This is a genomic window from Chromobacterium sp. LK11 (assembly GCF_001043705.1).
GTDB classification, from domain to species: Bacteria; Pseudomonadota; Gammaproteobacteria; order Burkholderiales; family Chromobacteriaceae; genus Chromobacterium; species Chromobacterium alkanivorans.
In genome coordinates, this window is sequence record NZ_LDUR01000011.1 from 1 (window position 1) to 55,698 (window position 55,698).

52 protein-coding genes, 3 tRNA genes and 1 riboswitch (1 of these 56 only partly in view) are annotated in these 55,698 nt (G+C 63.9%); of the genes, 42 read left to right on the forward strand and 13 right to left on the reverse strand.

All coding sequences use genetic code 11. The features are described 5' to 3' along the window. Nucleotides 1-377 precede the first annotated feature (377 nt). From rdgB to recG, 7 genes are all read left to right on the forward strand, one after another. Complete coding sequence (rdgB, locus tag VK98_RS07075; protein ID WP_048413389.1) at nucleotides 378-971, forward strand: RdgB/HAM1 family non-canonical purine NTP pyrophosphatase; 594 nt, start codon at nucleotides 378-380, stop codon at nucleotides 969-971. 49 nt (nucleotides 972-1,020) lie between these two features. After that, complete coding sequence (gene hemW, locus VK98_RS07080; RefSeq protein ID WP_048413390.1) at nucleotides 1,021-2,229, forward strand: radical SAM family heme chaperone HemW; 1,209 nt, start codon at nucleotides 1,021-1,023, stop codon at nucleotides 2,227-2,229. Further along, nucleotides 2,229-2,609 (forward strand): RidA family protein, encoded by a 381-nt coding sequence (locus tag VK98_RS07085; protein WP_048413391.1) that lies wholly within the window; start codon nucleotides 2,229-2,231, stop codon nucleotides 2,607-2,609. Before hemW ends, VK98_RS07085 begins: the two co-directional genes overlap by 1 nt. A gap of 241 nt (nucleotides 2,610-2,850) precedes the next feature. Beyond that, a complete protein-coding gene (locus VK98_RS07090; protein ID WP_197082992.1) occupies nucleotides 2,851-3,309 on the forward strand; it encodes a DUF4124 domain-containing protein in 459 nt (152 codons plus the stop codon). Further along, nucleotides 3,306-4,142, forward strand: coding sequence for a PhzF family phenazine biosynthesis protein (locus VK98_RS07095; RefSeq protein WP_048413393.1), 837 nt, complete (start codon nucleotides 3,306-3,308; stop codon nucleotides 4,140-4,142). Before VK98_RS07090 ends, VK98_RS07095 begins: the two co-directional genes overlap by 4 nt. A 187-nt stretch (nucleotides 4,143-4,329) precedes the next feature. Then, on the forward strand, nucleotides 4,330-4,758 hold the full coding sequence (locus tag VK98_RS07100) for a DUF2147 domain-containing protein (RefSeq protein ID WP_019104478.1): 429 nt from the start codon (nucleotides 4,330-4,332) through the stop codon (nucleotides 4,756-4,758). 87 nt (nucleotides 4,759-4,845) lie between these two features. Next, nucleotides 4,846-6,894: an ATP-dependent DNA helicase RecG gene (gene recG, locus VK98_RS07105; RefSeq protein WP_048413394.1), complete on the forward strand. Its 2,049-nt coding sequence runs from the start codon at nucleotides 4,846-4,848 to the stop codon at nucleotides 6,892-6,894. A gap of 260 nt (nucleotides 6,895-7,154) precedes the next feature. Here recG and VK98_RS07110 read toward each other — a convergent pair whose 3' ends face one another. From VK98_RS07110 to pstS, 5 genes are all read right to left on the reverse strand, one after another. Then, nucleotides 7,155-8,609, reverse strand: coding sequence for an inorganic phosphate transporter (locus tag VK98_RS07110; protein ID WP_048413395.1), 1,455 nt, complete (start codon nucleotides 8,607-8,609; stop codon nucleotides 7,155-7,157). Between the two features lie 255 nt (nucleotides 8,610-8,864). Continuing rightward, a complete protein-coding gene (gene pstB / locus VK98_RS07115; protein ID WP_043590752.1) occupies nucleotides 8,865-9,629 on the reverse strand; it encodes a phosphate ABC transporter ATP-binding protein PstB in 765 nt (254 codons plus the stop codon). A gap of 12 nt (nucleotides 9,630-9,641) precedes the next feature. Next, nucleotides 9,642-10,535, reverse strand: coding sequence for a phosphate ABC transporter permease PstA (pstA, locus tag VK98_RS07120; RefSeq protein ID WP_231589225.1), 894 nt, complete (start codon nucleotides 10,533-10,535; stop codon nucleotides 9,642-9,644). A 35-nt stretch (nucleotides 10,536-10,570) separates the two neighbouring features. Beyond that, complete coding sequence (gene pstC, locus VK98_RS07125; RefSeq protein ID WP_048413397.1) at nucleotides 10,571-11,533, reverse strand: phosphate ABC transporter permease subunit PstC; 963 nt, start codon at nucleotides 11,531-11,533, stop codon at nucleotides 10,571-10,573. A gap of 70 nt (nucleotides 11,534-11,603) precedes the next feature. Further along, the gene (gene pstS / locus VK98_RS07130; RefSeq protein ID WP_048413398.1) at nucleotides 11,604-12,647 is read right to left on the reverse strand and encodes a phosphate ABC transporter substrate-binding protein PstS; all 1,044 of its coding nucleotides are present in this window, start codon (nucleotides 12,645-12,647) and stop codon (nucleotides 11,604-11,606) included. 187 nt (nucleotides 12,648-12,834) lie between these two features. On the opposite strand from pstS, the gene tpiA reads away from it, so the two are divergent. The 19 genes from tpiA (at nucleotide 12,835) to VK98_RS07225 (ending at nucleotide 29,302) form a co-directional block, all read left to right on the forward strand. Further along, nucleotides 12,835-13,581, forward strand: a complete 747-nt coding sequence (tpiA, locus tag VK98_RS07135) for a triose-phosphate isomerase (RefSeq protein WP_082158811.1) — start codon at nucleotides 12,835-12,837, stop codon at nucleotides 13,579-13,581. 1 nt (nucleotide 13,582) lies between these two features. Continuing rightward, a complete protein-coding gene (gene secG, locus VK98_RS07140; protein WP_048413399.1) occupies nucleotides 13,583-13,933 on the forward strand; it encodes a preprotein translocase subunit SecG in 351 nt (116 codons plus the stop codon). A 17-nt stretch (nucleotides 13,934-13,950) separates the two neighbouring features. Further along, nucleotides 13,951-14,035, forward strand: a tRNA-Leu gene (locus VK98_RS07145). A gap of 90 nt (nucleotides 14,036-14,125) precedes the next feature. Continuing rightward, complete coding sequence (locus VK98_RS07150) at nucleotides 14,126-14,482, forward strand: NADH-quinone oxidoreductase subunit A (protein WP_048413400.1); 357 nt, start codon at nucleotides 14,126-14,128, stop codon at nucleotides 14,480-14,482. Continuing rightward, nucleotides 14,473-14,949 carry an NADH-quinone oxidoreductase subunit B family protein gene (locus tag VK98_RS07155; protein ID WP_019103471.1) on the forward strand — a complete coding sequence of 159 codons (477 nt, stop codon included), beginning with the start codon at nucleotides 14,473-14,475 and terminating at the stop codon, nucleotides 14,947-14,949. Before VK98_RS07150 ends, VK98_RS07155 begins: the two co-directional genes overlap by 10 nt. Before the next feature lie 11 nt (nucleotides 14,950-14,960). Continuing rightward, a complete protein-coding gene (locus tag VK98_RS07160; RefSeq protein WP_048413401.1) occupies nucleotides 14,961-15,557 on the forward strand; it encodes an NADH-quinone oxidoreductase subunit C in 597 nt (198 codons plus the stop codon). After that, entirely contained in the window at nucleotides 15,550-16,803 is a 1,254-nt protein-coding gene (locus VK98_RS07165; protein WP_048413402.1) for an NADH-quinone oxidoreductase subunit D, read from the forward strand. The genes VK98_RS07160 and VK98_RS07165 overlap by 8 nt, the downstream gene beginning before the upstream one ends. Continuing rightward, nucleotides 16,803-17,303 (forward strand): NADH-quinone oxidoreductase subunit NuoE, encoded by a 501-nt coding sequence (nuoE, locus tag VK98_RS07170; protein ID WP_048413403.1) that lies wholly within the window; start codon nucleotides 16,803-16,805, stop codon nucleotides 17,301-17,303. Before VK98_RS07165 ends, nuoE begins: the two co-directional genes overlap by 1 nt. Beyond that, on the forward strand, nucleotides 17,303-18,598 hold the full coding sequence (gene nuoF / locus VK98_RS07175) for an NADH-quinone oxidoreductase subunit NuoF (RefSeq protein WP_048413404.1): 1,296 nt from the start codon (nucleotides 17,303-17,305) through the stop codon (nucleotides 18,596-18,598). Before nuoE ends, nuoF begins: the two co-directional genes overlap by 1 nt. 3 nt (nucleotides 18,599-18,601) lie before the next feature. After that, nucleotides 18,602-20,932, forward strand: coding sequence for an NADH-quinone oxidoreductase subunit NuoG (gene nuoG, locus VK98_RS07180; RefSeq protein WP_048413405.1), 2,331 nt, complete (start codon nucleotides 18,602-18,604; stop codon nucleotides 20,930-20,932). 3 nt (nucleotides 20,933-20,935) lie between these two features. After that, nucleotides 20,936-21,982, forward strand: coding sequence for an NADH-quinone oxidoreductase subunit NuoH (nuoH, locus tag VK98_RS07185; RefSeq protein ID WP_048413406.1), 1,047 nt, complete (start codon nucleotides 20,936-20,938; stop codon nucleotides 21,980-21,982). A gap of 19 nt (nucleotides 21,983-22,001) precedes the next feature. Continuing rightward, complete coding sequence (gene nuoI, locus VK98_RS07190) at nucleotides 22,002-22,490, forward strand: NADH-quinone oxidoreductase subunit NuoI (protein WP_019102197.1); 489 nt, start codon at nucleotides 22,002-22,004, stop codon at nucleotides 22,488-22,490. A 9-nt stretch (nucleotides 22,491-22,499) separates the two neighbouring features. Beyond that, the gene (locus VK98_RS07195; RefSeq protein WP_039755352.1) at nucleotides 22,500-23,159 is read left to right on the forward strand and encodes an NADH-quinone oxidoreductase subunit J; all 660 of its coding nucleotides are present in this window, start codon (nucleotides 22,500-22,502) and stop codon (nucleotides 23,157-23,159) included. Nucleotides 23,160-23,185: 26 nt separating this feature from the next. After that, on the forward strand, nucleotides 23,186-23,491 hold the full coding sequence (gene nuoK / locus VK98_RS07200) for an NADH-quinone oxidoreductase subunit NuoK (RefSeq protein WP_019102195.1): 306 nt from the start codon (nucleotides 23,186-23,188) through the stop codon (nucleotides 23,489-23,491). Nucleotides 23,492-23,523: 32 nt separating this feature from the next. Next, a complete protein-coding gene (gene nuoL, locus VK98_RS07205; RefSeq protein WP_048413407.1) occupies nucleotides 23,524-25,575 on the forward strand; it encodes an NADH-quinone oxidoreductase subunit L in 2,052 nt (683 codons plus the stop codon). A gap of 40 nt (nucleotides 25,576-25,615) precedes the next feature. Further along, entirely contained in the window at nucleotides 25,616-27,112 is a 1,497-nt protein-coding gene (locus tag VK98_RS07210; RefSeq protein WP_048413408.1) for an NADH-quinone oxidoreductase subunit M, read from the forward strand. Between the two features lie 20 nt (nucleotides 27,113-27,132). Then, nucleotides 27,133-28,587 (forward strand): NADH-quinone oxidoreductase subunit NuoN, encoded by a 1,455-nt coding sequence (nuoN, locus tag VK98_RS07215; RefSeq protein WP_048413409.1) that lies wholly within the window; start codon nucleotides 27,133-27,135, stop codon nucleotides 28,585-28,587. A gap of 12 nt (nucleotides 28,588-28,599) precedes the next feature. Next, nucleotides 28,600-28,893 (forward strand): DUF2818 family protein, encoded by a 294-nt coding sequence (locus VK98_RS07220; protein ID WP_048413410.1) that lies wholly within the window; start codon nucleotides 28,600-28,602, stop codon nucleotides 28,891-28,893. A 115-nt stretch (nucleotides 28,894-29,008) separates the two neighbouring features. Further along, entirely contained in the window at nucleotides 29,009-29,302 is a 294-nt protein-coding gene (locus VK98_RS07225) for a putative quinol monooxygenase (RefSeq protein ID WP_048413411.1), read from the forward strand. A gap of 51 nt (nucleotides 29,303-29,353) precedes the next feature. Here VK98_RS07225 and VK98_RS07230 read toward each other — a convergent pair whose 3' ends face one another. Next, complete coding sequence (locus tag VK98_RS07230; protein ID WP_048413412.1) at nucleotides 29,354-30,220, reverse strand: lipid A biosynthesis lauroyl acyltransferase; 867 nt, start codon at nucleotides 30,218-30,220, stop codon at nucleotides 29,354-29,356. A gap of 64 nt (nucleotides 30,221-30,284) precedes the next feature. Then, complete coding sequence (locus VK98_RS07235) at nucleotides 30,285-31,166, reverse strand: lysophospholipid acyltransferase family protein (protein WP_048413413.1); 882 nt, start codon at nucleotides 31,164-31,166, stop codon at nucleotides 30,285-30,287. A gap of 76 nt (nucleotides 31,167-31,242) precedes the next feature. Between VK98_RS07235 and metK the strand changes: the two genes are divergently transcribed. Further along, entirely contained in the window at nucleotides 31,243-32,412 is a 1,170-nt protein-coding gene (gene metK / locus VK98_RS07240) for a methionine adenosyltransferase (RefSeq protein ID WP_048413414.1), read from the forward strand. A 61-nt stretch (nucleotides 32,413-32,473) separates the two neighbouring features. Here the strand turns inward: metK and VK98_RS07245 are convergent, their stop codons facing one another. Then, nucleotides 32,474-34,111 carry a histidine kinase N-terminal 7TM domain-containing protein gene (locus tag VK98_RS07245; protein ID WP_082158812.1) on the reverse strand — a complete coding sequence of 546 codons (1,638 nt, stop codon included), beginning with the start codon at nucleotides 34,109-34,111 and terminating at the stop codon, nucleotides 32,474-32,476. Between the two features lie 79 nt (nucleotides 34,112-34,190). Further along, nucleotides 34,191-34,264, forward strand: a riboswitch (S-adenosyl-L-homocysteine riboswitch). Nucleotides 34,265-34,326: 62 nt separating this feature from the next. On the opposite strand from VK98_RS07245, the gene ahcY reads away from it, so the two are divergent. Continuing rightward, nucleotides 34,327-35,736, forward strand: a complete 1,410-nt coding sequence (gene ahcY, locus VK98_RS07250) for an adenosylhomocysteinase (RefSeq protein WP_048413473.1) — start codon at nucleotides 34,327-34,329, stop codon at nucleotides 35,734-35,736. A 242-nt stretch (nucleotides 35,737-35,978) separates the two neighbouring features. Continuing rightward, nucleotides 35,979-36,815 carry a methylenetetrahydrofolate reductase [NAD(P)H] gene (metF, locus tag VK98_RS07255; protein WP_048413416.1) on the forward strand — a complete coding sequence of 279 codons (837 nt, stop codon included), beginning with the start codon at nucleotides 35,979-35,981 and terminating at the stop codon, nucleotides 36,813-36,815. Between the two features lie 84 nt (nucleotides 36,816-36,899). On the opposite strand, the gene VK98_RS07260 is transcribed toward metF, so the two are convergent. Then, nucleotides 36,900-37,385, reverse strand: coding sequence for an Lrp/AsnC family transcriptional regulator (locus VK98_RS07260; RefSeq protein WP_039756263.1), 486 nt, complete (start codon nucleotides 37,383-37,385; stop codon nucleotides 36,900-36,902). Between the two features lie 482 nt (nucleotides 37,386-37,867). On the opposite strand from VK98_RS07260, the gene hppD reads away from it, so the two are divergent. The 12 genes from hppD (at nucleotide 37,868) to VK98_RS07320 (ending at nucleotide 48,963) form a co-directional block, all read left to right on the forward strand. Continuing rightward, nucleotides 37,868-38,941 carry a 4-hydroxyphenylpyruvate dioxygenase gene (gene hppD / locus VK98_RS07265; protein ID WP_048413417.1) on the forward strand — a complete coding sequence of 358 codons (1,074 nt, stop codon included), beginning with the start codon at nucleotides 37,868-37,870 and terminating at the stop codon, nucleotides 38,939-38,941. Nucleotides 38,942-39,080: 139 nt separating this feature from the next. Beyond that, the gene (locus VK98_RS07270) at nucleotides 39,081-40,211 is read left to right on the forward strand and encodes a homogentisate 1,2-dioxygenase (RefSeq protein WP_048413418.1); all 1,131 of its coding nucleotides are present in this window, start codon (nucleotides 39,081-39,083) and stop codon (nucleotides 40,209-40,211) included. A 184-nt stretch (nucleotides 40,212-40,395) separates the two neighbouring features. Next, nucleotides 40,396-41,379 (forward strand): fumarylacetoacetate hydrolase family protein, encoded by a 984-nt coding sequence (locus tag VK98_RS07275; RefSeq protein ID WP_048413419.1) that lies wholly within the window; start codon nucleotides 40,396-40,398, stop codon nucleotides 41,377-41,379. Then, nucleotides 41,372-42,016 carry a maleylacetoacetate isomerase gene (gene maiA / locus VK98_RS07280; protein ID WP_048413420.1) on the forward strand — a complete coding sequence of 215 codons (645 nt, stop codon included), beginning with the start codon at nucleotides 41,372-41,374 and terminating at the stop codon, nucleotides 42,014-42,016. The genes VK98_RS07275 and maiA overlap by 8 nt, the downstream gene beginning before the upstream one ends. Before the next feature lie 157 nt (nucleotides 42,017-42,173). Continuing rightward, nucleotides 42,174-42,249, forward strand: a tRNA-Phe gene (locus tag VK98_RS07285). Between the two features lie 25 nt (nucleotides 42,250-42,274). Further along, a tRNA-Phe gene (locus VK98_RS07290) sits at nucleotides 42,275-42,350 on the forward strand. A gap of 99 nt (nucleotides 42,351-42,449) precedes the next feature. Beyond that, a complete protein-coding gene (locus VK98_RS07295; protein WP_048413421.1) occupies nucleotides 42,450-43,340 on the forward strand; it encodes a LysR substrate-binding domain-containing protein in 891 nt (296 codons plus the stop codon). A gap of 226 nt (nucleotides 43,341-43,566) precedes the next feature. After that, the gene (locus VK98_RS07300; protein ID WP_048413422.1) at nucleotides 43,567-45,135 is read left to right on the forward strand and encodes a BCCT family transporter; all 1,569 of its coding nucleotides are present in this window, start codon (nucleotides 43,567-43,569) and stop codon (nucleotides 45,133-45,135) included. Further along, nucleotides 45,132-47,144: a CocE/NonD family hydrolase gene (locus VK98_RS07305; RefSeq protein WP_048413423.1), complete on the forward strand. Its 2,013-nt coding sequence runs from the start codon at nucleotides 45,132-45,134 to the stop codon at nucleotides 47,142-47,144. The genes VK98_RS07300 and VK98_RS07305 overlap by 4 nt, the downstream gene beginning before the upstream one ends. Nucleotides 47,145-47,170: 26 nt before the next feature. Further along, nucleotides 47,171-47,440 carry a hypothetical protein gene (locus VK98_RS07310; protein WP_048413424.1) on the forward strand — a complete coding sequence of 90 codons (270 nt, stop codon included), beginning with the start codon at nucleotides 47,171-47,173 and terminating at the stop codon, nucleotides 47,438-47,440. A gap of 276 nt (nucleotides 47,441-47,716) precedes the next feature. Next, the gene (locus tag VK98_RS07315) at nucleotides 47,717-48,073 is read left to right on the forward strand and encodes a carboxymuconolactone decarboxylase family protein (RefSeq protein WP_048413425.1); all 357 of its coding nucleotides are present in this window, start codon (nucleotides 47,717-47,719) and stop codon (nucleotides 48,071-48,073) included. A gap of 92 nt (nucleotides 48,074-48,165) precedes the next feature. Beyond that, nucleotides 48,166-48,963, forward strand: coding sequence for a Cof-type HAD-IIB family hydrolase (locus VK98_RS07320; protein ID WP_197082993.1), 798 nt, complete (start codon nucleotides 48,166-48,168; stop codon nucleotides 48,961-48,963). Nucleotides 48,964-49,030: 67 nt separating this feature from the next. Here the strand turns inward: VK98_RS07320 and ptsG are convergent, their stop codons facing one another. The 3 genes from ptsG to VK98_RS07335 form a co-directional block, all read right to left on the reverse strand. Next, nucleotides 49,031-50,794, reverse strand: coding sequence for a PTS glucose transporter subunit IIBC (ptsG, locus tag VK98_RS07325; RefSeq protein ID WP_048413426.1), 1,764 nt, complete (start codon nucleotides 50,792-50,794; stop codon nucleotides 49,031-49,033). 92 nt (nucleotides 50,795-50,886) lie between these two features. Further along, the gene (ptsP, locus tag VK98_RS07330) at nucleotides 50,887-53,406 is read right to left on the reverse strand and encodes a phosphoenolpyruvate--protein phosphotransferase (protein ID WP_048413427.1); all 2,520 of its coding nucleotides are present in this window, start codon (nucleotides 53,404-53,406) and stop codon (nucleotides 50,887-50,889) included. 468 nt (nucleotides 53,407-53,874) lie between these two features. Beyond that, nucleotides 53,875-54,261, reverse strand: coding sequence for a DoxX family protein (locus VK98_RS07335; protein WP_019103721.1), 387 nt, complete (start codon nucleotides 54,259-54,261; stop codon nucleotides 53,875-53,877). 105 nt (nucleotides 54,262-54,366) lie between these two features. Between VK98_RS07335 and VK98_RS07340 the strand changes: the two genes are divergently transcribed. Then, nucleotides 54,367-55,251 (forward strand): LysR family transcriptional regulator, encoded by an 885-nt coding sequence (locus VK98_RS07340; protein WP_048413428.1) that lies wholly within the window; start codon nucleotides 54,367-54,369, stop codon nucleotides 55,249-55,251. Nucleotides 55,252-55,279: 28 nt separating this feature from the next. Here the strand turns inward: VK98_RS07340 and VK98_RS07345 are convergent, their stop codons facing one another. Continuing rightward, a protein-coding gene (locus VK98_RS07345; RefSeq protein ID WP_048413429.1) for a cytotoxic necrotizing factor Rho-activating domain-containing protein crosses the window boundary here: on the reverse strand, nucleotides 55,280-55,698 show its end. It continues 799 nt past the right edge of the window; only the last 419 of its 1,218 coding nucleotides appear in the window; the start codon falls outside the window, past its right edge — the gene reads right to left on this strand; its stop codon occupies nucleotides 55,280-55,282.

Below are 55,698 nucleotides of genomic sequence, written 5' to 3' on the forward strand. Positions count from 1 at the left end.
GGCGAGGCGCTGGCCGCCTTGCCGATCTGAGAACCTGTTTACGATCTGCTGCGCGTCGGCGATACGGCGTTGAAAACGGCTTCGAAATGCTCATGTACCACGTGTACATTCCGCTTTCTCAGCCGTTTTCGCCTTGTCTCGCTCTAGCTCGCTAGACTTTGAACAGGCTCTTAGCATTTGAGCAAAGTCTGCCGCGCGTCGTGAGAGGTGGCACGGTGAGTACAGCTTCGAAATGCTCATGTACCTACTTGTACATTCCGCTTTCTCAGCTGTTTTCGCCTTGTCTCGCTCTTGCTCGCGAGACTTTGAATAAGTTCTTATACTTATGTCCGCAGCCCCGGCGTCGTCGGGGCTGCGTCGCATTCGATGGAGTTCTCATGTTCGATAAATTAGTGATGGCCAGCAACAACGCCGGCAAGCTGAAGGAATTCTCCTCGCTGCTGGCGCCGCTGGGCATACAAGTGATTCCTCAGGTGGAGTTGCAGGTGCCGGAATGCCCGGAGCCGCACCACACCTTCCTGGAAAACGCGCTGGAAAAAGCGCGTCACGCCAGCCGCATGACCGGCCTGCCGGCGTTGGCCGACGATTCCGGCATCTGCGTCGAAGCGCTGTCCGGCGCGCCGGGCGTGTATTCGGCCCGCTACGCCGGCGAACCCAAGTCCGACGCCGCCAACAACGCCAAGCTGGTGGCCGCGCTGCAGGGCGAGGCCAATCGCCGCGCCTGGTATTACTGCGTGCTGGTCTTGGTGCGCCACGCCGACGATCCGCAGCCGCTGGTGGCGGACGGCATGTGGTTCGGCGAGGTGCGCGACGAGGCGGCCGGCGCCGGCGGCTTCGGCTACGACCCGCATTTCTGGCTGCCGCAGCACGGCTGTAGCGTGGCCGAGCTGGACGCGGCGGAGAAGAACCGCGTCAGCCACCGCGGCCAGGCGCTGCTGGCGCTGCTGGCCAAGCTGCGCGCGCTGGCATGAAGCCCTTGCGTCCGTTCGGCGCGCGGCAGGAGCCACAAGGAGCCGCGACGTGCAGGTGACCAAGATTTCGCTGTCCGCGCTTGGGCGGGGCGGGCAAGTCGGCTTGAAAGAGCTGCCGCCGCTGTCGCTGTACATCCACTTCCCGTGGTGCGTGCGCAAATGCCCGTATTGCGATTTCAACTCGCACGAGCCCAAGAGCGGCTTCGACGAGATGGCCTATGTCGACGCCTTGCTGCGCGATTTGGAGTTCAGCCTGCCCGAAATCTGGGGCCGTCCGCTGAGCAGCATCTTCATGGGCGGCGGCACGCCCAGCCTGTTCTCGCCGCAGGCGATGGACGCGTTGCTGGCCGGCGTGCGCGCGCGCATGCGGCTGCAGCCGGACGCGGAAATCACCATGGAGGCCAACCCCGGCACCTTCGAGGCCGAGCGCTTCCGCGGCTACCGCGAGGCCGGCATCAACCGCCTGTCCATCGGCATCCAGAGCTTCAAGCCGGCGCATCTGCAGGCGCTGGGCCGCATTCACGACGGCGAAGAGGCGCGCCGCGCCATCGACATCGCGCTCAGCCACTTCGACAACGTCAATCTGGACCTGATGTACGCGCTGCCGGGGCAGACCCTGGACGAGGCGCTGGCCGATCTGGACACCGCCTTGTCCTACGGGATCACCCATCTGTCCGCCTATCATCTGACGATAGAACCCAACACCCTGTTCGCCGTGGAGACGCCGCGCAATCTGCCGGACGACGAAGTGTCAGCCGACATGCAGGAGGCGATCGAAGCCCGGCTCGCCGCCGCCGGTTTCGAGCACTACGAGACCTCGGCCTTCGCGCGGCCGGGCCGCCGCGCGCGGCACAATCTCAATTACTGGCAGTTCGGCGACTATATCGGCATCGGCGCCGGCGCCCACGGCAAGATCAGCAGCCATGCCGGCATCGTCCGCCAGATGCGCCACAAGCAGCCGGCCGCCTATCTGAAGGCGGTGGCCGACGGCGCGCCCTTGCAAAGCAGCCGCAAGGTGACGCGCGAGGAACTGCCCTTCGAATTCATGATGAACCTGCTGCGGCTGACCGAAGGCTTCGAACTGCGCCTGTTCCAGGAACGCACCGGTCTGCCGCTGTCCGGCATACAATCCGCGTTGACGCAAGCCGAGGCGCAAGGTCTGATAGCGCGCGACGCCGCGATGTTGCGGCCCACGCTCAAGGGCCAGCGCTTCCTCAATGATTTATTAACCCTGTTCCTGAAAGAAGGAGATGAATAATGGCTAAGGAAATCATCCACACCGATCTGGCCCCGGCCGCCATCGGCGCCTACTCGCAAGCCGTGAAAGCCGGCAACACCGTTTACCTGTCCGGCCAGATCCCGCTGGACCCGGCCACCATGGCCGTGGTGGACGGCGGGTTCGCCGCTGAAACCCACCAGGTGTTCAAGAACATGAAGGCGGTGTGCGAAGCCGCCGGCGGCAGCCTGGACCAGATCGTCAAGCTCAACGCCTATCTGACCGACCTGTCCAACTTCGCCACCTTCAACGAAATCATGGGCCAGTACTTCAGCCAGCCCTTCCCGGCGCGCGCCGCCGTGGGCGTGGCCAGCCTGCCCAAGGGTGTGCTGGTGGAGGCGGAAGCGGTTCTGGTGCTCTAAGAACCTGTTTACGATCTGCTGCGCTGCGGCGATACGGCGTTGAAAACATCCTCAAAATGCTCATGTACCACCTGTACATTCCGCTTTTTCGCTTGTTTTCGCCTTGTCTCGCCTTTGCTCGCGAGATCGTAAACTAGGTTCTGAGCAGCCCTGCTGCTCCAAATGTCAGACCACAAGGCGGCTCAGGCCGCCTTTTTTCATGTTAACTATCCGGGTCGTTCATCTTCGCCGCGGAGGCCGCATGAGAACCCGGATCGCGTTATTGCTATTGCTGCCGGGCCTGGCCTGGGCCCAGGTTTACAAATGCCGGAGCGCGGAAGGCGGGCTGGTCTACAGCGACCGGGCCTGCGCCGACGGCGGCGCGGCGGAAGCGTTCCGGCCGCCGCCGCTGAATGTGGTGGAACAGGACGAGCGCCAGCGCCGCGGCGTGGCCGAATCTCAGGCCCGCAGCCGGCGCCGGGCCGCCGACGAGGCGGCTGAGGACAGGCGGCGCCAGGCGCAGCGTCGCCGCGCCGAGCAAGCGCAGGCGCGGGAACTGGACAAAGCGCGCCGCCGCTGTCATGGTCTGGAGCTTCAACAGAGGCGTTTGCGGCAGTCCTTGGCCGCCACGCCGGCCAGGAGGTCCCTGGCCGAGCGTCTGGCCGGCGTCGAAGAGAAACTGGCCGCGGCGGCGTGTCATCAATTCCAGGAGGGGGCATGAGCGGGTATTCGTTCGAATTGGTCAATGTGTTCGCCGAGGAGCGCTTCGGCGGCAATCCGCTGGCGGTGTTCACCGACGCCAGCGGGCTGGACGAGCGCGTGATGCAGCTGTTGGCCAGACAGATGAATCTGTCGGAAACCGTATTCCTGTTTCCGGACGGGGAGGCGGCGGCGCGGCTGCGCATCTTCACCCCCGGCCAGGAATTGCCCTTCGCCGGCCATCCCACCCTGGGCGCGGCGGCGGTGCTGCACTGGCGCGGCGAGCTGGAGGCCCGCTTCCAGCTGCGCACCAAGGCCGGCCTGATTCCCATCAGCCACAGCGACGGCGTTTACACCTTGCGGGCGAATCCGCCGAGCGCCCGCGCCGCCGGTCTCAGCCGCGGCCAGGCGGCGGCGATGCTGGGGCTGGACGAGGAAGACATCGCGCTGGAGCCGGTCTGGGTGGATACCGGCAGCGAGCAACTGCTGATCCGCGCCGCCAGCGCCGGCGCGGTGTTGCGCGCCCGGCCGGTGCACGCCTTGCTGCTGCGCGACGCCACCTTGCGGCCGGGGCGCAGCGTCGCCTATCTGTGGCACGAGGACGGCGGCGTCGCCACCGTGCGGCTGTTTTTCGAGCAACAGGGCGCGGTGCTGGAAGACCCCGGCACCGGATCGGCCTGCGCCAATCTGGGCGGCTGGTGCGCGTTCAACGGCCTGGGGCCCTTGCAGTGGCGGGTGGAGCAGGGCGCGGCGCTGGCGCGGCCCAATGTGTTGCATCTGCAAGTGGACGCCGCAGGCGAGATTCTGGTGGGCGGGCGGGTGTTGCGGATAGGACGCGGCGAGATCTCGCTGTGAGTTGCATCGTCCTTCGTTTCCATTCTTGACGACGGCATTGGCTGTTGGCATCCTAGAGCCGCTGCTCCAAACCAACGTTTCTTTTCGGCGCGCCGGCGGTTCCGGGGCGGCGTTCAGATAATTACAAGGCCGCTGCGGCCGCCCGTTCGCGGCGCGGCCTCGCGGTCCGACTCGCGAGGAAATCAAGATGAGCAAATTCGCCAAAGCCGCCTGCCTGGCGTCCGTGTTGGGCCTGTTCAGCCACATGGCGCTGGCCGACAGCGCCGCCGGCGTCTGGAAAACGATAGACGACGAAACCAAGCAGGCCAAGGCCCTGGTGCAGATCACCGAAAGCGCCAGCGGCGAGCTGAACGGCAAGATCATCAAGCTGTTCGCCAATCCGGAAGCCGTGTGCGACAAATGCGAAGGCGAGCGCAAAGGCAAGCCGGTCAACGGCATGCAGATCCTGTGGGGCCTGAAGAAGGACGGCGCAGAATGGGGCAACGGCAAGATCCTGGATCCCAAGTCCGGCAAGATCTACACCTCCGGCGCCAAGCTGGTCGAAGACGGCAAGAAGCTGCGCGTGCGCGGCTACATCGGCCCCTTCTTCCGCTCCCAGGTGTGGGAGCGCCAGTAAGCTGCGCGGCCGCGACGCGGCGAGAATGAGCAAGGCGGAAGCGCGAACAGCTTCCGCCTTTTTCTTTATTGGGTACAATCGCTGCTGATGAGCTCCCTAATCGACCCCGCCAATCAGCCGCCGGCCGTGGCGCCGGCGCTGGCCAAGAAGCTGGAAAAGCTGGGCATACGCCGCCGTTTCGACCTGGTCCTGCATCTGCCGCTGCGCTATGAGGACGAGACCCATCTGTACGCCATTGCCGACGCGCCGTACGGCCAGGCGGTGCTGGTGGAGGGCGAGGTGATCGCCCATGAAATCCAGTTCCGGCCGCGCCGCCAGCTGGTGGCGCGCATTGAGGACGCCAGCGGCAGCCTGGTGCTGCGCTTCATTCATTTCTACCCCAACCAGGTCAAGCAGTTCACCACCGGCAACCGCGTGCGCGCGCTGGGCGAAATCCGCCGCGGCTTCGCCGGCGACGAGATGGTGCACCCCAAAATCCGCGAAGTGGGCGACGGCGCGCCGCTGGCGGACAGCCTGACCCCGGTCTATCCCACGGTCAACGGCCTGACCCAGCCGGCGTTGCGCAAGCTGATCCACGCCGAACTGAACAGCCAGCCCTTGGGCGAGACGCTGCCGGAAGAACTGGCGGCGCCGCTGCGGCTGACGCCGTTCGCCGAGGCGATCCGCCTGCTGCACCTGCCCACGCCGGACTACAGCGCCGGCCAGCTGGCCGATCCGGGCCTGCCGGCCTGGCAGCGGCTCAAGTTCGACGAATTGCTGGCGCAGCAGCTGTCGATGCGGCTGGCTTATCGCGCGCGGCGGCTGGGCCACGCGCCGCCCTTGCGCGGCGACGGCGCCTTGAGCCGGGCGCTGGCCGAGCGCCTGCCGTTCGAGTTGACCGGCGCGCAGCAGCGCGCGCTGGCGGAAGTCCGCGCCGATCTGACCCAGCCGCACCCTATGCACCGGCTGCTGCAAGGCGACGTCGGCAGCGGCAAGACCATCGTCGCGGCGCAGGCGGCCTTGACCGCGATCGAGTCCGGCTACCAGGTGGCCTTGATGGCGCCGACCGAGATCCTGGCCGAACAACACTTTCTCAAGCTGTCCGCCTGGCTGGAGCCCTTGGGGGTTCCGGTACGCTGGCTGACCGGCAGCCTGCGCAAGAAGCAGAAGCAGGAGGCGATGGCCGCCATCGCCAGCGGCGAGACGCGGCTGGCGGTGGGCACCCACGCCCTGTTCCAGGACGAGGTGGCCTTCGAACGGCTGGGCCTGGTCATCGTCGACGAGCAGCACCGCTTCGGCGTCGGCCAGCGGCTGGCGCTGAAGGAGAAGGGCGGCGAGCCGCATCAGCTGATGATGTCGGCGACGCCGATTCCGCGCACGCTGGCGATGAGTTTCTACGCCGACCTCGACGTGTCGGTGATAGACGAACTGCCGCCGGGGCGCACGCCCATCGTCACCAAGCTGATCAACAGCGCGCGCCGCGAGGAGATCGTCGCCCACGTGGCCAAGACCTGCGCCGACGGACGGCAGGCCTACTGGGTGTGCCCGTTGATCGAAGAATCGGAAACCCTGCAATTGCAGACCGCGGTGGACACCCATCAGCAACTGACCGCCGATTTGCCGCATTTGGGCGTGGGCCTGGTGCACGGCCGGATGAAGGCGGACGAGAAGGCGGCGGTGATGGCGGCCTTCGCCCGCAATGAATTGCAGGTGTTGGTGGCCACCACGGTGATCGAGGTGGGCGTGGACGTGCCCAACGCCAGCCTGATGGTGATCGAGCACGCCGAACGCATGGGTCTGGCCCAGCTGCATCAGCTGCGCGGCCGGGTGGGGCGCGGCAGCGCCAAAAGCGTCTGCGTGCTGATGTTCGACAACCCGCTATCGGACTTGGCCAAGGCGCGCTTGAAAGTGATATACGAGAATGTTGATGGTTTCGAGATCGCGCGCCAGGATTTGCTGATCCGCGGCCCTGGAGAATTGCTGGGCGCGCGCCAAAGCGGCCTGCCGATGCTGCGCTTCGCCAATCTGGAGGAAGACCTGGAGTTGCTGGAGGCGGCGCGCGAGCTGGCGCCCTTGCTGCTGGAGCGCCACCCGCAGGCGGTGGACGCTCATCTGGATCGTTGGCTGGCGGGGCGGGAGCAGTTTCTCAAGGCTTGAGAACTTTTGGACAGGGCAAAAAAAAGCGCCTCGGCTGGGGGGCTGAGGCGCAAAGGGATTGCTGCAAACAACAAAGGAGAAACCATGATGAAGCGAGCAAATATTAGCAATTTATAAAATATTGGCACAAGCAATCCCGGCTTAAAGCTTGACCCAGGTCAATCGAAAATTTTCCGCCGGAAAATGCCAAAAGAAAAAGCCACCGCGATGCGGTGGCTTTGGCTTTTTCGGCAGCCTTGAAGAGGCTGGGCAGATTGTTGTTACAACCAGAGCGAGGCGATGTAGTACAAGCCGCCCGCCAGCAACATCGACACCGGCAGCGTGAACAGCCAGGCCAGCGCGATCGAGCGGATGGTGGACATCTGCAAGCCGGCCTTGTCGGCCACCATGGTGCCGGCCACGGCGCTGGACAGCACCTGGGTGGTGGACACCGGGAAGCCGAACTGGCTGGCGAGGCCGATGGAGATGGCGGCGGTCATCTGCGCCGACACGCCCTGGGCGTAAGTCATGTCTTTCTTGCCTATGCCTTCGCCCACGGTCTTCACCACGCGGCGCCAGCCGACCATGGTGCCAATGCCCAGCGACAGCGCCACGGCGACGATTACCCAGGTGGGCGCGTATTCGGTGGTGGTGGTCAGATCCTTGCGCAGGTTCTGCAGCATCTGCTTGTCGTCGGCGGACAGCTTGGGCAGCGCGGAGGCCTTCTTGGCGGCGTCGTCCAGGCACAGCAGTTCGGTGCGCACGTTCCAGCGTTGTTCCGAGCTCAGCGCGTGGTAGTCGCCGCCGTCGCCCATGGTGGCCAGCAGACGCTTGACGGTGTCGCCGGTTTCCAGCGGATGGCATTCGTACTGGCTGGTGCCCTTGGACGGCACGATGATCTTGCTCAGTTCGACTTGATGACGCTCGTAGAACTTCTGCAGGTGAATGGCGGCGTCGCGGGTGCGGTCCAGCTGGTAAGGCGTGCTGTCCAGGTCCAGCACGAATTTGGCCGGCACGATGCCGATCAGCACCAGCATGATCAGGCCGACGCCTTTCTGGCCGTCGTTGGAGCCGTGGGCGAAGCTGACGCCCATGGAAGACACGATCAGCATGAAGCGGGTCCAGAACGGCGGATGCTTGCGGCCTTCCACCTGCTGGCGCTGATAAGGGGTCTTGTGCACATTGCTGTGGGGCCGGTAGCGCCGCAGCAGGACGACGATCAGCGCGGCGAGCAGCGCGCCCACCAGCGGCGAGGCCAGCAGCGAGGCGCCGACGTCGATGGCCTTGCTCCAGTTGATGCCGTGGGACAGCGAGGTGCCGTGGATCAGGCTGTTGGCCACGCCCACGCCCAAGATGGCGCCGATCAGCGTGTGGCTGCTGGAGGCGGGCAGACCGAAGTACCAGGTGCCCAGGTTCCAGGCGATGGCGGCGGTCAGCAGCGCGAACACCATGGCCATGCCGCGGGTGGTGTTGATCGAGATCAGCAGGTCCACCGGCAGCAGGTGCACGATGGCGTAGGCGACGGCGAGGCCGCCGGTGATCACGCCGAGGAAGTTGAAAATGCCGGAATAGAACACCGCGAGGCGCGGTTTCATCGACTGGGTATAGATAACGGTAGCCACCGCGTTGGCGGTGTCATGAAAGCCGTTGATGAACTCAAAGGCGAGCACGAAGCCCAGGGAAAGCACCAGGGTGATGGCGACGTGGGTCTCTAGCCCGGAAAACAGGTCCAACATGGTGAAATGTGCACGCAGTATCGTAAAGGCGGGATTGTTGTGTCCAAGGCCAATGCCGTCAAGTACTTATAAAAAAAAAATAAATGGTGTCGCATTTGCCGGAAAACCGCGTGGAATCGCCTTGACAGACCGCTTGCGGAGACCGGCCGATTTAGGCGGTTTTTTGCCGCCGTCATGCGCTTTTCCGCGCCCGCGAACGCCAAAAGCCGTCATGCCGGAAACGGTCATGACGGCGGTCTGCAAAGCGGGGCGGAATCAGCCGAACTTGCCGGTGATGTAGTCCTCGGTGGCCTTCTTCTGCGGCGTGGTGAAGATGGAGTCGGTGTCGCCGAACTCGATCAGTTCGCCCAGATACATATAGGCGGTGTAGTCCGACACCCGCGCCGCCTGCTGCATATTGTGGGTGACGATGGCGATGGTGTAGTCCTCTTTGAGCTCATGGATCAGCTCTTCGATGTGGGCGGTGGAGATCGGGTCCAGCGCCGAGGTGGGTTCGTCCAGCAGCAGCACTTCCGGCTTGGAGGCCACCGCGCGCGCGATGCACAGCCGCTGCTGCTGGCCGCCGGACAGCGAGTTGCCGGACTGCTTGAGCTTGTCCTTGACCTCGTCCCACAGCGCGGCCTTGCGCAACGCCCATTCCACCCTGTCCTCCATCTCGCCCTTGGACAGCTTTTCGTACAGCTTCACGCCGAAGGTGATGTTGTCGTAGATCGACATCGGGAACGGCGTGGGCTTCTGGAACACCATGCCCACCTTGGCGCGCAGCAGATTGACGTCCACGTCGCGGCCCAGGACGTTGTGGCCGTCCAGCAGGATGTCGCCTTCGGCGCGCAGGCCGGGGTAGAGCTCGTACATGCGGTTGAAGGTGCGCAGCAGCGTGGATTTGCCGCAGCCGGACGGGCCGATGAAGGCGGTGACCTTGCGCGAGGCGATTTCCAGCTGGATGTTCTTCAGCGCGTGGAAATTGCCGTAAAAGAAGTTCAGATTCTTGACCTGAAGCTTGGAGTGGATTTCAGCCATGGTCTGCAAGCCTTAATGCGATTGGTTTTTCTGGCTGCCCATCCAGCGGGCAACGATGTTCAGCGTCAGCACGCTGAAGGTGATCAACAGGGAGCCGGCCCAGGCCAGTTTGTGCCAGTCCTCGTACGGGCTCATCGCGAACTGGAAGATCACGATGGGCAGGTTGGCCATCGGCTGGTTCATATTGCTGTTGAAGAACTGATTGTTCAGCGCGGTGAACAGCAGCGGCGCGGTTTCGCCGGAAATGCGCGCCACCGCCAGCAGGATGCCGGTCAGCACGCCGGCCTTGGCCGAGCGCAGGGTGACGTGCAGGGTGACCTTCCACTGCGGCGCGCCCAGCGCCGACGCGGCTTCGCGCAGGCTGCCCGGCACCAGGCGCAGCATGTTTTCAGTGGTGCGCACCACCACCGGGATCACCAGGATGGCCAGCGCGAAGGAACCGGCCCAGCCGGAGAAATGGCCGACCGACACCACGTAGACCTCGTAGATGAACAGGCCGATGACGATGGACGGCGCGGACAGCAGGATGTCGTTGATGAAGCGGGTGGCCGGCGCCAGCCAGCCGCGCTGGCCGAACTCGGCCAGATAGATGCCGGCCAGGATGCCGATCGGCGTGCCGAACAAGGTGCCGAAGCCGGTCATCATCAGGCTGCCGTAAATGGCGTTGGCCAGGCCGCCGCTGCTGCCCGGCGGCGGGGTGCTGGAGGTGAACACCTCCCAGTTGAGCCCGGACAGGCCGTGCTGCAACAGGGTGGTCAGAATCCAGAACAGCCAGAACAGGCCGAAGGCCATGGTGAACATCGAGGCGCCCATATTGACGCGGTTCACCAGCCGGCGGCGGCGGTAGACGCTGCTGTCGGCTTTGGCGGCGAGGGCGGACTGGGGCGGGCGCAGGGCGGAATTCATAACAGTTTGGCTCATGCGGTTAGCGTCTCTCATGCTCAGGAAGGACGACCTTCCTGTTTCTTCAGGCGCAGCAACAGCAGTTTAGAACACGCCAGCACCACGAAGGTGATGAAGAACAGAATCAGGCCCAGTTGAATCAGGGAGGAGAGATACAGCTCGCCGTTGGCCTCGGCGAACTCATTGGCCAGCGAGGAGGCGATGGAATTGCCCGGCTCGAACAGGCCGGCGGCGAAGCGGGTGGAGTTGCCGATGACGAAGGTCACCGCCATGGTCTCGCCCAGCGCGCGGCCCAGGCCGAGCATGATGCCGCCGACCACGCCGGTCTTGGTGTAGGGCAGCACCACGTGGCGCACCACCTCCCAGGTGGTGGAGCCCAGGCCGTAGGCGGACTCCTTCAGCATCACCGGCACCACCTCGAACACGTCGCGCATCACCGAGGCGATGAAGGGGATGATCATGATGGCCAGGATCAGGCCGGCGGTGAAAATGCCTATGCCCATCGGCGCGCCCTGGAACAGCACGCCCAGCAGCGGCACTTCGCCCAGAGTGTCGATCAGCAGCGGCTGCACGTGGTCGGCGAAGATGGGCGCGAACACGAACAGGCCCCACATGCCGTAGATGATGGACGGAATGCCGGCCAGCAGTTCCACCGCGATGCCCAGCGGCCGCTTCAGCCAGGTGGGGCACAGTTCGGTCAGGAACAGGGCGATGCCGAAGCTGACCGGCACGCCGATCAGCAGGGCGATGAAAGAGGTGGCCAGGGTGCCGAAGATGGGCACCAGCGCGCCGAACTTTTCATTGACCGGGTCCCAGTCGCTGGTGACCAGAAACTTGAAGCCGAAGGCGTGAATGCTCGGCAGCGCGCCGATCAACAGCGAAATCAGGATGCCCACCAGCAGCGACAGCACCAGGAAGGCGAAAAAACGGGTGACCCAGCGGAACAGATTGTCCAGCAGCAGCTGGGTTTTGATTTGCTGCGGATTGCTCAACTTTTGCATATGCATGCTCATTTATCAGACAAAAAGCCGGGGAGGGCATCCCCGGCCGCTTGCGTGCATTGTATGCGGCTCAGTTCCACACCGGCTTGCCGCCGTTGTCGGCAATCTGCTTCCAGTTGGCGCGGATCACGCCCTTGATCGCGTCCGGCATCGGGATGTAGTCCAGATCCAGCGCGGTCTTGTCGCCGTTCTTGTAAGCCCAGTCGAAGAACTTCAGCACCTCGGCGCCCTGCGCCGGCTTGTCCTGTTTCTTGTGCATCAGGATGAAGGTGGCGCCGGCGATAGGCCAGCTGTCCTTGCCCGGCTGGTTGGTCAGCAGCAGGTAGAAGCCCGGCGCTTTTTTCCAGTCGGCGTTGGCGGCGGCGGCCTTGAAGCTGGACTCGTCCGGCTTGACGAAGCTGCCGGCCTGGTTCTGCATCAGGCCGAAGGCCAGTTTGTTCTGCTTGGCGTAGGCGTATTCCACGTAGCCGATCGCGCCCTTGATGCGGGTCACGTAGTTGGCCACGCCTTCATTGCCCTTGCCGCCCACCGGGTTGCCTTTCCAGCTGACGGCGGTGTTGGAGCCCACTTCCTTGGCCCAGTCCGCGGACACCTTGGACAGATAGTTGGTGAAGATGAAGGTGGTGCCGGAGCCGTCGGAGCGACGCACCACGGAGATGCGCAGGTCCGGCAGCTTGACGCCGGGGTTCAGCTTGGCGATGGCCGGATCGTTCCACTTGGCCACCTTGCCCATGTAAATGTCGGCCAGCAGAGGACCGGTGAACTTCACCTGTCCCGGGGCGATGCCGGGCACGTTCAACACCGGCACCACGCCGCCGATCACGGTGGGGAATTGGGTCAGGCCGGATTTTTCCAGCTCTTCCGGCTTCAGCGGCATGTCGGAGGCGCCGAAGTCCACGGTCTTGGACTGGATCTGCTTGATGCCGCCGCCGGAGCCGATGGACTGGTAGTTCAGGTTGTTATTGGTGCCGGCCTTGTAGGCGGCGGCCCATTTGGCGTACAGCGGGTACGGGAAGGTGGCGCCCGCGCCGGTGATGTCGGCGGCCACGGCCGCGCCGGACAGGCAGACGGAACCCAGTACAAACGATGCGGCCAGACGAACAGACTGTTTCATGCCTACTCCTGAGAATGGATGAGGTGCGTGGTGATGGGCGCATGCTAAGGCTGAAATTTTTCAGGAATATTACAAGTCGTGGAAACGGCTTCGTTTGCGGACAATCAATGTCAGCCGGATGCCGGTTTGAGCCAAGCAGGCGGCTGCGGATATAATCGGCCGATATTCAAGATCGCAGGAGACGGACATGGCCGGCAAGCTGGTGATTGGCAACTGGAAGATGAATACCCGCGCCGACAGCGCGCAGGCGCTGCTGCGGGCGCTGCTGGCGGACGAGGCGAGCAACCGCGACTGGGTCGGCGTGGCCGCGCCGGCGGTCTATCTGGCCGCGCTGGGCGAACAACTGCGCGGCCAGCCGCTGCGGCTGTGCGCGCAGGACGTCAGCGCCTTCGATCAGGACGGAGCCTTCACCGGCGAGACCAGCGCCGCGATGCTGGCCGACATCGGCTGCGGCTACACCCTGGTGGGCCACTCCGAGCGCCGCCAGTACTTCGGCGAGAGCAACGCCGCCCTATTGAAGAAGATGCGCAACGCCATCGCCGCCGGCCTGGTGCCGGTGCTGTGCGTCGGCGAAACGCTGGAAGAGCGCGAAGCCGGCCGTCAGCTGGAGGTGATCCGCGATCAGCTTGCGCTTCTGTCCGAGATAGACCATGGTGAATACGTTGTGGCTTATGAACCGGTTTGGGCGATCGGCACCGGCAAGGTGGCGACCCTGGCGCAAATCGCCGAAATCCACGGCGCGATCAAAAATTGGTGCTTGCAAAACGTCAAGGCCTCCGATAATATTCGCGTCCTCTACGGCGGCAGTGTCAAGGCAGAGAATGCCGAAGCGATTCTGGCGACTGAAAATGTCGACGGAGCCCTTGTTGGAGGGGCATCTCTGGACGCCGGTTCATTCAGGGCAATTTGCCAAGCCGCAGGAAGATTGATATAGTATGGAACTAATTAAGACGCTTATTTGGATCGTAAATCTCCTGTCTGCAGGGACTATTATCGTGCTGGTTTTGATGCAGCACGGCAAAGGCGCGGACATGGGGGCGGCTTTCGGCAGCGGGTCTTCCGGTAGCTTGTTCGGCGCGTCTGGTTCTGCGAATTTCTTGAGTAGGACAACCGCTGTCGCAGCGGCCGTGTTCTTCTCGACTTCCCTTGCTCTGGTTTTTCTGTCTGGGGGCGGAAAAAGTGATCTGGGCGTAATGGGGACCAAGGTTGAACAGGTTGCACCGCAAATCCCGGCCGGTGTGCCTAGCGATAAAGCTTCGGGTACGACATCGAAAATACCGGAGTAACAATTAAAGCTTGCTGTGCCGACATGGTGAAATTGGTAGACACGCTATCTTGAGGGGGTAGTGGCGAAAGCTGTGTGAGTTCGAGTCTCACTGTCGGCACCACCATTCAAAAACAGGCCACCGGGACTCCGGTGGCCTGTTTTATTTGGAGCCAAGGGGGGTAACCCCCTTTTTTGTGGGGGTGTACGGGAAATGCTGCAAAATTACTTTCCCATTCTGCTGTTTGTCATGGTCGGACTGTTGGTCGGCGTAGGCCCAATTCTATTGGGCAAGCTGCTGGCTCCCAACCGTCCCGATCCTGAGAAACTGTCTCCGTATGAGTGCGGCTTCGAGGCCTTCGAAGATGCCCGCATGAAGTTTGACGTCCGCTATTATCTGATAGCCATCCTCTTCATCCTGTTCGACCTCGAGGTCGCCTTCCTGCTGCCGTGGGCGGTGGTGTTGAAGGAGCTGGGGACTTATGGTCTGGGCGTCATGGTGGAGTTCCTGGGCATTCTGACCCTGGGCTTCGTCTACATGTGGAAAAAAGGAGCTCTGGAATGGGAGTAGAGGGTATTCTGGAGAAGGGGTTTGTCACCACGACGGCTGACAAGCTCATCAATTACACCCGAACCGGTTCGCTGTGGCCGATGACCTTTGGTCTGGCCTGTTGCGCGGTCGAGATGATGCACGCCGGCGCGGCGCGCTACGACCTTGACCGTTTCGGCATCGTGTTCCGCCCCAGCCCGCGCCAGTCCGATCTGATGATCGTGGCCGGCACGCTGTGCAACAAGATGGCCCCGGCCCTGCGCAAGGTTTACGACCAGATGGCCGAACCGCGCTGGGTGATTTCGATGGGGTCCTGTGCCAACGGCGGCGGCTATTATCATTATTCCTATTCAGTCGTGCGCGGCTGCGACCGCATCGTGCCGGTCGACGTCTACGTGCCCGGCTGTCCGCCAACTGCAGAGGCCTTGCTGTACGGCATCATTCAGCTGCAGAACAAGATCAAACGCACCAACACCATCGCCCGCTAAGGTAGAAACTTATGGCCTCCAAGAAAATGGAAGCGTTAGGGTCGGCTGTGCAGCAGGCGCTGGGCGACAAGCTCGTGCAAAGCACGCTGGCTCTGGAAGAGCTGACCATTGTATGCAAGGCGGCGGATCTGATCGCCGTGGCGACCACGCTGCGCGACCACGCCGACCTGTCTTTTGAGCAATGCATCGATTTGTGCGGCGTGGACTACAGCGCATACCGCGACGAGGTATGGGACGGTCCGCGCTTCGCCGTTGTCTACCATCTGTTGTCGGTCAAGCACAATCAGCGCGTCCGCCTGCGCGTGTTCGCCGAAGACGACGCCTTCCCGGTGGTCGCTTCGGTCGTCGGCGTCTGGAGCGGCGCCAACTGGTTCGAGCGCGAGGCGTTCGACCTGTTCGGCATCGTTTTCGACGGCCACCCCGACCTGCGTCGCATCCTGACCGACTACGGCTTCGTCGGCCATCCGTTCCGCAAGGACTTCCCGCTGTCCGGTCACGTGGAAATGCGTTACGACCCGACCCAACAGCGCGTGATCTATCAGCCGGTGACCATCGAGCCGCGCGAAATCACGCCGCGCATCATCCGCGAGGAGAACTACGGTGGCTGAAATCCGTAACTACACCCTCAACTTCGGCCCGCAACACCCGGCCGCGCACGGCGTGCTGCGCCTGGTGCTGGAGCTGGACGGCGAAGTCGTCCAGCGCGCCGACCCGCACATCGGCCTGCTGCACCGCGGCACCGAGAAGCTGGCCGAGAGCAAGACCTTCATCCAGTCTCTGCCTTACATGGACCGTCTCGACTACGTGTCCATGATGTGCAACGAGCACGCTTACTGCCTGTCCATCGAGAAGCTGCTGGGCATCGAAGTGCCCGAGCGCGCGCAATACATCCGCGTGATGTTCGCCGAGATCACCCGTCTGCTGAACCACCTGCTGTGGATAGGCGCGCACGGTCTCGACATCGGCGCGATGACCGTGTTCCTGTACGCCTTCCGCGAACGCGAAGACCTGATGGACTGCTATGAGGCGGTGTCGGGCGCGCGTCTGCACGCGGCTTACTTCCGTCCCGGCGGCGTGTATCGCGACCTGCCGGACAGCATGCCGCAGTACACCGTCTCCAAGATCAAGAACGCCCGCGAACTGGCTCGCCGCAACGAAGGCCGCCAGGGCTCGCTGCTGGACTTCATCGACGACTTCACCCAGCGCTTCCCCGGCTATGTCGACGAGTACGAGACTCTGCTGACCGACAACCGCATCTGGAAACAGCGCACCGTCGGCATCGGCGTGGTGACGCCCGAGCGCGCGCTGAACCTGGGTCTGACCGGCCCGATGCTGCGCGGCTCCGGCATTGCCTGGGACTTGCGCAAGAAGCAGCCCTACGACGTGTATTCCAAGCTGGACTTCGACATCCCGGTGGGCGTCAACGGCGATTGCTACGACCGCTATCTGGTGCGCGTCGAAGAGATGCGCCAGTCCAACCGCATCATCCGCCAGTGCGTGGAATGGCTGCGCAAGAACCCGGGCCCGGTGATCACCGACAACCATAAAGTGGCGCCGCCTTCGCGCGAAGGCATGAAGGCCAATATGGAAGACCTGATCCACCACTTCAAACTGTTTACCGAGGGCATGCACGTGCCGGAGGGCGAGGCCTATGTGGGCACCGAACACCCGAAAGGCGAGTTCGGCGTCTACCTGGTGTCCGACGGCGCCAACAAGCCGTACCGTCTGAAGATCCGCGCGCCCGGCTATGCCCACCTGGCGGCGCTGGACGAGATGGCCAAGGGCCATATGATCGCCGACGTGGTGGCCATCATCGGTACGCAGGATATCGTGTTTGGGGAGATTGACCGCTGATGCTGTCCGCTGAATCGCTAGCCAAAATCGATCGCGAAGTCGCCAAATATCCCGCCGACCAGAAACGGTCCGCGGTGATGGGCGCCTTGCGCATCGCGCTGACTGAACGTCGCGAAGCGGGCTCCGCTCCGGAGGAGCGTTGCCTGAACACCGAGGTGATCGAATTCGTCGCCAACTACCTGCAGATCCCGCCGGTAGCCGCTTACGAAGTCGCCACCTTTTACAATATGTACGACATGAAGCCGGTTGGGCAGTACAAGATCACTGTCTGCACCAACTTGCCCTGTGCCTTGTCCGGCGGCGTCAACGCCGCCGAGTACATCTCCCGGAAGCTGGGCATCGCCATCGGCGAAACCAGCGCCGACGGCAAGTTCACCTTGCTGGAAGGGGAGTGCATGGGCGCCTGCGGCGACGCGCCGGTCTTGCTGGTCAACAACCACAAGATGTGCAGCTTCATGACGCCCGAAGCAATCGATAAGAAACTGGCGGAGCTGAAATAATGGCAATCTTCGTCAATGGCGTGATTTTCGATGGCGTCGACACTTCCGATCCCAATTGCTGGCAGCTGAGCGCCTATGAGGCGCGCGGCGGCTACCAGGCGCTGCGCCGCATCCTGGACAGCAAGATGGCCCAGGAAGACGTGATCGCCGAAGTGAAGAACTCCGGCCTGCGCGGCCGCGGCGGCGCGGGCTTCCCCACCGGTCTGAAGTGGAGCTTCATGCCCCGCTCCTTCCCGGGCGACAAATACGTCGTCTGCAACACCGACGAGGGCGAGCCGGGCACCTTCAAGGACCGCGACATCCTGCGCTTCAATCCGCATTCGCTGATCGAAGGCATGATCATCGCCGGTTACGCGATGGGCACCAAGGCCGGCTACAACTACATCCACGGCGAAATCTTCGCCGAATACGAGCGTTTCGAAGAAGCGCTGGACGAAGCGCGCAAGGCGGGTTTGCTGGGCGATAACATCCTGGGCTCCGGCTTCAACTTCGACCTGTTCGCCCATCACGGCTACGGCGCCTACATCTGCGGCGAGGAAACCGCGCTGCTGGAATCGCTGGAAGGCAAGAAGGGCCAGCCGCGCTTCAAGCCGCCGTTCCCGGCCAGCTTCGGCCTGTACGGCAAGCCGACCACCATCAACAACACCGAATCGTTCGCCTCGGTGCCCTTCATCATCCGCGACGGCGCTCAGCCTTTCCTGGAAAAGGGCAAGCCGAACAACGGCGGCACCAAGCTGTTCTCGGTATCCGGCCACGTCAACCGTCCGGGCAACTACGAGATTCCGCTGGGCACTCCGTTCTCCGAGCTGCTGGAAATGGCCGGCGGCATGCGCGACGGCAAGAAGCTCAAGGCGGTGATCCCGGGCGGCTCCTCCGCGCCCATCCTGCCCGCCGACGTCATGATGCAATGCACGATGGACTATGACAGCATCGCCAAAGCCGGCTCGATGCTGGGTTCCGGCGCCGTCATCGTGATGAATGAAGACGTGTGCATGATCAAGGCGCTGGAGCGTCTGGCCTACTTCTACCACGAAGAATCCTGCGGCCAGTGCACGCCGTGCCGCGAAGGCACCGGCTGGCTGTACCGCGTGATCCATCGCATCGCCAACGGCCAGGGCCGTCCGGGCGATCTGGAGCTTCTGGACTCCGTGGGCAACAATATGGCGGGCCGCACCATCTGTGCGCTGGCCGACGCCGCAGTGTTCCCGGTTCGCAGTTTCACCAAGCATTTCCGTCACGAGTTCGAGTACGCGATCGAACACGGAAAGACCTTGGTGGACCACAAATGGTGTTGAGCGATGCTTGAAATCGAAATCGACGGAAAAAAACTGACGGTCCCGCAAGGCAGCACCGTCATGGAAGCGGCCCACTCGGTGGGCACGTACATTCCGCACTTCTGCTACCACAAGAAGCTGTCCATCGCGGCCAACTGCCGCATGTGCCTGGTGGAAGTGGAAAAGGCGCCCAAGCCGCTGCCGGCTTGCGCCACCCCGGTGACCGACGGCATGAAGGTCCATACCCACTCCGACATGGCCAAGAAGGCCCAGGCCGGCGTGATGGAATTCCTGCTGATCAACCATCCGCTGGATTGCCCGATCTGCGATCAGGGCGGCGAATGCCAGCTGCAGGACTTGGCCGTGGGCTACGGCAACTCCTCCTCGCGTTATCAGGAAGAAAAGCGCGTGGTGGTGGGCAAGGACATGGGTCCGCTGGTTTCCGCGGAAGAAATGTCGCGCTGCATTCACTGTACCCGTTGCGTGCGCTTCACCGAGGAAGTCGGCGGCTTCCAGGAAATCGGCATGGCCCATCGCGGGGAGTTCTCCGAGATTCTGCCCTTCCTCGGCAAGACCGTGGACTCGGAAATCTCCGGCAACGTCATCGACCTGTGCCCGGTGGGCGCGCTGACCTCCAAGCCGTTCCGCTACAGCACCCGCGCCTGGGAGCTGTCGCGCCGCAAATCGGTCAGCCCGCACGACGGCCTGGGCTCCAACCTGATCGTTCAGGTCAAGAGCAATGAAGTGATGCGCGTGCTGCCGCTGGAAAACGAAGCCATCAACGAGTGCTGGATCGCCGACCGCGATCGCTTCTCCTACGAAGGCTTGAACTCGGCCGAGCGTCTGAAGCAGCCGATGATCAAGTTCGACGGCAAGTGGCACGAGACCGACTGGGAAACCGCGTTGAACTACGTGGTGAAGGGCCTGAACGGCGTGTCCGCCGATCACGGCAAGGACGCCATCGGCTTCCTGACCAGCCCGCACTCCACCACCGAAGAACTGCATCTGGCCCAGAAGCTGGCGCGCGCCTTCGGCGTGGAAAGCATTGATTACCGCCTGCGCCGCAGCGACTTCGCCGCCGACGCGGCCAAGCAGGGCGCGGAATGGCTGGGCTCCAGCATTTCCGATCTGGCCGCGGCCAAATCGGTGCTGGTGGTGGGCTCCACGCTGCGCAAGGAACAGCCGCTGCTGACCTCGCGCCTGCGCACCGCGGCCAAGAAGGGCAGCGAGCTTAACATTATCCACGTCGCCGACGACGACCTGCTGATCAAGGTCAACGCCAAGCTGATCGTGTCGCCGCTGGCGCTGGTCAACGGCTTCGCCCAGGTGCTGAAGGCCGTGGCCGAGATCAAGGGCGGCGAAACCGCCGTCGATCTGTCCGCGGTGCAAGTGTCCGCCGAGGCGCGCCGCATCGCCGAAAGCCTGAGCGGCGCGGAAACCGCCGCCGTGGTGCTGGGCAACGTGGCGCAACACCATCCGGCGTTCAGCCAGCTGCTGGCCGTGGCGCAGGAAATCGCGCGCCTGAGCGGCGCGAGCTTCGGCGTGTTGTCCGAAGCCGCCAACAGCGCGGGCGCGGAACTGGTGGGCGCGCTGCCGCAAGGCGCGGGCGCCAACGCCGCCGCGATGATCGCGCAGCCCAAGAAGGCTTACGTGCTGCTGAACACCGAAGTGGAGTTCGACAGCTACAACCCGCAAGCCGCCGTCGCCGCGATGAAGCAGGCGGCCACCGTGATCGCGCTGAGCGCGTTCAAGGGCCAGGGTCTGCTGGATTACGCCGACGTGCTGCTGCCGATCGCGCCGTTCTCCGAGACCGCCGGCTCCTTCGTCAATATGGAAGGCAAGCTGCAGCCGTTCAACGGCGTGGTGCGTCCGCTGGGCGAAGCCCGTCCGGCCTGGAAAGTGCTGCGCGTGTTGGGCAATATGCTGAATCTGTCCGGCTTCGACTTCAACAGCGCCGAGGAAGTGCGCGCCGAACTGCTGGCCAAGGGCGACATCGCCGCGCGTCTGAACAACGCGTTGAGCCAGCTGAACGTCGCCGCCGCCGCGACCGCAGGGCTGAGCCGCATCGGCGAAGTGCCGCTGTACCAGGCCGACGCCGTCTGCCGCCGCGCCGAGTCGCTGCAGCAGACCCGCGACGCGGCCGAGCCGGTGGCCTCCGCCCACGGCGCCCTGTTGCAGAAGCTGGGCATCGCCGCCGACAGCACCGCATTGCTGAGCCAGGGGTCCGGCCAGGCGCGCGTGCGCATCGTCGCCGACGACAGCCTGCCGCAGGATACGGTCCGCATCGCCACCGCTCACGCGGCCACGCTGGCGCTGGGCGGCATGTTCGACGCTATCGAGATCACCCAGGGGTAAAGCATGGAGTTCTTGCAAGGTATTCTTGGCACTGACGCGGGGCTTGTGGTTTGGACCCTGTTGAAGATCATCGCCATCGTATTGCCGATGCTGCTGTGCGTCGCCTACCTGACCTATGCCGAGCGCAAGGTCATCGGCTTCATGCAGATCCGCATCGGCCCCAACCGGGTAGGCCCGCTGGGCCTGCTGCAGCCGATCGCCGACGCGGTCAAGCTGCTGATGAAGGAAATCATCCTGCCCACCAACTCCAGCAAGGGCCTGTTCCTGCTGGCCCCAGTGCTGTCCATCGCTCCGGCGCTGGCGGCCTGGGCGGTGATTCCCTTCACCGACAAGCTGGTGCTGGCCAACGTCAACGCCTCGCTGCTCTACATCCTGGCCTTGACCTCGATGGGCGTTTACGGCGTGATCATCGCCGGCTGGGCGGGCAACTCCAAGTACTCCTTCCTCGGCGCCATGCGTTCCGCCGCCCAGATCGTGTCTTACGAACTGGCGATGGGCTTCGCGCTGATCGGCGTGCTGATGGTGTCCAGCAGCCTGAACCTGGTGGAGATCGTCCAGCAGCAAGGGCAGGGCATGGCCGGCGGTTCCGTGCTGTCGTGGAACTGGCTGCCGCTGTTCCCGCTGTTCGTGGTCTACCTGATTTCCGGCGTGGCCGAAACCAACCGCGCGCCGTTCGACGTGGCCGAGGGCGAATCCGAGATCGTCGCCGGCTTCCACGTCGAGTACTCGGGCATGGCCTTCGCCATCTTCTTCCTGGCCGAATACGCCAACATGATCCTGGTCGCCGCGCTGACCGCGCTGCTGTTCCTCGGCGGCTGGCTGTCGCCGTTCCCGGCGTCCTGGGGCATTCTGGGCGCGGGCGGCTTCTTCTGGCTGGCGCTCAAGGTGGCGATGGTGCTGTTCTGCTTCCTGTGGTTCCGCGCCACCTTCCCGCGTTATCGCTACGACCAGATCATGCGTCTGGGCTGGAAGGTGTTCATCCCGGTGACCCTGGTGTGGATCCTGGTGGTGGGCGTCTGGATGATGACCCCGCTGTCCTTGTGGCACTGAGACGGGGATAGGTGAAAAGATGAATTCGATCCGAAACTTTTTCAAGACCTTCCTGCTGGTGGAGCTGGTCAAGGGCCTGATGGTCACTGGCCGCTACTTCTTCGCCCGCAAGATCACGGTCCAGTTCCCCGAAGAGAAGACGCCGATCTCGCCGCGCTTCCGCGGCCTGCATGCTCAGCGCCGCTACGCCAACGGCGAAGAGCGCTGCATCGCCTGCAAACTGTGCGAGGCGGTGTGTCCGGCGATGGCGATCAGCATCGAGTCCGAACAGCGCGACGACGGCACCCGCCGCACCACGCGCTACGACATCGATCTGACCAAGTGCATCTTCTGCGGCTTCTGCGAGGAAGCCTGTCCGGTGGACGCCATCGTGGAAACCCACATCTTCGAATACCACGGCGAAAAACGTGGCGATCTGTACTACACCAAGCCGATGTTGTTGGCGATCGGCGACAAGTACGAAGCCGAGATCGCCGCCAACAAGGCGGCCGACGCCAAGTATCGCTAAGGGGGGGTCATGAACTTCACAATGTTTGTCTTCTATGTTCTGTCCGCCATCCTGGTGTTCGCGGGCATCCGCGTGGTGACGGCCAAGAACCCGATTCACGCGGCCTTGTTCCTGGTGCTGGCCTTCTTCAACAGCGCCGGCCTGTGGCTGCTGATGGAAGCCGAGTTCCTGGCCATCACCCTGGTGGTGGTGTATGTGGGCGCGGTGATGGTGTTGTTCCTGTTCGTGGTGATGATGCTGGACATCAACATCGAGAAACTGCGCGAGGGCTTCTGGAAGAATCTTCCGGTCGCCGCCGCCGTCGGCATCATCATGGTGTTTGAAATGGCGATGATTCTGGCCAGCCCGAGCGCCAGGCTGGACGCCTACCAGGCCGCCGCGCCGCTGGCAGCCGACTTCAGCAACGTCAAAGTGCTGGGCCGCCAGCTGTACACCACTTATCTGCTGCCCTTCGAAGTGGCGGCGGTGGTGCTGCTGCTGGCCATGGTGGCCGCCATCGGCCTGACCATGCGCAGCCGCAAGGACACCAAGGCGATCGATCCGGCGCTGCAAGTCAAGGTCAAGCGCAACGACCGCGTGCGTCTGGTGAAGATGCAGGCCGAACAGCCTGCGGAAGAATCCACGGTGGAGGAGGCCTCCGAGGCCGAATCCGGTAAGCAACAGGCCTGACGGCCAAACAACATAAGGGAGGAAATGTGCTGACACTGACTCACTTCCTGGTGCTGGCCGCAATCCTGTTTGCCATCGGCGTGCTGGGCGTTTTCCTGAACCGGAAAAATCTGATCGTGCTGCTGATGGCCATCGAGCTGATGCTGCTCGCGGTGAACTTCAATTTCATCGCGTTCTCGCATTACCTGTCGGATACGGCGGGCCAGATCTTCGTATTCTTCATCCTGACGGTGGCCGCGGCCGAAGCCGCGATCGGCCTCGCCATCCTGGTGGTGCTGTTCCGCAATCTGCGCACCATCAACGTTGAAGACTTGGGCAGCCTCAAAGGCTAAGGCAAACCGGAACCTACACAAAGCACACAAGCATGGATATGAAGAGCTTATACCTGCTGATTGCACTCGCCCCGCTGGCGGGTTCCATCATTGCAGGCCTATTTGGATGGGCCATCGGCCGGCGCGCTTCGCACGTCGTGACGATAGCCGGCGTGGCGCTGTCCGCCGCGCTGTCGCTCAAGGTGCTTCACGCCTTCCTGACCGGGCAGGCTGAAGTGTTCAACGGTCCGGTTTACACCTGGCTGACAGTGGGAGGCTACGAGTTCTCGGTGGGCTTCCTGGTGGATTCGCTGACCGCGATGATGCTGGTGGTGGTCACCAGCGTGTCGCTGATGGTGCACATTTACACCATAGGCTACATGCAGGAAGACCCGGGCTATCAGCGTTTCTTCAGCTATATCTCGCTGTTTACCTTCTCGATGCTGATGCTGGTGATGAGCAACAACTTCATCCAGCTGTTCTTCGGTTGGGAAGCGGTGGGCCTGGTGTCCTATCTGCTGATCGGCTTCTGGTTCAAGCGTCCGACCGCGATCTACGCCAACCTGAAGGCCTTCCTGGTCAACCGCGTCGGCGACTTCGGCTTCCTGCTGGGCATCGGCCTGGTGCTGGCCTACTTCGGCGGCTCGCTGAACTACAGCGACGTGTTCGCCGCCGCTCCGGCGCTGGCCAACAAGACCATCAGCCTGATTCCGGGTACCGAGTGGTCGCTGCTGAGCGTGACCTGCATCCTGCTGTTCATCGGCGCGATGGGCAAATCGGCGCAGTTCCCGCTGCACGTGTGGCTGCCGGATTCGATGGAAGGCCCTACCCCGATCTCGGCGCTGATCCACGCGGCCACCATGGTGACCGCCGGCATCTTCATGGTGTCGCGGATGAGCCCGCTGTTCGAGCTGTCCGACACCGCGCTGAACGTGATCATGGTCGCCGGTTCCATCACCGCGCTGTTCATGGGCTTCCTCGGCATCGTCCAGAACGACATCAAGCGCGTGGTGGCCTACTCCACGCTGTCGCAGCTGGGCTATATGACCGTGGCGCTGGGCGCCTCGGCCTACTCGGTGGCGATGTTCCACGTGATGACCCACGCCTTCTTCAAGGCGCTGCTGTTCCTGGCGGCGGGTTCGGTGATCATCGGCATGCACCATGATCAGGACATGCGCAATATGGGCGGCCTGCGCAAGTACATGCCCATCACCTGGCTGACTTCGCTCTTGGGTTCGCTGGCCTTGATCGGCACGCCGTTCTTCTCCGGCTTCTACTCCAAGGACTCCATCATCGAGGCGGTGCACGCGTCCAATCTGTCCGCGTCCGGTTTCGCCTACTTCGCGGTGATCGCCGGCGTGTTCGTCACCGCCTTCTACTCCTTCCGCATGTACTTCCTGGTCTTCCACGGCAAGGAGCGCTGGATGGAGAACCATGGCTCGCATCACGAACACCACGGCGACAGCGATGAAGAAGAGGTGTCCCACGACCATCACCACGGCCTGGGCCCGAACGACAAGCCGCACGAGTCCCCGTGGGTGGTGACCCTGCCGCTGGTGCTGCTGGCGATTCCGTCGGTGCTGGTCGGTTACTTCGCGATCGAGCCGCTGCTGTACGGCGACTTCTTCAAAGGCGTGATAACCGTCAACAATGAACTGCACCCGGCGATGGAAGAGATCGCCCGCGAGTTCCACGGCGCGGCCGCCATGGGCGTGCATTCGCTGAGCACCCTGCCGCTGTGGCTGGCGGTGGCCGGCGTGGCGACCGCCTGGTTCTTCTACATGAAGGCGCCGCAGATTCCGGCCGCCATCAAGCAGAAGTTCGGCCTGGTGAACAAGATCCTGGAGAACAAGTACTACCTGGACGAGATCTACTTCGCCGTGTTCGCCAAGGGCTCGCGCGCTCTGGGCACCTTGTTCTGGAAGGTGGGCGACATGCTGTTGATCGACGGCTTGCTGGTGAACGGCACCGCCAAACTGGTGGCGACCTTCTCCGGCTTCATCCGCCGCGCGCAGACCGGCTTCATCTACAGCTACGCCACCGCGATGATCATCGGGGTGCTGGCCTTGATGACGATGTGGTTCTTTCCGCTGATCTGGCGTTGAGCCCGGGCTCCGGGATTGGAATAACAACTTGGGTTTGACTATGTTCACAAATCTATTGTCTCTGGTGATCTGGACCCCTATCGCGGCCGGGTTGCTGGTGCTGGCTACGGGGGGCGACCAGCGGGCCACGCTGGCGCGCTGGCTGGCCGCGGCGGGCGCGTTGGCGGGCTTCCTGCTGTCGCTGCCGCTGTTCACCGAGTTCAACAACCTCAGCGGCGGCATGCAGTTCGTCGAGATGAAGCCGTGGATCGAATCCCTCGGCATCAACTACCACCTGGGCGTGGACGGCATCTCGATGCTGTTCGTGGTGCTCAACAGCTTCACCACCCTGCTGGTGGTGGTGGCGGGCTGGGAAGTGATCCAGAAGCGCGTGTCGCAGTACATGGCCGCCTTCCTGATCATGTCCGGCCTGATCAACGGCGCCTTCGCCGCGCTGGACGCCATCCTGTTCTACGTCTTCTTCGAAGGCATGCTGATTCCGATGTATCTGATCATCGGCGTCTGGGGCGGCCCGCGTCGCGTGTACGCGTCGATCAAGTTCTTCCTCTACACCCTGCTCGGCTCGCTGCTGATGCTGGTGGCCTTGATCTACCTGTACTTCCAGGCCGGCAAGTCCTTCGACATCCAGGCTTTCCACGACATCGCCAAGATCCCGCTGACGGTGCAGATCCTGCTGTTCGTCGCCTTCTTCCTGTCCTTCGCGGTGAAGGTGCCGATGTGGCCGGTGCACACCTGGCTGCCGGACGCCCACGTGGAAGCGCCGACCGGCGGCTCCATGGTGCTGGCCGCGATCACGCTGAAGATCGGCGCCTACGGCTTCCTGCGGTTCGTGCTGCCCATCCTGCCGGACGCCGCGCGCGAGCTGTCCGGCGTGATGGTGGCGCTGTCGCTGGTGGCGGTGGTCTACATCGGCCTGGTGGCGCTGGTGCAGTCCGACATGAAGAAGCTGGTGGCTTACTCCTCCATCTCGCACATGGGCTTCGTCACCCTGGGCCTGTTCCTGTTCACCGGTTCCGAACTGAACCAGTGGGCGGTTGAGGGCGCGCTGGTGCAGATGGTGTCCCACGGCTTCGTGTCCGCCGCGATGTTCTTCTGCATCGGCGTGATGTACGACCGCGTGCACAGCCGCAACATCGCCGACTACGGCGGCGTGGCCAACAAGATGCCTATCTTCGCCGCCTTCATGATGCTGTTCGCGATGGCCAACTCCGGTCTGCCGGCCACTTCCGGCTTCGTCGGCGAGTTCATGGTGATCATGGGCGCGGTGCAGGTGAACTTCTGGTACGCGGCGCTGGCCGCCACCACGCTGATCTTCGGCGCGGCCTATACCTTGTGGATGTACAAGCGCGTGATCTTCGGCGATGTGGGCAACAGCCATGTGGCCGAGTTGTCCGACGTCAACAAGCGCGAATTCCTGGTGCTGGCCATCCTGGCCATCGCGGTGCTGGGCATGGGCCTGTATCCGCAAGCCTTCGTCGAGAAAATGCACCTGTCGGTCAATGACCTGATCCTGCATGTCTCGCAGAGCAAGCTGTAAGCGCGGAAGGAATGGAAACAATGAATTGGGCTGATCTCAACCTGATACCGGCAATTCCGGAGATGTTCCTCGCCGGCGCGATCCTGTTCGTGCTGATGGCGGACCTGTTCGTTTCGGATGAAAAGCGCGGCATCACCCTGGGCCTGACCCTGCTGAGCCTGTTGGGCGCGGCGGTGGCGCAGGTGATGACTTTCACCGCGCAGCCGGTGGTCACCTTCTCCGGCATGTTCGTCGCCGATCCGATGGGCGGCGTGGTCAAGCTGGCCATGTACGCGGTCACCGCCATCGTGCTGATCTACAGCCGGCAGTACACCGCCGACCGTCAGCTGTTCAAGGGCGAGTATTTCTCGCTGGCGCTGTTCGCGCTCTTGGGCATGAACCTGATGGTGTCCGCCTCGCACTTCCTGACCCTGTACATGGGCCTGGAACTGCTGTCGCTGGCGCTGTACTCGCTGATCGCGCTGCAGCGCGACTCGGTGCAGGCCACCGAGGCGGCGATGAAGTACTTCGTGCTGGGCGCGCTGGCTTCCGGCCTGCTGCTCTACGGCATTTCCATGGTTTACGGCGCCACCGGCTCGCTGGAACTGGCCACGGTGGCCAAGTCCATCGCCGCGCACAAGGCCAACGACGTGCTGCTGGTCTTCGGCCTGGTCTTCATCGTGGCCGGCCTGTCCTTCAAGCTGGGCGCGGTGCCGTTCCACATGTGGGTGCCTGACGTTTACCACGGCGCGCCGACTTCGGTGACGCTGATGGTGGGCGCGGCGCCCAAGCTGGCCGCCTTCGTGTTCACGCTGCGCATCCTGGCCCAGGGCCTGGACGCGCTGGTGGCGGACTGGCAGCAGATGCTGGTGATCGTGGCCGCGCTGTCGATGGCCATCGGCAACATCACCGCCATCGTGCAGACCAATATCAAGCGGATGCTGGCCTACTCGACGATCTCGCACATGGGCTTCCTGCTCTTGGGCGTACTGGCCGGCACCAAGGTCGGCTACTCGGCCGCGCTGTTCTACGCGCTGAGCTATGTGCTGATGTCCCTGGTCAGCTTCGGCATGCTGCTGGCGCTGTCGCGCGCCGGTTTCGAGTGCGAGAAGGTCGACGATCTGAAGGGCCTGAACAGTCGCAACAGCTGGTACGCGCTGCTGATGCTGCTGACTATGTTCTCCATGGCCGGCATCCCGCCGCTGGTGGGCTTCTACGCCAAGTTCGCGGTGATCAAGGCCATCGTCGACATCGGCATGATCAAGCTGGCCATCTTCGCGGTGCTGATGTCGGTGATCGGCGCGTTCTACTACCTGCGCGTAGTGAAGGCGATGTATTTCGACGACGCCGAAGACCGCAGCGATATCGTGGTGCGCGGCGACATGAAGCTGGTGCTGTCGCTGAACGCGCTGGCCCTGCTCTTCATCGGCCTGCTGCCGGAGCGCGCGATGGAGCTGTGCCTGCAAGTCGTGCGTCAATCGCTCACCGTGATTTAAGGCCAGTCCGCCATGCAATCCAGCGTCATCGCTTTGCTGATCGTTGCCCTGGCGGCGGCGAACCTGCCGTTCCTGACCCAGAAAGTGGGCGGGGTGTGGAAAGTGGCCAACAAGCATTTTGGCTGGCGCTTTCTGGAACTGATGGCGCTGTACTTGCTGGTGGGCGGCTTCGCCTATCTGCTGGAAAGCCGGCTGATGCCGGTGCAGCCGCAGAACTGGCAGTTCTACGTGACGACTGTGTCGCTGTTCCTGGTGTTCGCGTTTCCGGGCTACGTCTATCGCTACTTCTGGCGGCGACGGGCCTAGCGCGAGCCGGGCGGACGCAATACGCGGCGCGGACGGGGTTTCCCCGTCCGCGCTGTTTTTTTGGGGAGAGCGGCGGCGCGCGCCAAGCCGCGAAATGCAGAGAAGGGGGAATGGAATGTTGAAAGTGATCGCTCAGGACTTCATTCAGCCGGACCGGGTGGCCGAGGTGATGCCGCTGTATCGCGAACTGCTGGCGAAGACGCGGCAAGAGCCGGACTGCATCAGCTACGAGCTGTTCATCGACCAGAAAGACCCCGGCCATTTCGTCTTCATCGAAACCTGGCCGGACCGGGCGGCCCTGGACCGTCATTGCGCCACCGAGCATTTCCAGCGGCTGGTGCCGCAGATAGACAGCCGTCAGCGGCAGGCGGGCACTTTCTTGCTGATGGACGCGTTCGCCGAGGTCTGACGGAGAAGGGCACCGCTATGCGGCGCCCCTGATAGCGTGAGGCTTGTGGACTTAGTAGAAGCGCGCCTCGCCTTGCGGCCGGCTCTTGAAGCGCTTGTGCAGCCAGAAGTACTGGTCCGGGATTTCGCGGACGCGCTGCTCCAGGAAGGCGTTCATGCGGCGGGTGTCGGCCTCCACGTCCTCGCTGGGGTAGTCGTCCCAAGGCGGATAGAACTCCAGCTCGAAGCGGTCGCCGACGCGGCGGGCGATGGCGGGCACCACCTTGGCGCGCGCCAGCTTGCTGATGCGGGACAGGCCGGTGATGGTGGCGGCCTTGACGCCGAAGAAGTCGACGAACACCGAGTCGCGGACGCCGAAGTCCTGATCCGGCAGGTAGAGGAAGGGCGCGTGGTCCTTGCGCATCGCCTTGATGATGGGGCGCAGGCCCTCCTGGCGCGACACGATGTAGGCGTTGTCGTAGCGCTGGCGTCCCTGATAAATCTGGCGGTCCAGCGCTTCGTTCTTCTGATGGGAGTAGACGCTGACCAGCGGGATATGCTGATTCAGCGAATACACGCACATTTCGAAGCCGACGAAGTGGGGGTAGAACAGGATCACGTCTTCGCCGCGTTCGCGCAGCGCGGTGACGTAGTGCAGGTTCTTGATCTCCACCAGCTTGTCGATGCGCGCGGCCGAGCTCCACCAGACCACGCCGTACTCCAGCACCATGCGTATCATGTGCTGGAAATTGCGGCGGATCAGCCGGCGGCGCTCCGCCACCGGCATCTCGGGAAAGCACAGCCGCAGATTGATCATGCCGACGCGGCGGCGGCCGTGGGCCAGACAGTAGGCGATATTGCCCAGGCCGCGGGCCAGCAGGCCGATCGCCCACATCGGCAGCAGGCGGATGAGCCAGAGCAGGGCAAAAGCGAATTTCATAAATTTCCTCGTGGGAATGCTCGAAAACCTCGCTGTGCTGGCGAGGGTTTTCCGAGGTCCCCTGTTATTGCGCGTCCGGCCGGCTGACGCCGGGCGGACATTTATAGCGGTTATAGCTCCACAGGTATTGGCTGGGGAAGCGGCGGATCAGCGCTTCCACCTGGGCGTTTAGCTGGGCGGCGTCTTGCTCCTTGTCGCCGCTGAAGGCTTGCGCCGGCGGTTCGATGTGCACGCGGAAGCCCTGGCCGCCCGGCAGACGCTCGCCGACGAAGAACAGCGTCTCCACGCCGCTGATCTGCGCCAGCCGCGGCACCAGGGTCATGGTGTAGGCCGGGCGTTCGAAGAACGGCGCCCACACGCCTTCGCCGTTGCCGGGCACCTGGTCCGGCAGGATGATGGTGGCCTCGCCGGATTTCAGCGCCTTCATCAGCACGCGCACGCCGGCGCCGGTGGCCGGCGCGGTCTTGCCCTTGCCGCGCGCGCGGCCGGCCTGCATCACCGGTTCCAGCCAGGCCAGCTTGGGCGGACGGTACATCGCGGTCAGCGGAAACGGCAGCCGCGAGCTGATGTAGCGGCCGGCGATGTCGTAGCTGCCCAGATGAGGGGTGACGAAGACGATGCCGTGGCCTTTGGCCAGCGCCGCCTCGACGTGTTCCCAGCCGGAGCAGGATTTGACCATGGCGGCGATGTCGTCCGGCTCCCGGCACCAGGCGATGGCCAGTTCCAGCGCGCCTTTGCCGGTTTCCGCGGCGCTTTGTTTGACTAAACGCGGTAAAAGCTGATAATTTCGGCAGATTTTACTAGAACTTAGGTTCTCCCGGAGCCGTGCTCTGTAGCGGGGGGACGCATGATAAGTCAGTCGTCCAAGAACGGCACCTAGGCCTTGTAGCCAGGATAAAGGCAGGTGCGCCAGGAAAGACAGCAATAAATGGACTAGCTTAGACATATGAAGCTCAGTCTTGGTCTTAAAGCGACCTATTTTATCATCACAAGGTTTTGCATTTTTCGGGAACGAATAATAAATGAGCGAATATCTGTTTACATCTGAGTCGGTGTCGGAAGGACACCCGGACAAAGTCGCCGATCAGATCTCCGACGCCATCCTCGACGCCATCCTGCGCGAGGACAAGCACGCGCGCGTCGCCGCCGAGACCCTGGTGAACACCGGCCTGGTGGTGTTGGCCGGCGAAATCACCACCAGCGCCAATATCGATTACATCAAGATCGCCCGCGAAACCATCAAGCGCATCGGTTACGACGACTCCGCGCTGGGCTTCGATTTCCGCGGTTGCGCGGTCATGGCTTGCTACGACAAGCAGTCGCAGGACATCGCCCAGGGCGTCAACGAAGGCGAAGGTCTGGACCTGAACCAGGGCGCCGGCGACCAGGGCCTGATGTTCGGCTATGCCTGCGATGAAACCCCGACGCTGATGCCGTTCCCGATCTACTACGCGCACCGTCTGGTGCAGCGTCAGGCCGAACTGCGCAAGGACGGCCGTCTGCCGTGGCTGCGTCCGGACGCCAAGAGCCAGATCACTTGCGTCTACGACGGCGCCACCGGCCTGCCCAAGCGCATCGACACCGTGGTGCTGTCCACCCAGCACACCCCGGACATCGATCACAAGACGCTGACCGAGGCGGTGATCGAGGACATCATCAAGCCGGTGCTGCCGCCGGAGATGATCACGCCGGAAACCAAGTTCCTGATCAACCCGACCGGCCGTTTCGTCATTGGCGGCCCGATGGGCGATTGCGGCCTGACCGGCCGCAAGATCATCGTCGACACCTACGGCGGCGCGGCGCCGCACGGCGGCGGCGCTTTCTCCGGCAAGGACCCGTCCAAGGTGGACCGCTCCGCCGCCTACGCCGGCCGCTACGTGGCGAAGAACATCGTCGCCGCCGGCCTGGCGCGCCAGTGCCAGATCCAGGTTTCCTACGCCATCGGCGTGGCCGAGCCGACCTCGATCGCGGTGGACACCTTCGGCACCAACTCGATTCCGAACGAGAAGATTGTCGAACTGGTGAAGAAGCATTTCGACCTGCGTCCGAAAGGCATCATCCAGATGCTGGACCTGCTGCGTCCGATCTACAGCAAGACCGCCGCTTACGGCCATTTCGGCCGGGAAGAGCCGGAATTCAGCTGGGAGCGCACCGACAAGGTGGAAGCGCTGCGCGCCGACGCCGGTCTGTAAATCGCGTTAGGCTTCGCGCCGAGAAACGCCTGTCCGCGGACAGGCGTTTTTTTTGTCCTGATTAAAGAGCCGCGCTCAGCCGGCAGGCGTTTTTGCCGCCGGCCTTGACCGCGTACAGGGCCCGGTCCGCGGCCTGGTACAGCGCGGCCGGGTTGTCCGCGTGCAGCGGGAAGGCGGCCAGGCCGCAGGAAAAGGTGGCGCAGAAACTGTCGTCGCCGGCGCCGTGCGGCAGCCGCTGGAAGGCTGAGCGCCAGCCCTCGGCGCGGCGCAGGGCCTGCTCGCCGTCCGCGCCGGGCATCAGCACCAGGAATTCCTCGCCGCCCAGCCGGCAGAGGATGTCGCCGCCGCGGCCGTCTTCGGCCAGCAACGCGGACAGGCGGCGCAAGACCTCGTCGCCGAAGTAATGGCCGAAGCTGTCATTGATGCGTTTGAAGTCGTCCAGATCGATCAGCGCGATGCTGAGCGGCGCGCCGTCGCGGCGGGCGCGGCTCAGTTCGCGGGCGAAGGCGTCGTCCAGATAACGGCGGTTGTACAGGCCGGTCAGCGGGTCGCGCAAGGCCTGCTCGCGCAGCGCCGCCTGCAGCGCTTCGATTTCGGCGATGCGCAAGGCCAGGGTCTGGTTGGCGCCGCGCAGCGCTTCTTCGGCCCGGCGCCGCTCGGTGATGTCGCGCGCCACCAGCATGCGGCTGGAGTGGGGTTGAGGATGTTGGGCGATAGGATACACGCGCAGGTCCAGGATGCGCGCGCCGTCTTGCAAGGACAGCTCCAAGGATTGCTCCCGGCCGCTCAGGATAGGTTCCCGCGGCCAGTCCGCCGGCAAGGGCTGACCCAGCAGCTGGCGGCCGGGCCGGCCCAGCAGCCGCGCGGCGGCCGGGTTGAGGTCCAGGATGCGCAGCTCGTCGTCTATCACCAGCACCCCGTCGCCCATGGCCTCGAAGGAGCGCGCGCGCGCCACCGGCACCAGATAGAGCAGGCGCAGATAGAGCAGGTCCAGCGCGAACACCAGGCCGGTGACGGCGAAGGCCAGCGGCGTCGGGTCCAGGCCCTGCAAGGGCATGGCGCCGCTCAGGTAGAGGACGTTGCCCAGCCAGGGCGCGCAGGCGCTGGCCATCAGCACGATGGACTGGCCGCGGAAGTGGGCCGGGTAGTAATGCAGTGCGCGGATCAGCATCAGCGAGCCGATCAGCATCATCAGATAGGAGTAGCCGGCGACGCCGATCCAGAACGCCGGGCCGTGACCGTAGATCAGCAGATTGTAGCCGGAGGGGCTGGGCCGGTAGCCGGTCCACACCAGGTGGTGGCTCTCGTTGCTGAGCGCCAGGACGAAGCAGAGCAGCGGCAGCGCGAACAGCGCGGCTAGCCAGCGCCGGCTCAGCTGGATGCGGTTGTAGTCCAGCGCCAGCAGCAGGAACAGCACCGGGGTGCTCAAGGTGCCCAGGTATTCCAGCTTGGACCAGGCGATCTTGGCCGACAGGCTGGCGGCGGCCAGCTCGCACATCGCGCCGGCGGACCAGAACGCCACCGAGCTCATCAGCAGCGCCAGCCAGCGCACGCCGGGAAACTGGCGGCGATACCAGGCGATGGCGGCGATGGCGGTGGAAATCAGCGCGGCGATCCCGGACAGGGCGGCCAGCGGGGTGAAGTCGAAAGTCATGGGGCGGCGATGAATCGGCAAGCCGGTAGTGTATCTTCTTGGCATGCGGACTCCTACCTTTTCCGAGCGGCATAGGTATAATCGAAACGTCGCCGTCCGCGTGTCCACGCCACCGGCGTCCGGTCGGCCCGAGGGGCGCTGCGAGGATGATCCATCCCCAGGCTCGGGCCGCTCCCGCTTCAACGGCGCTCACCTGATCAAAACCGTGCCGGGCACGGGAGCGGGTGAGCCGCATCCTGGCCGGCCGCGTGAACCAAGGAATGCTCGCGATGGCTGATTTCACTGATTTTCATGTTGCCGATATCAATCTGGCCGCCTGGGGCCGCAAGGAACTGGCGATTGCCGAAACCGAGATGCCGGGCCTGATGGCCCTGCGCGACGAGCACCGACACAGCCAGCCCCTGCGCGGCGCGCGCATCGCCGGCAGCCTGCACATGACGATACAGACCGGGGTCTTGATCGAGACCCTGGTGGCGCTGGGCGCGGAAGTGCGCTGGGCCTCTTGCAACATCTTCTCCACCCAGGATCACGCCGCCGCCGCCATCGCCGCGGCCGGCATTCCGGTGTTCGCCTTCAAGGGCGAGAGCCTGGACGAGTACTGGGAGTTCAGCCACAAGATCTTCGAATGGCCGGAGCAGGAGCCGGCCAATATGATTCTGGACGACGGCGGCGACGCCACCTTGCTGCTGATGCTGGGCAGCAAGGCGGAAAGCGACCGCGGCGCGATCAGCCATCCGTCCAACGAGGAGGAGACCGCGCTGTTCGCCGCCATTGCCCGTTATCTGGAAAAAGATCCGCAGTGGTATTCCAAGCGCCTCCAGCACATCAAGGGCGTGACCGAGGAAACCACCACCGGCGTGCACCGCCTGTACCAGCTGGAGAAGGAAGGGCGGCTGCCGTTCCCTGCCTTCAACGTCAACGACTCGGTGACCAAGTCCAAGTTCGACAACCTCTACGGCTGCCGCGAATCGCTGGTGGACGGCATCAAGCGCGCCACCGACGTGATGGTGGCCGGCAAGGTGGCGGTGGTGCTGGGCTACGGCGACGTGGGCAAGGGTTGCGCGCAAAGCCTGCGCGGCCTGGGCGCCACGGTGTGGGTGACCGAGGTGGATCCGATCTGCGCGCTGCAGGCGGCGATGGAGGGCTACCGCGTGGTGCGCATGGACGAAGTGGCCGACCAGGCCGACATCTTCGTCACCGCCACCGGCAACGTCGGCGTGATCACCCACGAGCACATGAAGAAGATGCGCAACAACGCCATCGTCTGCAATATCGGCCATTTCGACAGCGAGATCGAAGTCGCCAGCCTGCGCCAGTACCAGTGGGACAATATCAAGCCGCAGGTGGACCACATCATCTTCCCGGACGGCAAACGGGTGATCCTGCTGGCCGAAGGCCGGCTGGTCAATCTGGGTTGCGCCACCGGCCATCCCAGCTTCGTGATGTCCAACTCCTTCACCAACCAGGTGCTGGCGCAGGTGGAAATCTTCGCCAACGGCCTGCAATACGGCAAACAGGTGTATGTGTTGCCCAAGCATCTGGACGAGAAGGTGGCGCGTTTGCACCTGGGCCGCATCGGCGCCCGGCTGACCGAGCTGTCCGACGAACAGGCCGCCTACATCAGCGTGCCCAAGCAAGGCCCTTATAAGCCGGATCACTATCGTTATTGATTTTTATAACGATAAAAAAGCGGACAGGGCTATTAGAATGGTGCTGTCCGTTTTTTTTGTCCGCTGCTGCGGATCGCGATCATTCTAATAAGAGCGGCTAACAAACTCAGTTTCACGTCTGAGGCAAGGCGCGCCGACGCAGGCAGTACTTGAGTACGGCAAGTCGGCGCAACGCAGCGTCAGGGGTTGCTTAGCCGCTCTAAAAAACAAAGGAGTCTCCCGCAGGGAGATGCAGAGAGACCATGACAGCACAGAGCCGAACCTTCAGTTTCGAATTCTTTCCGCCCAAGACCCCGGAAGGCATCGCCAAGCTGCGCACCACGCGCCAGCAGCTGGCCCAGTTCAAGCCGCAGTTCTTTTCCGTCACCTTCGGCGCCGGCGGCACCACCCGCGACGGCACGCTGGCGACGGTGCTGGAAATCCGCAGCGAAGGCCACGCCGCCGCGCCGCACCTGTCCTGCATCGGCTCCACCCGCGAGAACATCGGCGCCATCCTCAAGGAATACCGCAACAACGGCATCCGCCACATCGTCGCGCTGCGCGGCGACATTCCGTCCGGTATGGTGGCGGCCGGCGAGTTCCGTTACGCCAACGAGCTGGTGGAGTTCATCCGCGCCGAGCACGGCGACCATTTCCACATCGAGGTGGCCGCCTATCCGGAATTCCACCCGCAGGCGCGCTCGGCCGAGGACGACATCAACAACTTCGTGCGCAAGGTCAACGCCGGCGCCAATTCGGCGATGACCCAGTATTTCTTCAACGCCGACGCCTATTTCCGCTTCATCGACGAAGCGCAGGCGCGCGGCGTGAATATTCCCATCGTTCCGGGCATCATGCCGATTTCCAATTTCGGGCAACTGTGTCGTTTTTCCGACATGTGCGGCGCGGAAGTGCCGCGCTGGCTGCGCCAGCGCATGCAGGCTTATTACGACGACAGCGCCTCCATCCGCGCGCTGGGCTTGGACGTGGTGACCGAGCTGTGCGATCGGCTGCTGCAGCACGGCGCGCCGGGCCTGCACTTCTACACGCTGAACCAGGCCGGGCTGGTGTCCACCATCTGGCAACGGCTGGGTTTGTGAGTCGGTACGCTTTCCCATGCAAAACGGCCCGGAGTTCCGGGCCGTTCTGTTTCAAATCCGCACGCGGCGCAAGGCCGCTCCGCCTTAAAGGCCACGCAGTTGGCCGAGCGGCAGTGAAGTCGTCCGCTTGATCTCCTTGAGCACGAAGCTGGACTTCACGTCGGCGACACCGGGGTGCTGCAACAGCTCGTCCATCACGAAGCGCGAAAAGTGCTCCATGTCCTCGAAATACACTTGCAGCAGATAGTCCATCTCGCCGGTCATCGCAAAGCAGTTGATGACTTCCTGCCAGCTTTGCACCGCTTCGATGAAGCTTTGCAAATGCGCGTTGCCGCGCTTTTCCAGCGTGACCCTGACCCAGGCCTGCAGGCCCAGGCCGATGCGGGCCGGGTCCAGCAGCGCCACGTATTGGCGGATCACGCCGGACTCCTCCAGCTGCTTCAGACGGCGCAGGCAAGGGGATGGAGACAGGGCCACCCGTTCTGCTAATTCCACATTGGTTAAGCGGCCGTCATGTTGCAGTTCGGCCAGAATACGCAAGTCTGTCTTATCTAATGTAAGACTTGGCATGTTTTCTCCTAAAAGAGGCAAAATATTAGTGTTTTATACTTAGTTATTACTGGTTTCTTGGTATTTAGCAAGAAAATTGCCCCGTAGTTTCCATAGAATAAAAAGCCTAAAAACGCATTCTACACACGGCGCTAAAAAAGCACCGGGGTTTGTCGAGTGAATAAGACGGCGGAGATAAGATTCACATTTTGAGGAGAAGCTTGCCGCTCGTCACGGCAGGCTAAACCAGCGCGCGGCAAGCGCCTTTCTCCCCAGCAGTCTTTTCCCTTCCGACTTTTCCACGCGAAGCCAAATGCGTTGCGCAGGGCTTTTTACAACATGTCATGACAAGACTATCACAAGACATGCCATCAAAAGCTACTGTTAATTGTTAATAAACAAGCTTGTTGCGCGGACCACAAGACCAAGTCGCCAGTTCAGAGCGGCGCTCGACTTCCGCTCGCCGCAAACCGGCGCACACTCATCTACAACAGGAGAAACAGATGAAAATGGAAACCATGCTGAAAAACCCCCTGGCCACCGACGGCTTTGAATTTGTCGAATACACCGCGCCCAACGCCGAAGGCATCGCCAAGCTCAAGGCCCTGTTCCTGTCCCTGGGCTTCAGCGAAGTGGCGCGCCACCGCAGCAAGAACGTCAGTCTGTTCCGCCAGGGCGACATCAATTTCATTCTGAACGGCGAGTCGTCGCAGCCGGCCAACGCCTTCGGCCGCGAGCACGGTCCGTCGGCTTGTGCGATGGCGTGGCGCGTCAAGGACGCGGCCAAGGCCTATGAATACGCGCTGGCCCACGGCGCCAAGAAATACGAGCGCCCGATCGGCTTCATGGAGCTGAATATTCCGGCGGTGGAGGGGATCGGCGGCTCGGCGCTGTATTTCGTCGACCGCTATGGCCCGGAGCACAGCATCTACGACGTGGACTTCCTGCCGCTGGACGGCGTCGACCAGCATCCGCAAGGCGTGGGCCTGTACGAGATCGATCACCTGACTCACAATGTGTTCCGCGGCAATATGGCCAAGTGGGCGGGCTTCTACACCGATATCGCCAACTTCCGCGAAATCCGTTATTTCGACATCGAGGGCAAGCTCACCGGCCTGGTGTCCCAGGCGATGACCAGCCCCTGCGGCAAGATCCGCATCCCGATCAACGAATCCTCCGACGACAAGAGCCAGATCGAGGAATTCCTGCGCGAATACCACGGCGAAGGCATCCAGCACATCGCGCTGACCACTCGCGACATTTACCAGACCGTGGAAACGCTGAAAGCCGCCGGCACCCGCTTCCTCGACACCCCGGACACCTATTATGAAAAGGTGGACGTGCGCGTGCCCGGGCACGGCGAGGACCTGGCGCGCCTGCACAAGAACCATATCCTGGTGGACGGCGCGCCGGTGGACGGCGCCGGCATCCTGCTGCAGATCTTCACCGAAACCGTGATCGGCCCGATCTTCTTCGAGATCATTCAGCGCAAGGGCAACGAGGGTTTCGGCGAGGGCAACTTCCGCGCCCTGTTCGAGTCGATCGAAGAGGACCAGATCCGCCGCGGCGTGATCTAAAGAAGCGGTTCGCGATCTCGCGGGCTGGGGCGAAACAAGGCGTTGCGGCTGCGGAAGCGAAACGCGCCGCGCCGTCGCTCAAGCCCGCGCTTCATCGATGCCATCCCGCCGCCCGGGCGGCGGGAGTGAAGGACACATCATGCGTAAATGGATTCAGTACCCCCATCGCGAAGGCACCGTCTCGCGCCAGGCCCACGCCGATTTCCCGGACGCGGCCATCTACGAGCGCGAAGTGGGGCGCAGCGGTTTTTTCGGTCCCGCCACTCATCTGCACCACAAGCATCCGCCCACCGGCTGGAGCGCCTGGGAGGGCCCGCTGCGTCCGCGCGCCTTTGACCTGAACGAGCTGCCCAAGAACGTCGCCGCGCCCTGGGCGGCGCCGCTGGTGCTGCACAATGCCCAGTGCAAGCTGCGCATCTGGAGCGTGGATCAGCCGATGACCCAGCTGTTCCGCAACGGCGACGGCGACGACATGCTGTTCATCCACGCCGGCAGCGGCGAGTTGTTCTGCGATTACGGCCATCTGAGCTATCGCGACGGCGACTACATCCTGATGCCGCGCTCCACCAGCTGGCGCATCGAGCCGGCCGCGCCCACCACCATGCTGCTGATAGAGGCCAGCAACGGCGCCTACCAGTTGCCGGACAAGGGCCTGGTCGGGCCGCACGCCATCTTCGACGAGGCGATGCTGGACGTGCCGGCCATCGACGACGCCTTCCGCGCGCAGCAGACCGAGGACGAGTGGCAGGTGGTGATCAAGCGCCGCGGCGCGCTGTCCACCGTGACCTACCCGTTCAATCCGCTGGACGCGATAGGCTGGCACGGCAACCATTCCGTCGCCCGCATCAACTGGCGCGACATCCGGCCGCTGATGAGCCATCGCTACCACTTGCCGCCGTCGGCGCACACCACCTTCGTCGCCGACGGCTTTGTGATCTGCACCTTCGTGCCGCGGCCGATAGAGTCCGATCCCGGCGCCTTGAAGGTCCCGTTCTATCACAACAACGACGATTACGACGAAGTGATCTTCTACCACGCCGGCGACTTCTTCAGCCGCGACAACATCAAGCCCGGCATGCTGACCTTCCACCCGGCGGGCTTCACTCACGGGCCGCATCCCAAGGCCTTCGCCAAGGCGATGACGAACCCCAAGACCTTTACCGACGAAGTGGCGGTGATGATAGACGCGCGCGACGCGCTGGAGCAGGGGCCGCAGATGCCGGAGGTGGAGTGGGCCCAGTATGTGGACAGCTGGAAACCCAAGCCCTGATTGTTTGAGTTCATTTCTACTGCGCAGGCTGATCTCGAAACTGTGATGCTCGCGGTACCAGTTGTACCGCTGCGCTTCTCGTTTCGACCTCAGCCCGCTCGCGACGAAATGCTCCTCAAACGAAGCTTTCATGTCATACCGTATCACTGGAATTTCAGCTGCCCAGCTGCAGAAAGAATAGAAGATGAAACTCGCCACTTATCAGAATCAAACCCGCGACGGCCAGTTGTTGGTCGTCAGCCGCGACCTGTCCCGCGCGGTGGCGGTGCCGCAGATCGCCGCCAGCCTGCAACAGGCGCTGGACGGCTGGGACGCGCTGGCGCCGCGGCTGCAGGAGGTCTACGCCGCGCTCAACGCCGGCGAGGTGCCGGGCGCCTTTGCCTTCGAGCCGCAACGCTGCCACAGCCCGTTGCCGCGCGCCTATCAATGGGCGGACGGCAGCGCTTACCTGAACCACGTGGAACTGGTGCGCAAGGCGCGCGGCGCGGAAGTGCCGGCCAGCTTTTATCATGATCCGCTGATGTATCAGGGCGGCTCCGACGCTTTCCTGCCGCCGCTGGCGCCGATACCGCTGCGCGACGAGGCCTGGGGGCTGGACTTCGAAGGCGAGGTGGCGGTGATCACCGGCGACGTGCCGTTGGGCGCCGACGCCGCCGCCTGCGCCGGCCGGATCCGCCTGCTGATGCTGGTCAACGACGTCAGCCTGCGCAATCTGATTCCCAACGAGCTGGCCAAGGGCTTCGGCTTCTTCCAGAGCAAGCCGGCCACCGCCTTCTCGCCGGTGGCGGTGACTCCGGACGAGCTGGGCGCGGCCTGGCGCGACGGCAAGGCGCATCTGCCGCTGCTGGTGGAGTACAACGGCGCGCCTTACGGCCATCCCAACGCCGGCGTGGAAATGCAGTTCAGCTTCCCGCAGCTGGTGGCGCACGTGGCCAAGACCCGCGAACTGGCCGCCGGCTCCATCATCGGCTCCGGCACCGTGTCCAATCACGACCGCAGCGTCGGCTCCTGCTGCCTGGCGGAGCAAAGGATGATAGAGACCATAGAGAGCGGCGCGCCGACGACTCCGTTCATGAAAGTGGGCGACCGCGTGCGCATCGAGATGAAGGACGCCGCCGGCGCCAGCGTCTTCGGCGCCATCGAACAGACCGTGGTGAAGCATGACTGAGCGCGTGCTGTACGGTTATTTCCGCTCCAGCGCCGCCTACCGGGTACGCATCGCGCTGAATCTCAAGGGGCTGGATTACCGTTACCAGCCGGTCAATCTGCTCAAGGGCGAGCAGCGCAGTCCCGACTACTTGGCGATCAACCCGCAAGGCCTGGTGCCGCTGCTGGACGACGGCGGGGTCAAGATCGCGCAGTCGCTGGCCATCTGCGAGTACCTGGACGAAGCCTATCCGGATACGCCGCGGCTGCTGCCGGCCGGCGCGGCGGCGCGGGCGCGGGTACGCGCGCTGGCGCTGGCCATCGCCGCCGACATCCACCCCTTGCAGAACACCCGGGTCGGCAAGTATCTGCAGACCGAGTACGGCAAGGACGAGGAGGGCAAGGCGGAGTGGATACGGCACTGGATCCGCACCGGCTTCGACGCGCTGGAGCAACTGCTGGCCGAATCGCCGAGCCGCTACGCGGCGGGCGAGCAGCCTACGCTGGCCGATGTCTGCCTGCTGCCGCAGGTGTTCAGCGCCCGCCGTTTCGGCGTGGACCTGACGGCCTATCCGAACATCGCCCGCGTTGCGGACGCGCTGGAGCAGCTGCCGGCTTTCGCGGACGCGCACCCGTCCCGCCAGCCGGACGCGATCTGATCTAAGTCTTTGATCCGGCGGGCCGGTCGTTTGGAGCGACCGGCCCGCTTGTTTTTCCAGCGCGGCGGCCTCTCGTTTTTTTGCAATTATTCCTTGACTCTGAATTCGTCCTCTGATTAAATGCGTGGCTCTGACGGCGCGACAGCGCAGCAGTGATGGCCAGTTAGCTCAGTTGGTAGAGCAGCGGATTGAAAATCCGCGTGTCCGTGGTTCGATTCCGCGACTGGCCACCATCACCGCCTTGCTTCAGCACCCGTCGGCCAGTTAGCTCAGTTGGTAGAGCAGCGGATTGAAAATCCGCGTGTCCGTGGTTCGATTCCGCGACTGGCCACCAGATACCTGAAAAGCCGAACTCATCGAGTTCGGCTTTTCGCATTGCGGTGGCAGTTCGCCCCGGACCTGGTTCTGGCCGGGCGCATGTCATAATGCGGCGATGAAACCGCTGCCTCCCCTGTATACCCTGATCGCCTTCGAAGCCGTGGCCCGGCTCTCCAGCTTTACCCTGGCCGCCGCGGAGCTGAATCTGTCGCAAGGCGCGGTCAGCCGCCAGTTGCTGCTGCTGGAGGACTACCTGGGCTGCAAGCTGCTGCAGCGCGGCACCCGCAAGGTGGAGCTGACCCCGGCCGGCGCGCAGTATCTGGACGAGGTCCGCGCCGCCTTGGAGCAATTGGTCGCGGCCACCGCCAGTCTGATGCATTGGCAGCAAGACAAGCAGGTCACGGTGGCCTGTTCCACCGCGATCGCCTCCTTATGGCTGATGCCCCATCTGTCCGCCTTTCGCCAAGCGCAGCCGGATCTCTCCATCCGCATCCTGGCCAACGATGATGTCCAGGAATTGCAGGCGGGCGAATTCGATCTCGGCGTTTACTATTTCCGCCAGCCCCCCAGGACGGCCAATGCGGTGGCCTTGTTCGATGAACAGATGTACGCGGTCTGCAGCCCGGCTTACTTGCCGGCCGGGCCGGCGTCGGCGACGGCCTTGTTGGACGAGACGCTGATCACCATGGATGGCGGCCTGCGGGACTGGTTCAACTGGCCGCAATGGTTTGCCGCCCAAGGCATCGCCTGGCGGCCGGCGGCCAGGCAGTTGAGCGTGACCAATCACCACTTGGCGGTGCAGGCCGCGCTGGCCGGGCAGGGGGTGGCGTTGGCCTGGGCGCATCTGATCGACAGCTATCTGGCCAGCGGCGCGCTGGTGATGGCGGCGGACGCCAAGGTGATGATGAGCGGCGCTTTTTATCTGCTTCGGCCGGAGCGGCGGCAACTCAAACCGGCGACCCGGCTGTTCGCCGACTGGCTGGCCTCGCTGGTGGTGGCGCCATGACGGCGGCAGGGAGGAGCGGGCGTCTCCGCGGTGTGCGGCTGGCGCGTGCGGATTGATGAGCGCGCAACATAGATCTATCTAAAACTATCGTTTGTCCCGGGCGGGATGTATCGCCGACACTGGCCAGGCCAGGGCAGAAGCCCCGGCCTGCCTGCAAGCCGCGCCGGCTTTAGATCGGCAGCCCCCGGGGCGACAGCGGCGGCAGGCTCCATAGAGGAGACCAACCATGCATCGCCATCATCGCATCAAGCCCCTGGTGTTCTGGCCCACTTTCTTACTGCTGCTGGCGGCCTTGCTGCTCAGCTATCTCGACCTGCCCGCTTTTCTCCACCTGGCCAGCGGCGCCAACAAATGGATACTCGGCCACTTTTCCTGGTTGTTCAGTCTGGCCAGCTTCAGCTTGCTGCTGACCTGTGGCTGGGTCTATTTCTCGCCGATAGGCAAGCTGCGCATTGGAGGCGAGGCCGCTCAACCGCTGCTGGGCCGCAAGCGTTGGTTCGCCGTCACCTTGATGACCACCATGGCGGTGGGGGTGCTGTTCTGGACTTCGGCCGAGCCGATTTACCACCTGTACTACCCGCCGGCGGCGTATGGCCTGAGCGCCGGCAGCGCCGAAGCCGCCAGTTTCGCCATGTCGGCGATGTTTCTGCACTGGACGTTTACCCCTTACGCGATTTACACCGTGCCGGCGCTGTTGTTCGGCCTGGTGTTTTACAACCTCAAGCTGCCGTTCTCTGTGGGCAGCATGTTGCAGCCCTTGCTGGGGCGCCGGGTGGGCGGCCGCAGCGGGCACTTGATAGACGCGCTGGCCTTGTACGCCTTGGTGGCCGGCATGGCTTCCAGCCTAGGCACCGGCGCGCTGGCGCTGGTGGGCGGCATCAATCAATATCTGCCGCTGCCCGCCAGTCCGTTCAGCCTCGGGCTGGTCATCGCCGCCATTGTGGTGACCTTTGTCTGCTCCGCGCTCAGCGGCCTGCAGCGCGGGCTGACCTGGTTGTCCAGCATCAATACCTGGATCTTGCTGGCGTTGGCCGGCTTTTTGCTGATCTTTGGGCCCACCACCTTCATCCTGGCGTTTGGCCTGGAATCGTTCGGCAACTATCTGAACCAGTTCTTCCGGCTAAGCCTGTCCACCGGCGCCGCCAGCCAGGACGGCTGGGCCGGCTCCTGGACCATTTTCTACTGGGCGGTATGGTTTGCCTGGGCGCCGATCAGCGCCATGTTTCTGGGCAAGATCTCCCGCGGCTACACCGTGCGCGAAGTGATTGTGATGAATTTGCTGCTGCCGGCCGGCTTTACCGCGCTGTGGATCATGATTTTCAGCGGCACCGCCCTCTCCATAGACCTGGGCCAGGCCGGCCTGCTCAAAAACGTGCTGGAGCAGCAGGGCGTGGAGAATGTGCTGTACACCATCATCCGTCAGCTGCCGATGAGCGAAATCATGGTGGCCGCGGTGGTGTTCATCGCCTTTCTCAACTACGTCACCGCGGCGGACAGCAATACCGACGCCATCAGCAATTTGTGCACCTCCGGCTTTTACGCCGACAGCGCCGAGAAAGCCGGCAAGAGCATGAAGATCGTGTGGGGGGGCGTGATCGGCCTGGTGTCCTGGGTGATGACCAGCTACGCCGGCGGCGTCGACGGCGTAAAAATGATGTCCAATCTCGGCGGCCTGCCGGCCTTGCTCATCGTCATGGGCTGCATGCTGTCGCTCATCGCTCTGGTGAATTCCGGCAAGCTGGAGCGTCTGTCAGCTAGCGAGGCGTCCGCGGTCGCCAAGGAGTCTCAGTCATGAAAACCATTACTCAGTTTCCGCACGCCATTCGGGAAGTGGAGCACTTCACCATCACGCTAGCCGACGGCTGCCGACTGGCGGCGCGGATGTGGCTGCCGCAGGACGCCGAAGCCAGGCCGGTGCCGGCGATCCTGGAATACCTGCCTTATAGAAAACGCGACGGCACCGCGGTGCGCGATCAGCTGACCCACCCGTATTTCGCCGGCCACGGCTACGCCTGCCTGCGGGTGGATATGCGCGGCTGCGGCGAATCCGACGGCGAGTTCGTCGATGAGTACCTGCGGCAGGAGCAGGACGACGCCTTGGAAGTGATCGCCTGGATCGCCGCGCAGCCCTGGTGCAGCGGCAAGGTCGGCATGATGGGCATTTCCTGGGGCGGCTTCAACAGCCTGCAAGTGGCCGCCCGCCAGCCGGAGGCCTTGAAGGCCGTGATCACCTTATGCTCCACCGATCATCGCTACGCCGACGACATCCATTACAAGGGCGGCGCTTTATTGCTGGAGAACCTGGGCTGGGCCGGCACCATGCTCAGTTACTGCGCCGCCGCGCCCGATCCGCTGCTGGTGGGCGAGGCCTGGCGCGAACGCTGGCTGCAAAGGCTGGAGCGGATGCCGCTGCTGCTCAAGACCTGGCTGAGCCACCAGACCGACGATGACTATTGGCGGCATGGCTCCATCTGCGCCGATTACGGCGCCATCAAGGCCGCCGTCTACGCGGTGGGCGGCTGGGGCGACGCCTACCACAACGCCGTCGGCCGGATGATGCAGCAACTGAGCTGCCCGAAAAAAGCGCTGATCGGCCCGTGGGCTCACAAGTACCCGCACTTCGCGGTGCCGGATCCGGCGATCGGTTTTTTGCAGGAAGCGCTGCGCTGGTGGGACTACTGGTTGAAGGATGTCGACACCGGCATCATGGCCGAAGACCCGGTGACGCTGTATCTGCAAGACGCGGCGCCGCCGCAAGCCAGCTATGCCGAGCGTCCGGGCGTCTGGCTGCGCGATCCGGCCTGGCCGAGCCCGCATGTCCGCCTGCAGCAATGGGGGCTGGGCGCCGACGGGGCGTTGCGGCCGGGGGCTTCCGATGCCGGCGAGCTTGGCATCCGTTCGCCGCTGAGCACCGGCGCCGCCTGCGGCGAATATTGCGTGATCTGGCTGGGGCCGGAGTTTCCGCTGGATCAGCGCCGCGACGACGCCGGTTCGCTGGTGTTCGACAGCCGGGCGCTGGAGCGGGAGCTGCCGCTGTTGGGCGCGCCGCTGCTGCGGCTGCGTTTGAAGTGCGATAGCCCCAGCGGTCAACTGGCGGTGCGGCTCAACGACGTGGCGCCGGACGGGGCGGCGACCCGCATCAGTTACGGGGTGTTGAATCTGGCCTTGCGCGACGGCTATCAACAGCCGCAGGCGGTGACGCCGGGCGAGTGGATGGAGATTCGGCTGCAACTGGACGATTGCGGCTACCGTCTGCCGGCGGGCCATCGGCTGCGGCTGAGCGTTTCCAGCGCCTACTTCCCGCTGATCTGGCCGGCGGCCGATCATGCCCGGCTGAGCTTGGACTTGGCCGGCGCCGAGCTCAGCCTGCCGGTGCATGACCTGAGCACCGAGGCGGCGCAACCGTTTGCCGCGCCGGAAGCCGCGCCGCCGTTGGCCCTGAGTTATTTGCGTCCTCCCGCCAACAGCCGAGAAATCATCGAGGACGCGATGAGCGGGGAGGTGCGCACCGTGATCCGCGACGATTTCGGCCACTATCGTTTTGACGACCACGGCTTGGAAGTGGCGCAAAGCTGCGAGGAAATCTACCGCATTCTGCCCGATCGGCCCTTGTCGGCCAGCGGCGCGGTGAAGTGGAGCTATAGCGCGGGTCGCGGCGATTGGCGGGTCAGAGTGGACAGCGAGTTGACGCTGACGGCGGACGCCGGCCGGTTTCGCATCCAGGCGCGGCAAAGCGCCTGGGAGGGGGAGCAGTTGCTGCTGCGGCGGGAGTGGGACGAGGATGTGCCGCGCCGCGTCCAATAGGGCGGGACTCCTCAAGGAGGGGCGTCATGATGTGGTATGACTGGATAGGGCTGATCGGCGTGTTTTTCTATCTATTGGCCTACAGCCTGCTGCAATGGAGGCTGGTGGACCTGAGCGACTACAGCTACAGCGGCTTCAATCTGATGGGCGCGGTGCTGCTGTTGATCTCGCTGTGCTATGCCTTCAATCTGGCGTCCTTGCTGGCGCAAGTGCTGTGGATAGTCGTCAGCCTGGTGGGCATGCGCAAGACGCGCAAGGAGCGTTTGCTGGCCTTGCCGGGAAGAGGGGAGGCTTAGAACCTGTTTACGATCTGCTGCGCTGCGGCGATACGACGTTGAAACCCGCTTCGAAATGCTCATGTACCACGTGTACATTCCGCTTTTTCGCTAGTTTTCGCCTTGTCTCGCCCTTGCTCGCGAGACTTTGAACAGGCTCTTGGCGCTGCGGGCAGGCCGGCCATGCGATCCGCCCACAGAGCTTGGGGTTTGGCCTGGGGTCCGCCGTGCGGCTTGCTTTTATCTTTCAATATATGATTAAATATAATATATATTGTTATGTCGAGGAGACCAGTCATGAGCCAGCATTACCCCGATCTAAGCGCGGAACTGGGCGCGGAGTTGAGCAAGCTGCGCAAGGAAATCCCGGAAACCATGAAGGGCTTCGGCCAGATGAGCCGCGCCGCGCACGCCGACGGCGCCTTGTCGAACCGGACCAAGGAGCTGATCGCGCTGGCGATAGGCATCGCCAACCGTTGCCATGGCTGTCTGGCCTTTCACGCCAAGGCCTTGGTGGAACTGGGTTGCAGCCGCGCCGAATTCATGGAGATGTTGCAGGTGGCTATCTATATGGGCGGCGGCCCGTCCTTGATGACGGCGGCGGAGGCCTTGCAGGCCTATGAGCAGTTTGGCGGCGAGGCCGCGCCCAACTGATCCCGGTTCGGAGCAGAAAGCGTCCGCTCGCATTGATGGGCAGCGCCGCCGGCCGCGCGTATAATGTGCGCTTCTGTTGTCGCGGGAGTTTGATGGTGTATCACTTCATCGCATCCGATCTGGATGGCACCTTGCTGGACCCCAATCACGCGGTGGACGATTTCACCGCTAGCACCTTGCAGGCCTTGCAGGCGCGCGGCGTGCGGTTCGCCATCGCCACCGGCCGCCATTATCTGGACGTGCAGGGCATTCGTCAGGCGCTGGGCATCCGCGCCCACCTGATCACCTCCAACGGCGCGCGGGTGCATGATCCCGACGACAAGCTGGTGCATCGCCAGGATATCGATCCCGTCCTGGTGCGCCGGCTGGCGCAGCCGGAGTTCGCCGCCGGCACCGTGCTGAACTTCTATCTGGACGACGCCTGGCTGATCGATCAGCCCTGCCAGTACCTGCTCAATTTCCACGCCGATTCCGGCCTGCGCTATCAACTGGCCGACCTGGCCGGACACAGCGGCGCGGGCGTCGGCAAGGTGCTCTACATCGGCGAGCACGCGTATCTGCTGGAAGTGGAGCGCAAGCTGCACCAGGCTTTCGGCGACGAGCTGTACATCACCTTCTCGGCCGACGACTGCCTGGAAGTGATGGCGCCCGGGGTGTCCAAGGGCCACGCGCTGGAGCTGGTGTTGGCGGATCTGGGCCTGGACAAGGCGCATTGCCTGGCTTTCGGCGATGGTCAGAACGATATCGAGCTGCTGCGCACTGCCGGCCACCCGCGGATGATGGGCAACGCCCAGGCGCGGCTGGCCGAGCAATTGCCGGATGTGCCGCGCATAGGCAGCAATCGCGAGGCCGGCGTGGCGCGTCATCTGCGCGAGTTGTTCGCCTTGTAGCCTAGACGGAATCCCAATAAAAAACGCCAGCGCTCGCGCTGGCGTTTTTGCATGGTTTTGAGTCGGCTCAGCTTTGCAGCGCCTGCGCCAGGCCGGCGGCCCGGTCGCCGACGATCAGGTGCCAGACGCCGGGAGCCACTTCCTGCATCGCCGCCACGCCGGCCGCGCGAGCGGCGTCCTGATTGAACAGCGCGGCCTGTTTCAGCTCCACGCGCAAGCGGGTATGGGCGATGGCTTCCACCTTGGCCAGATTGGCCGCGCCGCCCAGCGCCTGGCGCAACGCCGCGGCCTGGTTCTGATCGGCGGCGGGCGTCGGCGCCGCGGCGGGAGCCGCCGGAGCCGGCGCGCTGGCCGGGGCGTCGATTTCGGCGTCCGCGCCGGCGCCGCGCAGATAGATTTCCATATCGGTTTTCAGGTTTTCCGACTGCGGGCCGAAGATGGCCTGGATGCCGTTGCCTACCACCACCACGCCGGAGGCGCCCATGCTCTTGAGCTTGGCCTGGTTGACCTTGGCCGGCTCGCGCACCGCGATGCGCAGCCGGGTGATGCAGGCGTCCAGGCTGCTGATGTTGGAGCGGCCGCCAAAGGCCAGCACCAGTTCGCGCGCGCGCGCATCCTCGCTGACCGCCGCGCCGGCGTCGGCGCTCTCGTCTTCGCGGCCCGGAGTCTTCAGGTTGAACTTGGCGATGACGAAGCGGAACACCCCATAGTAGATGGCCGCGTAGATCGGGCCGAGGATGAACACGTACCAGGCGTGCTTGGCCTTGTCGCCGATCAGGTTGAACATCAGGAAGTCGATGCCGCCCTGGGAGAAGGTGAAGCCCATGTGCATGTCCAGGGTGTTGGCGATGAATTGCGCCGACGCCGCCAGGCAGGCATGGAGGAGGTAGAGCACCGGCGCCACGAACAGGAAGGAGAATTCAATCGGTTCGGTAATGCCGGTCAGGAAGGAGGTCAGCGCGGCGGAAATCATGATGCCGCCCACTTTGACGCGGTTCTCCGGCTTGGCCGAATGCCAGATGGCGATGGCCGCGGCCGGCAGGCCGAACATCTTGAACAGGAAGGCGCCGGACAGGATGCCCGCGGTGGGGTCGCCGGCGAAGAAGCGGTTGATGTCGCCATGGATCATCTTGCCGCTGACCGCGTCGGGGAAGGCGCCGATTTCAAAGAAGAAGGGCACGTTCCAGATGTGGTGCAGGCCGAAGGGCAGCAGCAGCCGTTCGACGAGGCCGTAGACGGTGGCGGCGGTGCGCGGGTCGCTGACCGCGGCCCACTGCGAGAAACTCTTGATGCCGTTGCCTATCGGCGGCCAGATGAAGGATAGCGCCACGCCCAGCGCGATGGCGCTGATGGCGGTGATGATGGGCACGAAGCGCTTGCCGGCGAAGAAGCCCAGGTATTCGGGCAGCTTGATCCGGTAGAAGCGGTTGAACATATAGGCCGCCAGGCCGCCGGCGAGAATGCCGCCGAACACGCCGGTCTGTATCGACGGCAGGCCCATGATGGTGTCGGGCTTGACTCCCATCAGGCCGGCCATCACCCCCAGGGTGACGGTGGTGACCAGATGGCCGATCACGGCGGCGATCGCCGCCACGCCGTCGTTTTCGGTGAAGCCCAGCGCCACGCCGACGGCGAAGATCAGCGGCAGATTGCCGAAGATCACGTCGCCGGAGTTTTTCATCAGCGACAGGATGGCCAGCGCGACGGTGTTCTGGGTGTGGAAATCGGTGGCGCCTATGCCCAGCAGCAGGCCGGCCACCGGCAGCACGGCTACCGGCAGCATCAGCGCCTTGCCGATCTTTTGCAGAAATGCGAATGATTGACTAAACATGGTGGTTCATTCCTTGCTCAACAGCGTAGGAAATAGCGGGCGGCGCGCTCGCCGCCCCACATCGCTCCGGATGGCCGGAGATTCTCTTGCGTTTATCTGGCTTGCGCGTTCAGGTGTTCGCGGACTTCGCTCGCCGTGGACAGGGCCAGCGCCTGTTGCGCCAGGGTCCGGCACTCCTCCGCGCTCCAGCGCGACAGCGTGGCCTTGACCGCGGCCAGCGCCGGGGTGCTGACCGACAGCTCGGTGACGCCCATGCCCACCAGCAGCGGCGCGGCGCGCTCGTCTGAGGCCAGGCCTCCGCAGATGCCCACCCATTTGCCGTGGGCGCGCGCGCCGTCGCAGGTCATCGCTATCATCGCCAGCACCGCCGGGTGCAGCGCGTCGGCCTGCTTGGCCAGCTGCGGGTGGCCGCGGTCCATCGCCAGCACGTACTGGGTCAGGTCGTTGGTGCCGATGGAGAAGAAGTCCACTTCCGGCGCGAAGCGCGCGGCCATGACGGCGGCGGACGGCACTTCCACCATGATGCCCACCTTGACGTCTTGCCGGCCGCTGGCGGCTTGCTCTTCGGCCAGGACGGCTTTGGCGGCGCGCAGCTCGTCCAGCGAGGCCACCATCGGGAACATGATGTGCAGGCGGGTCAGCGGCGCGGCCTGCAGGATGGCGCGCAACTGGGTGCGCAGCAGGTCCGGACGCTCCAGGCTGACGCGGATGCCGCGCAGGCCGAGGAAGGGGTTGTCCTCCTTGGGCAGCGGCAGATAGGACAGCGGCTTGTCGCCGCCCACGTCCAGCGTGCGCACCACCAGCGGTCGTTCCGCGCCGAGCGCGCGGGCCACCGCGCAGTATTCCTCCGCCTGTTCCTGCTCGCTGGGCGGGGTGTCGCGGTTGTCGAACAGGAACTCCGAACGCAGCAGGCCCACGCCTTCGGCGCCCTTGGCCACCGCTTCGCGCGCGTCGGCGGCGTTGCGGATATTGGCCACCACTTCGATGCGGACGCCGTCGCTGGTGCGCGCTTCGCGCTGCGACATCGCCGCCTCGGCGGCGCGGCGTTCCGCGATCTGGGCGATTTCCGCCTCGGCGCTGGCCAGTTGTTCGGCGTTAGGCGCGATGCGCAGCGTGCCGCGACCGCCGTCGATGATGACCTGTTCGCTGTCGGGCAGAGCCAGCGCGGCCTGGGAGATGCCGCAGATCGCCGGGATGCCCAGCGAACGCGCCAGGATGGCCACATGGCTGGTGGCGCCGCCGGTGCGGGTACAGAAGCCCAGCACTTTTTTGGGGTCCAGCGCGGCGGTGTCGGACGGGGTCAGGTCTTCCGCGATCAGGATGGAGCCGGCCGGCACGTCCAGGCTGGCCTGCTTGACGCCGGCCAGCAGCGCCAGCACGCGGCGGCCCACGTCGCGGATGTCGTTGGCGCGTTCGCGCAGCAGCGCGTTGTCTTGCGCTTCCAGGCGCGCGGAGTAGGAGCTGAAGGCGGCGCGCCAGGACCAGGCGGCGGACTTGCCGTCGGCCAGGCCGGCGTAGGTTTGCGCCAGCAGGTCCGGGTCTTGCAGCAGTTCCTGGTGCATGGACAGGATGGCCTGCTTGGCGGCGTCGGTCAGCTGGCTCTTGACCGCGTCGATCTGCTGGGCGGCTTCTTCGGTGGCGCGGGCGAAGTGCTGTTGCTCCAGGCTGGCGCCCTGGCCGAATTCCGGCACGTCGAACTCCTGCAGCCGGTGATGATAGACGCGGCCGATGGCCAGGCCGGGAGAGGCGCCGACGCCGACCAGCAGCTCGGCGCTTTCCTGTTGCTGGGCGACGGCGGCGATGGGCGCCGGCGCGGCCGGCGCTTCGTCCTCGGCCTCGCCGCAACGGTCCAGCAGCAGCTGGGTCAGCTCGGCCAGCGCCTGTTCGGCGTCCGCGCCGGCGGCTTCGATGCGCACCTTGTCGCCGTTGCGGGTGGACAGCCCCATCACGCCGACCACGGACTTGGCGTTGGCGGACTGTTCGCCCAACAGCAGGTGGATGTCGGCCTGGAAGCTTTTCGCCTTGCTGGCGAACACCGCGGCCGGGCGGGCGTGCAGGCCGGCCGGGTTGGTGATTTCAATGTCCGGCGACAGCAGCTTGGCGCCGCCGGCGGCCGGCGCCGCGGCGGCGGCCGCGCCGGCCAGTTCCAGCTCCAGCACCGCGGTCTTGCCGGCCTCGGCCAGGCCGCTGGCTTGGTGCATGGCGCTGACGGTCTGGTCGCCGTTGGTGATGATGATCTGGGTCAGCAGGCTCTGCGCGTTGCGCGCCACCAAATCCAGATTGAAGTCGATCAGCGCCTGGCCGGCGCTGACGCGTTGTCCTTGTTCCACCAGCGGCTGGAAGCCCTGGCCTTTGAGCATGACGGTGTCGATGCCGATGTGCACCATCACTTCCACGCCTTCGGGCGAGGTGATGGTGAGCGCGTGGTGCGCGGAATGGAGGTTGCTGACGACGCCGGAGACCGGCGCGAGCAGACTGCAGGAAGTGGGGTCCAGCGAGATGCCGTCTCCCACCATCTTGCCGGCGAACACCGGATCCGGGACGGAGTCCAGGGCGACCAGCCACCCGGAGAGGGGGGCGAGGATCTTCAGTCTTGGCAAGGGTGTGCTCATATGTAACTCCTCAGATCGGGAATTTATCAGTTGTTTTATTACGAGCGTCGGCCTGCTTCTTCATGAGCGGTTCCGCGTGGCGTGCCGGATAGGGTACACCGTACGGATAGGCCTGTCTTGATTCGATGGCGCTGTGACATTCATGGCGCCGCAACAGTACAGACGCTTACTGTCCAACTGGCGATATGATGCCAATATTGTAGTTTAACTACATCGAAATAACGGTGCAGCTTGATGGCAATCAAGAAATTGCGCAAGTAGGAATTCACGTATTTGCACTAGTACGCGCGTCGGCGGCGGGGAAGGGAGCGGGGCGGCCGCGGCGGGGATTGATTTTGCGCGCCAAAGAGGAGGCCTTGGCGGCGCGCGCGACAGCCGGCCGGCTGTTGCATTTTTGTTGTGCGATAAATGGAAAACGGCGGCCCATCGGAGGGCCGCCGTCTTGGGCGAGCGGGAGACGCCGCCGTGTCAGGCCTGGCGCTTGTTGTCGCCGAGGAAGAACAGGGCCAGCGAGCCGGCGATCAGGAAGGCCGGGTACTCCCAGCCGCCGCCTTCGTTGGCGAACATCCAGCCGTGGGCGCCGTGCACCAGCACGATGGTGCCGAGCAGCAGCGGGGTCAGCGCCAGCGCCACCCAGCGGGCGAAGAAGCCGGACAGCAGCAGCAGGCCGCCGCCGACTTCGGCCAGGATGGCCAGGTAGCCGACGAAGCCGGGCAGGCCCAGGCTGGCGAAGTAGCCGGCGGTGCCGGCCGGGGTGAACACCAGCAGCTTGAGCAGGCCGTGGGACAGATACATCAGGCCCAGCGACAGACGCAGGATCAGGGTGCCGAGGGCGGGGTTCTGGAAGCGGTTCATGGTGTGGGTTCCAATCAAGTTTGCGATGGAGTGCATTTGACCATGTAGAGAAAACTCAATAAATCCGCTATTAATAAAAATATTGTTTACCAATAGGAAATGATCATGGACCGCTTTTCGGAAATCCGCGCCTTCGTCTGCGTGGCGGAACTGGGCAGTTTCGCCGCCGCCGCCGAGCGGCTGGAGCTGTCGCGGGCGATGGTGACCAAGCTGGTGTCCAGCCTGGAAGGGCGGCTGGGGGTGCGGCTGATGCACCGCACCACGCGGCGTTTGTCCTTGACCGAGGCGGGGGAGACCTATCTGGGCCAGGCCGGCGGCCTGCTGGCCGAGCTTGACGATCTGGACGCCCGCTTATCGCACGGCGCCAGCAGTCCGGTGGGGCGTTTGCGGGTGTCGGCGCCGGTGTCCTTCGGCATGCGCTACCTGGGGCGCGTGGTGGCCGGTTTTCACCAGCAGTATCCGCAGATCGAAGTGGAACTGAACCTGAACGACAGGCGGGTGGACCTGGTGGAAGAGGGCTTCGACCTGGGGCTGCGGGTGTCGAATCTGTCGGACTCGTCCCTGGTGGCGCGCCGGCTGGCGCGGATACGCGACCTGGTCGTCGCCGCGCCCAGCTATCTGCAACGCTGCGGCACGCCGGCGACGCCGGCGGAGCTGGCCGAGCATCAATGCCTGTTGTACGCGCTGACCGCCCAGCCCAATCTGTGGGATTTCACCGCGCCGGACGGCAGCAGCGGCCGGGTCAAGGTCAAGGGCATGCTGCGCGCCAACAACGGCGACATCCTGACCGACGCCGCCGTCCACGGCATGGGGGTGATTCTGCAGCCGCGTTTCCTGGTGGAGCAGGGCTTGGCCGAGGGCACCCTGGTGCCGCTGCTCGGCGATTACGACTGGCACTGCCTGGACCTGTCCGCGGTCTACCCGGCGCGGCGGCACGTGCCGGGCAAGGTCAGGGCCTTCGTCGATTATCTGCAGCAGTTTTTCCAGTAGCGGCGGCGCGTATCGGTCGGGTGCGGGTTCAAAGCGGGCTAATGTCGACCGCGTAAATGGCGGAATCCTGCGAATGCACGCCGCAGTTGTGATTGATCCGCATGCTGTCGCCGAGGAATTCAATGCTCAGGCTGTCGCCGGTCTTCTTGAGCAGCGCCAGCGCGTTGCCGACGCTGGCCAGCTCTTGCCGCAGCGGCGTCTTGTTGTAGTCAAAGTGGCGCACATGGCCGCTGTCCGCTAGATCCGGCGTTGTCCCCTTGCCGCTGTAGACCATCATCGCGTGATCGAAATGCTCGTGAAGAAAGGCGGCCAGCTCGCGGTTATTGCCGACCGGGCTGTCTAGTGCGGTTTTTTCGCCGCTGAGTTGGCGATGGGCGTCGACGATGGAGCGCGCCCCGTCGCTTGCCGTTTCCCACTCATCGTCGCCGTTTTTGACGGTTCCGGCGT

What these genes read in the sequence shown, in the direction of transcription:
- rdgB (WP_048413389.1), top strand. Translation starts at nt 378, where the DNA reads ATGTTCGATAAATTAGTGATGGCCAGCAACAACGCCGGCAAGCTGAAG.
- VK98_RS07085 (WP_048413391.1), top strand. Translation starts at nt 2,229, where the DNA reads ATGGCTAAGGAAATCATCCACACCGATCTGGCCCCGGCCGCCATCGGC.
- VK98_RS07090 (WP_197082992.1), top strand. Translation starts at nt 2,851, where the DNA reads ATGAGAACCCGGATCGCGTTATTGCTATTGCTGCCGGGCCTGGCCTGG.
- VK98_RS07095 (WP_048413393.1), top strand. Translation starts at nt 3,306, where the DNA reads ATGAGCGGGTATTCGTTCGAATTGGTCAATGTGTTCGCCGAGGAGCGC.
- VK98_RS07100 (WP_019104478.1), top strand. Translation starts at nt 4,330, where the DNA reads ATGAGCAAATTCGCCAAAGCCGCCTGCCTGGCGTCCGTGTTGGGCCTG.
- recG (WP_048413394.1), top strand. Translation starts at nt 4,846, where the DNA reads ATGAGCTCCCTAATCGACCCCGCCAATCAGCCGCCGGCCGTGGCGCCG.
- VK98_RS07110 (WP_048413395.1), bottom strand. Translation starts at nt 8,609, where the DNA reads ATGTTGGACCTGTTTTCCGGGCTAGAGACCCACGTCGCCATCACCCTG.
- pstB (WP_043590752.1), bottom strand. Translation starts at nt 9,629, where the DNA reads ATGGCTGAAATCCACTCCAAGCTTCAGGTCAAGAATCTGAACTTCTTT.
- pstA (WP_231589225.1), bottom strand. Translation starts at nt 10,535, where the DNA reads ATGAATTCCGCCCTGCGCCCGCCCCAGTCCGCCCTCGCCGCCAAAGCC.
- pstC (WP_048413397.1), bottom strand. Translation starts at nt 11,533, where the DNA reads ATGCAAAAGTTGAGCAATCCGCAGCAAATCAAAACCCAGCTGCTGCTG.
- pstS (WP_048413398.1), bottom strand. Translation starts at nt 12,647, where the DNA reads ATGAAACAGTCTGTTCGTCTGGCCGCATCGTTTGTACTGGGTTCCGTC.
- tpiA (WP_082158811.1), top strand. Translation starts at nt 12,835, where the DNA reads ATGGCCGGCAAGCTGGTGATTGGCAACTGGAAGATGAATACCCGCGCC.
- secG (WP_048413399.1), top strand. Translation starts at nt 13,583, where the DNA reads ATGGAACTAATTAAGACGCTTATTTGGATCGTAAATCTCCTGTCTGCA.
- VK98_RS07150 (WP_048413400.1), top strand. Translation starts at nt 14,126, where the DNA reads ATGCTGCAAAATTACTTTCCCATTCTGCTGTTTGTCATGGTCGGACTG.
- VK98_RS07155 (WP_019103471.1), top strand. Translation starts at nt 14,473, where the DNA reads ATGGGAGTAGAGGGTATTCTGGAGAAGGGGTTTGTCACCACGACGGCT.
- VK98_RS07160 (WP_048413401.1), top strand. Translation starts at nt 14,961, where the DNA reads ATGGCCTCCAAGAAAATGGAAGCGTTAGGGTCGGCTGTGCAGCAGGCG.
- nuoE (WP_048413403.1), top strand. Translation starts at nt 16,803, where the DNA reads ATGCTGTCCGCTGAATCGCTAGCCAAAATCGATCGCGAAGTCGCCAAA.
- nuoF (WP_048413404.1), top strand. Translation starts at nt 17,303, where the DNA reads ATGGCAATCTTCGTCAATGGCGTGATTTTCGATGGCGTCGACACTTCC.
- nuoG (WP_048413405.1), top strand. Translation starts at nt 18,602, where the DNA reads ATGCTTGAAATCGAAATCGACGGAAAAAAACTGACGGTCCCGCAAGGC.
- nuoH (WP_048413406.1), top strand. Translation starts at nt 20,936, where the DNA reads ATGGAGTTCTTGCAAGGTATTCTTGGCACTGACGCGGGGCTTGTGGTT.
- nuoI (WP_019102197.1), top strand. Translation starts at nt 22,002, where the DNA reads ATGAATTCGATCCGAAACTTTTTCAAGACCTTCCTGCTGGTGGAGCTG.
- VK98_RS07195 (WP_039755352.1), top strand. Translation starts at nt 22,500, where the DNA reads ATGAACTTCACAATGTTTGTCTTCTATGTTCTGTCCGCCATCCTGGTG.
- nuoL (WP_048413407.1), top strand. Translation starts at nt 23,524, where the DNA reads ATGGATATGAAGAGCTTATACCTGCTGATTGCACTCGCCCCGCTGGCG.
- VK98_RS07210 (WP_048413408.1), top strand. Translation starts at nt 25,616, where the DNA reads ATGTTCACAAATCTATTGTCTCTGGTGATCTGGACCCCTATCGCGGCC.
- nuoN (WP_048413409.1), top strand. Translation starts at nt 27,133, where the DNA reads ATGAATTGGGCTGATCTCAACCTGATACCGGCAATTCCGGAGATGTTC.
- VK98_RS07220 (WP_048413410.1), top strand. Translation starts at nt 28,600, where the DNA reads ATGCAATCCAGCGTCATCGCTTTGCTGATCGTTGCCCTGGCGGCGGCG.
- VK98_RS07225 (WP_048413411.1), top strand. Translation starts at nt 29,009, where the DNA reads ATGTTGAAAGTGATCGCTCAGGACTTCATTCAGCCGGACCGGGTGGCC.
- VK98_RS07230 (WP_048413412.1), bottom strand. Translation starts at nt 30,220, where the DNA reads ATGAAATTCGCTTTTGCCCTGCTCTGGCTCATCCGCCTGCTGCCGATG.
- VK98_RS07235 (WP_048413413.1), bottom strand. Translation starts at nt 31,166, where the DNA reads ATGTCTAAGCTAGTCCATTTATTGCTGTCTTTCCTGGCGCACCTGCCT.
- metK (WP_048413414.1), top strand. Translation starts at nt 31,243, where the DNA reads ATGAGCGAATATCTGTTTACATCTGAGTCGGTGTCGGAAGGACACCCG.
- VK98_RS07245 (WP_082158812.1), bottom strand. Translation starts at nt 34,111, where the DNA reads ATGCCAAGAAGATACACTACCGGCTTGCCGATTCATCGCCGCCCCATG.
- ahcY (WP_048413473.1), top strand. Translation starts at nt 34,327, where the DNA reads ATGCTCGCGATGGCTGATTTCACTGATTTTCATGTTGCCGATATCAAT.
- metF (WP_048413416.1), top strand. Translation starts at nt 35,979, where the DNA reads ATGACAGCACAGAGCCGAACCTTCAGTTTCGAATTCTTTCCGCCCAAG.
- VK98_RS07260 (WP_039756263.1), bottom strand. Translation starts at nt 37,385, where the DNA reads ATGCCAAGTCTTACATTAGATAAGACAGACTTGCGTATTCTGGCCGAA.
- hppD (WP_048413417.1), top strand. Translation starts at nt 37,868, where the DNA reads ATGAAAATGGAAACCATGCTGAAAAACCCCCTGGCCACCGACGGCTTT.
- VK98_RS07270 (WP_048413418.1), top strand. Translation starts at nt 39,081, where the DNA reads ATGCGTAAATGGATTCAGTACCCCCATCGCGAAGGCACCGTCTCGCGC.
- VK98_RS07275 (WP_048413419.1), top strand. Translation starts at nt 40,396, where the DNA reads ATGAAACTCGCCACTTATCAGAATCAAACCCGCGACGGCCAGTTGTTG.
- maiA (WP_048413420.1), top strand. Translation starts at nt 41,372, where the DNA reads ATGACTGAGCGCGTGCTGTACGGTTATTTCCGCTCCAGCGCCGCCTAC.
- VK98_RS07295 (WP_048413421.1), top strand. Translation starts at nt 42,450, where the DNA reads ATGAAACCGCTGCCTCCCCTGTATACCCTGATCGCCTTCGAAGCCGTG.
- VK98_RS07300 (WP_048413422.1), top strand. Translation starts at nt 43,567, where the DNA reads ATGCATCGCCATCATCGCATCAAGCCCCTGGTGTTCTGGCCCACTTTC.
- VK98_RS07305 (WP_048413423.1), top strand. Translation starts at nt 45,132, where the DNA reads ATGAAAACCATTACTCAGTTTCCGCACGCCATTCGGGAAGTGGAGCAC.
- VK98_RS07310 (WP_048413424.1), top strand. Translation starts at nt 47,171, where the DNA reads ATGATGTGGTATGACTGGATAGGGCTGATCGGCGTGTTTTTCTATCTA.
- VK98_RS07315 (WP_048413425.1), top strand. Translation starts at nt 47,717, where the DNA reads ATGAGCCAGCATTACCCCGATCTAAGCGCGGAACTGGGCGCGGAGTTG.
- VK98_RS07320 (WP_197082993.1), top strand. Translation starts at nt 48,166, where the DNA reads ATGGTGTATCACTTCATCGCATCCGATCTGGATGGCACCTTGCTGGAC.
- ptsG (WP_048413426.1), bottom strand. Translation starts at nt 50,794, where the DNA reads ATGTTTAGTCAATCATTCGCATTTCTGCAAAAGATCGGCAAGGCGCTG.
- ptsP (WP_048413427.1), bottom strand. Translation starts at nt 53,406, where the DNA reads ATGAGCACACCCTTGCCAAGACTGAAGATCCTCGCCCCCCTCTCCGGG.
- VK98_RS07335 (WP_019103721.1), bottom strand. Translation starts at nt 54,261, where the DNA reads ATGAACCGCTTCCAGAACCCCGCCCTCGGCACCCTGATCCTGCGTCTG.
- VK98_RS07340 (WP_048413428.1), top strand. Translation starts at nt 54,367, where the DNA reads ATGGACCGCTTTTCGGAAATCCGCGCCTTCGTCTGCGTGGCGGAACTG.